At 66.5% G+C, this 41,237-nt stretch carries 40 protein-coding genes and 3 pseudogenes; 32 read left to right on the top strand and 11 right to left on the bottom strand.

Annotated features, from left to right (window positions below):
* Positions 1 to 196, top strand: a pseudogene (locus JTJ31_RS22720) (IS3 family transposase); the annotation flags it as partial.
* A 50-nt stretch (positions 197 to 246) separates the two neighbouring features.
* On the opposite strand, the gene JTJ31_RS22715 reads toward JTJ31_RS22720, so the two are convergent.
* Positions 247 to 708: a cupin domain-containing protein gene (locus JTJ31_RS22715; RefSeq protein WP_207541029.1), complete on the bottom strand. Its 462-nt coding sequence runs from the start codon at positions 706 to 708 to the stop codon at positions 247 to 249.
* A gap of 120 nt (positions 709 to 828) precedes the next feature.
* Between JTJ31_RS22715 and JTJ31_RS22710 the strand changes: the two genes are divergently transcribed.
* The gene (locus JTJ31_RS22710) at positions 829 to 1,716 is read left to right on the top strand and encodes a LysR family transcriptional regulator (protein ID WP_207541028.1); all 888 of its coding nucleotides are present in this window, start codon (positions 829 to 831) and stop codon (positions 1,714 to 1,716) included.
* Between the two features lie 377 nt (positions 1,717 to 2,093).
* On the opposite strand, the gene JTJ31_RS22705 is transcribed toward JTJ31_RS22710, so the two are convergent.
* The 4 genes from JTJ31_RS22705 to JTJ31_RS22690 all read right to left on the bottom strand — a co-directional run bounded on the left by JTJ31_RS22705 (position 2,094) and on the right by JTJ31_RS22690 (position 6,477).
* Positions 2,094 to 3,209, bottom strand: coding sequence for an IS630 family transposase (locus JTJ31_RS22705; RefSeq protein ID WP_207541027.1), 1,116 nt, complete (start codon positions 3,207 to 3,209; stop codon positions 2,094 to 2,096).
* 90 nt (positions 3,210 to 3,299) lie between these two features.
* Positions 3,300 to 3,728 (bottom strand): H-NS histone family protein, encoded by a 429-nt coding sequence (locus tag JTJ31_RS22700; protein ID WP_207541026.1) that lies wholly within the window; start codon positions 3,726 to 3,728, stop codon positions 3,300 to 3,302.
* A gap of 562 nt (positions 3,729 to 4,290) precedes the next feature.
* On the bottom strand, positions 4,291 to 5,325 hold the full coding sequence (locus JTJ31_RS22695; protein WP_207541025.1) for an IS110 family RNA-guided transposase: 1,035 nt from the start codon (positions 5,323 to 5,325) through the stop codon (positions 4,291 to 4,293).
* Between the two features lie 108 nt (positions 5,326 to 5,433).
* A complete protein-coding gene (locus JTJ31_RS22690; RefSeq protein ID WP_207541024.1) occupies positions 5,434 to 6,477 on the bottom strand; it encodes an AraC family transcriptional regulator in 1,044 nt (347 codons plus the stop codon).
* A 586-nt stretch (positions 6,478 to 7,063) separates the two neighbouring features.
* Here JTJ31_RS22690 and JTJ31_RS22685 point away from each other — a divergent pair.
* From JTJ31_RS22685 to JTJ31_RS22675, 3 genes are read left to right on the top strand one after another with little or no spacing between them, the layout of a single operon-like run.
* Positions 7,064 to 7,783, top strand: a complete 720-nt coding sequence (locus tag JTJ31_RS22685) for a dienelactone hydrolase family protein (RefSeq protein WP_207541023.1) — start codon at positions 7,064 to 7,066, stop codon at positions 7,781 to 7,783.
* A 17-nt stretch (positions 7,784 to 7,800) separates the two neighbouring features.
* Positions 7,801 to 9,117 carry an MFS transporter gene (locus JTJ31_RS22680; protein WP_207541022.1) on the top strand — a complete coding sequence of 439 codons (1,317 nt, stop codon included), beginning with the start codon at positions 7,801 to 7,803 and terminating at the stop codon, positions 9,115 to 9,117.
* Entirely contained in the window at positions 9,117 to 9,815 is a 699-nt protein-coding gene (locus JTJ31_RS22675) for a hypothetical protein (RefSeq protein WP_207541021.1), read from the top strand. Before JTJ31_RS22680 ends, JTJ31_RS22675 begins: the two co-directional genes overlap by 1 nt.
* Positions 9,816 to 10,101: 286 nt before the next feature.
* On the opposite strand, the gene JTJ31_RS22670 is transcribed toward JTJ31_RS22675, so the two are convergent.
* The gene (locus JTJ31_RS22670) at positions 10,102 to 10,494 is read right to left on the bottom strand and encodes a hypothetical protein (RefSeq protein WP_207541020.1); all 393 of its coding nucleotides are present in this window, start codon (positions 10,492 to 10,494) and stop codon (positions 10,102 to 10,104) included.
* A 211-nt stretch (positions 10,495 to 10,705) separates the two neighbouring features.
* Here JTJ31_RS22670 and JTJ31_RS22665 point away from each other — a divergent pair, with 211 nt between their 5' ends.
* On the top strand, positions 10,706 to 12,310 hold the full coding sequence (locus tag JTJ31_RS22665) for a winged helix-turn-helix domain-containing protein (protein ID WP_207541019.1): 1,605 nt from the start codon (positions 10,706 to 10,708) through the stop codon (positions 12,308 to 12,310).
* Positions 12,311 to 12,409: 99 nt separating this feature from the next.
* On the opposite strand, the gene JTJ31_RS22660 is transcribed toward JTJ31_RS22665, so the two are convergent.
* On the bottom strand, positions 12,410 to 12,712 hold the full coding sequence (locus tag JTJ31_RS22660) for a hypothetical protein (protein WP_207541018.1): 303 nt from the start codon (positions 12,710 to 12,712) through the stop codon (positions 12,410 to 12,412).
* A gap of 679 nt (positions 12,713 to 13,391) precedes the next feature.
* Between JTJ31_RS22660 and JTJ31_RS22655 the strand changes: the two genes are divergently transcribed.
* The 3 genes from JTJ31_RS22655 to JTJ31_RS22645 all read left to right on the top strand — a co-directional run bounded on the left by JTJ31_RS22655 (position 13,392) and on the right by JTJ31_RS22645 (position 15,347).
* Entirely contained in the window at positions 13,392 to 13,820 is a 429-nt protein-coding gene (locus JTJ31_RS22655) for a hypothetical protein (RefSeq protein WP_207541017.1), read from the top strand.
* A complete protein-coding gene (locus JTJ31_RS22650) occupies positions 13,817 to 14,644 on the top strand; it encodes an HWE histidine kinase domain-containing protein (RefSeq protein WP_207541016.1) in 828 nt (275 codons plus the stop codon). Before JTJ31_RS22655 ends, JTJ31_RS22650 begins: the two co-directional genes overlap by 4 nt.
* A 319-nt stretch (positions 14,645 to 14,963) precedes the next feature.
* Positions 14,964 to 15,347, top strand: coding sequence for a hypothetical protein (locus tag JTJ31_RS22645; protein WP_207541015.1), 384 nt, complete (start codon positions 14,964 to 14,966; stop codon positions 15,345 to 15,347).
* Between the two features lie 90 nt (positions 15,348 to 15,437).
* On the opposite strand, the gene JTJ31_RS25460 is transcribed toward JTJ31_RS22645, so the two are convergent.
* Positions 15,438 to 15,683: a transposase gene (locus JTJ31_RS25460; RefSeq protein ID WP_408015437.1), complete on the bottom strand. Its 246-nt coding sequence runs from the start codon at positions 15,681 to 15,683 to the stop codon at positions 15,438 to 15,440.
* Between the two features lie 6 nt (positions 15,684 to 15,689).
* On the opposite strand from JTJ31_RS25460, the gene JTJ31_RS22640 reads away from it, so the two are divergent.
* A protein-coding gene (locus JTJ31_RS22640) for an IS3 family transposase (protein ID WP_236020561.1) occupies positions 15,690 to 16,927 on the top strand; the annotation gives its coding sequence in 2 pieces (ribosomal slippage) (positions 15,690 to 16,026 and positions 16,026 to 16,927; 1,239 coding nt in all).
* Here the strand turns inward: JTJ31_RS22640 and JTJ31_RS24870 are convergent.
* Positions 16,887 to 17,720 (bottom strand): transposase, encoded by an 834-nt coding sequence (locus JTJ31_RS24870; protein WP_236020560.1) that lies wholly within the window; start codon positions 17,718 to 17,720, stop codon positions 16,887 to 16,889. The genes JTJ31_RS22640 and JTJ31_RS24870 overlap by 41 nt on opposite strands.
* A gap of 132 nt (positions 17,721 to 17,852) precedes the next feature.
* Here JTJ31_RS24870 and JTJ31_RS25110 point away from each other — a divergent pair, with 132 nt between their 5' ends.
* Entirely contained in the window at positions 17,853 to 17,981 is a 129-nt protein-coding gene (locus tag JTJ31_RS25110) for a hypothetical protein (RefSeq protein ID WP_268957127.1), read from the top strand.
* 613 nt (positions 17,982 to 18,594) lie between these two features.
* Here the strand turns inward: JTJ31_RS25110 and JTJ31_RS22630 are convergent.
* Positions 18,595 to 18,747, bottom strand: a complete 153-nt coding sequence (locus JTJ31_RS22630) for a hypothetical protein (RefSeq protein ID WP_207541014.1) — start codon at positions 18,745 to 18,747, stop codon at positions 18,595 to 18,597.
* 446 nt (positions 18,748 to 19,193) lie between these two features.
* On the opposite strand from JTJ31_RS22630, the gene JTJ31_RS22625 reads away from it, so the two are divergent.
* The 5 genes and pseudogenes from JTJ31_RS22625 (at position 19,194) to JTJ31_RS22605 (ending at position 23,386) form a co-directional block, all read left to right on the top strand.
* On the top strand, positions 19,194 to 19,673 hold the full coding sequence (locus JTJ31_RS22625) for a hypothetical protein (protein WP_207541013.1): 480 nt from the start codon (positions 19,194 to 19,196) through the stop codon (positions 19,671 to 19,673).
* Between the two features lie 88 nt (positions 19,674 to 19,761).
* Entirely contained in the window at positions 19,762 to 20,205 is a 444-nt protein-coding gene (locus JTJ31_RS22620; protein WP_207541012.1) for a hypothetical protein, read from the top strand.
* Positions 20,206 to 20,426: 221 nt separating this feature from the next.
* A pseudogene (locus JTJ31_RS22615) lies at positions 20,427 to 21,477 on the top strand (IS630 family transposase).
* Positions 21,478 to 22,022: 545 nt separating this feature from the next.
* Complete coding sequence (locus JTJ31_RS22610) at positions 22,023 to 22,586, top strand: hypothetical protein (protein WP_207541011.1); 564 nt, start codon at positions 22,023 to 22,025, stop codon at positions 22,584 to 22,586.
* Positions 22,587 to 22,699: 113 nt separating this feature from the next.
* Positions 22,700 to 23,386 carry a PEP-CTERM sorting domain-containing protein gene (locus JTJ31_RS22605; RefSeq protein WP_207541010.1) on the top strand — a complete coding sequence of 229 codons (687 nt, stop codon included), beginning with the start codon at positions 22,700 to 22,702 and terminating at the stop codon, positions 23,384 to 23,386.
* A 111-nt stretch (positions 23,387 to 23,497) separates the two neighbouring features.
* Here JTJ31_RS22605 and JTJ31_RS22600 read toward each other — a convergent pair whose 3' ends face one another.
* Complete coding sequence (locus JTJ31_RS22600) at positions 23,498 to 23,707, bottom strand: hypothetical protein (protein WP_207541009.1); 210 nt, start codon at positions 23,705 to 23,707, stop codon at positions 23,498 to 23,500.
* A 111-nt stretch (positions 23,708 to 23,818) separates the two neighbouring features.
* Between JTJ31_RS22600 and JTJ31_RS22595 the strand changes: the two genes are divergently transcribed.
* The 16 genes and pseudogenes from JTJ31_RS22595 to JTJ31_RS22520 all read left to right on the top strand — a co-directional run.
* Entirely contained in the window at positions 23,819 to 23,971 is a 153-nt protein-coding gene (locus JTJ31_RS22595; protein ID WP_207541008.1) for a hypothetical protein, read from the top strand.
* 763 nt (positions 23,972 to 24,734) lie between these two features.
* Complete coding sequence (locus JTJ31_RS22590) at positions 24,735 to 25,172, top strand: lipocalin-like domain-containing protein (protein ID WP_207541007.1); 438 nt, start codon at positions 24,735 to 24,737, stop codon at positions 25,170 to 25,172.
* Positions 25,173 to 25,328: 156 nt separating this feature from the next.
* Positions 25,329 to 27,020 (top strand): efflux RND transporter periplasmic adaptor subunit, encoded by a 1,692-nt coding sequence (locus JTJ31_RS22585; RefSeq protein WP_207541006.1) that lies wholly within the window; start codon positions 25,329 to 25,331, stop codon positions 27,018 to 27,020.
* 1 nt (position 27,021) lies between these two features.
* Positions 27,022 to 30,174, top strand: coding sequence for an efflux RND transporter permease subunit (locus JTJ31_RS22580; protein ID WP_207541005.1), 3,153 nt, complete (start codon positions 27,022 to 27,024; stop codon positions 30,172 to 30,174).
* Positions 30,175 to 30,190: 16 nt separating this feature from the next.
* Positions 30,191 to 30,592, top strand: a complete 402-nt coding sequence (locus JTJ31_RS22575; protein ID WP_207541004.1) for a hypothetical protein — start codon at positions 30,191 to 30,193, stop codon at positions 30,590 to 30,592.
* Complete coding sequence (locus tag JTJ31_RS22570) at positions 30,589 to 31,341, top strand: response regulator transcription factor (protein ID WP_207541003.1); 753 nt, start codon at positions 30,589 to 30,591, stop codon at positions 31,339 to 31,341. Before JTJ31_RS22575 ends, JTJ31_RS22570 begins: the two co-directional genes overlap by 4 nt.
* Positions 31,338 to 32,678, top strand: a complete 1,341-nt coding sequence (locus tag JTJ31_RS25280; RefSeq protein WP_207541002.1) for an ATP-binding protein — start codon at positions 31,338 to 31,340, stop codon at positions 32,676 to 32,678. The genes JTJ31_RS22570 and JTJ31_RS25280 overlap by 4 nt, the downstream gene beginning before the upstream one ends.
* A 300-nt stretch (positions 32,679 to 32,978) precedes the next feature.
* Positions 32,979 to 33,437: a CopM family metallochaperone gene (copM, locus tag JTJ31_RS22560; RefSeq protein WP_207541032.1), complete on the top strand. Its 459-nt coding sequence runs from the start codon at positions 32,979 to 32,981 to the stop codon at positions 33,435 to 33,437.
* A 23-nt stretch (positions 33,438 to 33,460) separates the two neighbouring features.
* Positions 33,461 to 33,928 (top strand): DUF411 domain-containing protein, encoded by a 468-nt coding sequence (locus tag JTJ31_RS22555; RefSeq protein ID WP_207541001.1) that lies wholly within the window; start codon positions 33,461 to 33,463, stop codon positions 33,926 to 33,928.
* 93 nt (positions 33,929 to 34,021) lie between these two features.
* Positions 34,022 to 34,621 carry a Spy/CpxP family protein refolding chaperone gene (locus tag JTJ31_RS22550; protein WP_207541000.1) on the top strand — a complete coding sequence of 200 codons (600 nt, stop codon included), beginning with the start codon at positions 34,022 to 34,024 and terminating at the stop codon, positions 34,619 to 34,621.
* Between the two features lies 1 nt (position 34,622).
* Positions 34,623 to 34,868, top strand: a complete 246-nt coding sequence (locus tag JTJ31_RS22545) for a DUF2933 domain-containing protein (RefSeq protein ID WP_207540999.1) — start codon at positions 34,623 to 34,625, stop codon at positions 34,866 to 34,868.
* Between the two features lie 4 nt (positions 34,869 to 34,872).
* Positions 34,873 to 35,355 carry a hypothetical protein gene (locus tag JTJ31_RS22540; protein ID WP_207540998.1) on the top strand — a complete coding sequence of 161 codons (483 nt, stop codon included), beginning with the start codon at positions 34,873 to 34,875 and terminating at the stop codon, positions 35,353 to 35,355.
* A gap of 80 nt (positions 35,356 to 35,435) precedes the next feature.
* On the top strand, positions 35,436 to 37,769 hold the full coding sequence (locus JTJ31_RS22535; RefSeq protein ID WP_207541031.1) for a heavy metal translocating P-type ATPase: 2,334 nt from the start codon (positions 35,436 to 35,438) through the stop codon (positions 37,767 to 37,769).
* 412 nt (positions 37,770 to 38,181) lie between these two features.
* Positions 38,182 to 39,396: a class I SAM-dependent methyltransferase gene (locus tag JTJ31_RS22530; RefSeq protein WP_207540997.1), complete on the top strand. Its 1,215-nt coding sequence runs from the start codon at positions 38,182 to 38,184 to the stop codon at positions 39,394 to 39,396.
* 64 nt (positions 39,397 to 39,460) lie between these two features.
* The gene (locus tag JTJ31_RS22525; RefSeq protein WP_207541030.1) at positions 39,461 to 40,510 is read left to right on the top strand and encodes a zinc-dependent alcohol dehydrogenase family protein; all 1,050 of its coding nucleotides are present in this window, start codon (positions 39,461 to 39,463) and stop codon (positions 40,508 to 40,510) included.
* A pseudogene (locus tag JTJ31_RS22520) lies at positions 40,482 to 41,237 on the top strand (IS630 family transposase); the annotation flags it as partial. The gene JTJ31_RS22525 and the pseudogene JTJ31_RS22520, both read left to right, overlap by 29 nt.

Raw genomic sequence — 41,237 nt, 5'->3', positions numbered from 1 at the left:
CCGCCTCGGGAAACTGGTGAGCCCCACCCGGCGGCGGGCCTGCGTGGAGCATGTCATGCGCGAGCTTGGCGTGTCGGAGCGCAGGGCCTGCGCGGTGCTGGGGCAACACCGATTGACACAGCGCAAGGCGCCCAGGACAACTGACGACGAAGCGGCGCTGACGCAGAACAGAGTGGCTCCCGGCCGCCCGGCCGGAAGCCTTCACGAGCTGATTGGGGTTTGAGCCGCGACTTCAGTCCCGCCAACTCAGCCCGTGGTCACGCCGTACTGCGCGCAGATCGCGACGATCTCGGGTGAGGTCAGGCCACGAGGGGCGGCGCGGCCAGCGCGGTCGAAATGGCGGAACATCTCGATCCCCTGCAATCCGGGGCGCAACGCCACAAGAAAGCGGACCGGCGCGCCCGTGTCGTTGCGGAAGCCATGGAGCAAGCCGGCCGGAAGCTGCGCCGTGCATCCAGGGCCGATGCGCCGCGCTCCGCCGCCGTCGAGCAGGGTCAGCTCGCCCTCCAGCATGAAAAACACCTCGTCCTCGCCCTGATGAACGTGAGGCGGCACGAGGAAGCCAGGCGGCACGACGTGCTCGGCCAGCAGGAAGCCCGCAGTGGCGGGATACGCCTTCACCACCAAGCGGGCTCCGAACACGTCGAGCACTTCGCCCTCCTCCGGGGCCAAGGTGCCGTTCTCCGCGCGTGCCATCGTATCGGACATCGTTTCCTCCCTTTTCGCATCGGCGCCCCTCGCGCCTCGGGCGGGAAGTTGCGCCGGCCTTTGGGGACGCGACAGGCGGTGCTTCTGGACAGGGCGTTCGCCAGCACGAACAATGCTGCCATGGCAGCTTTCGCAGGCATCGAGGCTTTTGTCTGCGTGGTGGAGGCAGGCAGCGTCACCGCTGCGGCGGAGCGGCTTCAGACGGCGAAATCTTCCGTGAGCGAAGCGGTGCGCGCGCTGGAGGAGCGGCTCGGCGTGCGGCTGCTGGATCGCGGCACGCGCCGCGTGCAGCCGACCGAGGTGGGCCGGGTCTTCTACGCGCGCTGCCGCAAGCTGCTGGATGAGGCCGCAGCAGCGCGGCTGGAGGCGCAGTCGCTGCAGGAGACGCCGGTGGGGCGCCTTCGTGTGGCGGCGCCGGAGTGCTTCGCGGCGCGGCATCTGGTTCCCGGCCTCGCCAGCTTCCTGGCAGCCCACCCGGCCATCGAGATCGAACTCTCTGAGGCGGCAGGCGCCGTGCGGCTGGTGGAGGACGGGTTCGACCTCGCGATCCGCGTTGTGGAGGAGCCGGCGCCCGGGCTGGTGGTGCGCCGCCTGGCCACCTCGCGCGTCATCATCGTCGCCTCGCCGGGCTATCTGGCGCAGCAGGGGGAGCCGGTCACACCATCCGAAGTGGCGCGGCATCGCTGCGTGGGCTTCGCGCCCTTGTCGTGGCGGGACACTTGGCGGCTAGGGGGAGCGGCGGTGGCCGTGCGGCCAGTGCTGCTCACCGACAACACGGAGTCGCTCCGGGCGGCGGCGCTGGCTGGGGTCGGGCTGGCGGCGGTGCCGGACTGGTCGGTGACCGATGCGCTGGCCGCCGGCCTGCTGCAGCGCGTACTGCCGGATGCGGAGACCCCATCGAGCGGCATCTTCGCCGTCTATCCGACCAACCGGCTCATGGCCCCGAAGGTGCGCGCTTTCGTGGACCACGTGGCCGCCGGGCTGCGCGCCAGAGGCCTCGCCGCGTGAAGTGATCTTGCGTGGCGTTGCTGCGAGCTGAGCGGCCTGTTCAGCTGGAAGCAGGCTTTATGGTCAATCGTCGGACCCCCGGCGAAAGCGGCTCATCGGAAACGTCGAATCGAGCAACGCTTTTGGGCACCTGTACTCAATCGCGGGCGCTTGACCCGAAGCGTGACAGACTCAATTGACCGATCGGAAGTCCCGTCTCTCGCCCGCCCATCATACGGCGACGGCGCGTCCCATCGCCGGACGGTGGATATCTGCTTGGTAGGTGGAGATGGAGATCCGTGCCTACCGCTCAGCTCCTAGGGAAAATCGTGACAAGGAGCGGATCTGGGGAGGCCTGCACGACCAGCCGACGAATCAAGCGAGATGGGCCTGGAGACCTAGTGTCCCGATTCTGAAGTTCCCAGGCACTTTGCCTGGACGGTGACGGTGCGCTGACAGAAGCGCTGGACGGCGGCGAGGATGTCATCGGCGCTTTTTGTCCAGGCAAAAGGTTTGGGGTCGGCGTTGTGGGCGTCGATGTAGCCCTTGATCGCGGCTTCAAGCTCCGCCGTGGAGCGGTGGGCACTCCGCCGGATGGCGTCGTCGGTCAGCAGCGCGAAGAACCGCTCGACCTGATTGATCCAGGAGGCCGAGGTCGGGGTGTAGTGAACGTGCCAGCGAGGCCGCTTGGCGAACCAGTCGCGGATGAGCTTTGTCTTGTGGCTCGCGGCGTTGTCCATGACCACGTGAACATCAAGATCTGCCGGCACGCGGGTCTCGACGGTATCGAGAAAGCGTCGAAACTCGGCCGCCCGGTGCCGTGCCATGCACTTGCCGATGACGGTGCCAGCTTTGATGTCGAGCGCGGCGAACAGCGAGGTTGTGCCGCAACGCTTGCCATCGTGGGTGCGCCGCTCGACTTGGCCGGGACGCAGCGGCAGCAGCGGTTGAGTGCGGTCGAGAGCCTGGATCTGGCTCTTCTCGTCGACGCACAGGACGAGGGCACGCTCAGGCGGGCTGAGGTAGAGTCCGACGATGTCGCGCACCTTCTCGACAAAGCGCGGATCGGTTGAGAGCTTGAAAGTCTCCACCCGATGCGGCTGGAGCGAGAACGCCTTCCAGATGCGCTGCACCGTGGACGGCGCTAGTCCAGCGGCCTTGGCCATGCCGCGCGAACTCCAATGTGTTCGGCCCGCCGGCAGGCTCTCCAGCGTCGCTGTCACCACCTCGGCCACCTTCTCGTCGCTGACAGTCCGTGGCGCGCCGGGGCGCGGCTCGTCGGCCAGTCCGTCGAGGCGCTCCTCCGCGAAACGGCGCCGCCAGGTTGCCACCGTCATGCGGGCGACACCGAGCCGCTCCACAATCGCCAAGTTGCTCAGCTCCTCCGCGGCGAGCAGCACGATCTGCGCCCGCAGCGCGTCGCCGCGCGCCACCTTCCGGCGGCGCAGACGTGCCTCCAACTCCGCGCGCTCAGCCGCCGACAACTCGATCCGAACCGCCTTCGGCGCCGCCATCGCCGTCCTCCGCTGTCAGCCGCAGCGAGTCACAGCCAAGTAGAAGTGACCAGATATTTAGCGGTCAGGACACTAGGTCCCGAACGACCGCTATTTGATCAGGAAATCGTCCTTGGACTTGCCATTGGCCTGGGCAGCCTGAAGCCATCGCGGCATGCGGCCACGACCGCTCCAAAGCTCCTCGTTCTGCCCCCGGTACTTCGGCGCAGGCCCCTCATGTCCGGCTTTCCTGGCTGGCCGGCCGCGGCCGCGGCCGGCCGCCTGGACGGGCTCGCCAAAGAGATCGCGAAGGCTGATGCCCAGATCGGCAGCCCGGCGTTCGATCTCCTCCTTCAGGGATCTTTTCTCGTCCTCGCTCTTCCGCTGGATCAAGCCTTCGGCCGTGCTGATGATCTGGCGCAACTGACCGACGCTCATCTCACCAAGTCCAGCCATCACTCGGTCGGCGGCTTGTGGGCCTTCGTGTCCCGCCTCGCGCCCGCGCGGCCGGGATTTGGATTCAGCTTCATGATCTGACATGGAAATCACTCCTACGCAGAATGCGGCCCGTGTTGTTCAAGTCATTCGAGGCAAGGCCGCAAACTCTCATTCCCCAATTATGATTGAACTGACAGGGGTCAATGTCCGTGGTCTGCTATGCCATATGTCATCGATAAGCCTTGGGTCCGAACTTGAAGAATGACTTCTTATGATGATGAATTATTTAATTCGCTATCATTTCCTGGTCTTTTTCCAGCCGGGGTGTTGGCAATTTGTGGGATGGGACCCCAGTCCGGTGATCCATGAAGTTGTTACAAGGTTAACAGCCCAATGTATCGAACTCTGTGGATGGCTCCCACGTTGCAAGTGCGATTTGCTGATCCGGCGATCATGGTCGGGTGCAGTCCTCTGTCCGGCCTGTTGTTGCAGTCGGCAAAAGACTGCTGGCCCTGATGGAGTCCGCGAACAAGGTCCCAATCTGGTTTTCAGGCTCTGACGCCTTGGACATCCGGCGGGTTGTCCCTGTTCCCGGTCTGACCGGTTTCGCCATCACTCCCCGCAACCTCCTCCAGCCGATCCTCAGCTGATCCCGAACGGCGGCCTAGGCCATGAGAGCTGGCGTCTGGAGCTTCTGGTAGGTCCCACCACGCGTGAGAACGGCCCAAACGATCCGCGCCATCTTGTTGGCCAGGGCCACCGTGGCCAGTCGCACCGGCTTTCGTGCCAGCAGATCGGCCAGGCGCCGCCCCATGGCGTCGGTCGTCTGACGCGCCCGTCGGATCAAGGATGTCGCACCGATCACGAGGAGCTTGCGCAGGTACCGGTCGCCCATCTTGCTGATCCGACCGAGCCTTTCCTTGCCGCCGCTGGAGTTCTGCAGGGGTGTCAACCCAAGCCACGCTGCAAACTGCCGGGCCGAGCGGAACTGCCCCGGGTCGGTGACAGAGGCGGCCAGCGCCGTGGCGGCAACAGGACCGATGCCTGGAAGCGTGGCGAGGCGTTGTGCCGCATCGTCGGCCCGCTGCATCGCAGCCAGCGCACGATCGATCTCCCGCAGCCGGACATCAGTGTCGAGCGCCTGCTGCGACAGAACGCCGACTATCGTGACGGCCGCCGGCGGGACGTCAGGGACTTCGCCGTCGACGAGCTGGCGCGCCGTCACCAGGGCCTGCTCGAGCCCGTCCGGCATGATGATGCCGAACTCGGCCAACAAGCCGCGCATCATGTTGACCAGCTGCGTCCGCTGCTTGACCAACAAGTCGCGGGTGCGATGCATCGACAGCGCCGCCTGCTGCTCACGCGATTTCACTGGCACGAAGCGCATGGTGGGCCGGCTGACCGCCTCGCAGATCGCCTCGGCGTCGGCGGCATCGGTCTTGCCTCGCTTCACGTAGGGCTTCACGTAGGCAGGTGGCATCAGCCGAACCTCGTGCCCGAGGCCGATCAGTTCCCGGGCCCAGTGGTGCGACGTGCCGCAAGCCTCCATGCCCACCAGGCAACGCGGTAGGCTGGCGAAGAAGGGCAGCACCTGCGAGCGCCGTAATGACTTGCGGAGGAGCACCACCCCCGACGCGTCCACGGCATGAACCTGAAACACATGCTTGGCCAAATCCAGGCCGACCGTTGCCACTTCCATGGTGGATGGCTCCTTGCTCGGGTTCGCCTGACAGCGGCCCACCCTGGCACTCTGATGCCGTATGCGGGAGCCATCCACCTCATCTGGTTTGATGGGGTGCACTCCAGATTACGGGTCGGAAGAGCGCCTCAGCAGCTCCAACGGCGTTTCGCCGAAACGGCGACGAAACGCGACGGTGAACCGAGATGCATTCGTGAAGCCATAGCGGCGCGCGATGACGCCGATGGTCTTCGCGTCAGTGCCTCGGCGCAGTTCGGCATACACCTGCTCCAACCGGAACGCATGCAGCGCCGTCAGCGGCGTCTGACCACGGAAGCGCTGGAACACGACGCCAAGCGTGCGGACGCTGCATCCCGCAGCGGCAGCCACGTCGGTGAGGTGGATGGGGCATGCGGCGTGTGCGCGCATGAAATCCTCTGCACGCTGGACATAGGCCGGCACCGCATAGCCGGGCTCGAGCGCAAGCTGACCGGTATGATTGTGGGGCAAGCCGCGCAGGATTAGCGTCATCAGCAGGTCGGTCGTAGAGGCGAGCGCGACAGCGTTCCCGGCGATGCCGTCCGGTCGCGCGAACTCATTTAGGATGAAGTCGAGCTGGGCCTTCAAACTGGCGGCCAATCCCTTGCTCCAATCCACCGTTGGCTCGAACTCAAGCGGCGTGCGAAGCCGTTTGCCGAGCATCTGCTCCAGCACCTCCTCGACCGTTGCAACCTTGATGAAAACGTTTGTTCGCTTGCTTCCGTCGCTCGTCACAAGCCGAGCATCCGGGCCGAGGCGGTAGGCGAGGCCGCTGGAAGAAGTCGCCGTTGCCGGGTCACCGCGCCGGATCAGAGCCATGCTGCCTTGCAACGGTGTGCTGAAGCCGAAAACGTCGCATTTGTCGTCTCTGACCGAGACTTCCGTCGCGAAGCGGTTCTCGCCGAAACTGGCCAGGATCGGGCCCGCGCTACGAATAGCGACGCTGAGGATTGGCGTGTTGCATCGCATGCGCCAGAGTGTGCGGTCCAGCAACTGATAGCGATAGTCGCGGCTCGATCCCGGAAGGCGGTCGCTCACACGCGAGCGCGTATCGAGGTCCGATGGATCGGACACGCGGACGACGTTGAACAGCGACAATTGGTCGAAATCGAAAGAGAGCGTCGGAACCAACATGGCGGAACCTCCCGTAGCTGCGGGCACTCCTCGACTGCAGGGGGGACAATAGACGAATTCCGCAGAACTTGGACAAATTTGGCAGGAAAGCTCCGGACATCTCCTCTTTCGTTCCGCTGCCGGACAACCGTGCGTGCAAGGCTTCGTGGAGACCGGAGCACAGCCGATGATGCGAGCGTCCACCCACAACCCCAAGCCGCAGCCCGTTGCGGGCGAGCACGCGAGGAAAGGATTGCCTGCGGCGGAGGCGTTTGCCACCGTAGAAATTCTGGAAAGTCGCCTGCGCGCCGCGGCACTCCAGGGCGATTCCTTGGCGATTGAAGCCGCAGGCCGTGCCTATGTTGCTGCGGTGGCACGGGCGTACCTTGCCCGGTTCAGGGGGGGTGCGTTAACAATCATGGGGCGGGTCCGGCGAGACATCCGCACCATCGCACAGAGCCCACGGGCGTGAAGGGCCCGGACGGTGGCAATCCGGCGCAAGGGGAGATCGCTTGGCAGGGCCATTTGGCTTGGCGTCCTTCTCAATGCCATAGGCGGTGTCGGGCTCGCCACGCCGAGTGAGAGCGAGGCTGTTGGCCTCGACGACATGGGGATCCTTTGGCTGCCCGATGGCGCGGCGCATTCTGCGCCGACTCCCTTGGTCATCGCCTTGCAGGACGCGACAGGCATTGACTCCCGCGGCTGGCACTATGGCGACCAAGTCACCGCGGCCGGCATCGCGGTGCTTCACGTGGAATTGCTTGGGAATTTCGCTGATGGCCTTGGAGCGATGCCCGTGGTCGAGGACCACGCAGAGGTGCAGGCGCGCCTGACGACGGTCTTGGGCCTCGCAGCCCAGGACCCACGCTTCGCGAACGTGCCCATAGGCCTACTTGCCTTTGGAGCCAGCGGGCAGGCCGCCCTGCGTGCCGCAGTCGGCCAGGTCCATGGTGGGCGCATCGCCGGCGTGGCGCTGCTTTACCCTGGATGCGCTCCGCTGGCGGCCACGGTGGGGAGCGAGGGCATTCGTCCCCGCGCGCCAATCCTCCTGATGCATGGCGACGCGGATCCGTCCAACCGGCCCACCGAATGTAGCGCTCTGGCCGGACATCTCGGCCGCTCCGCGCCGGTGCGCCGCAGGGAGATCGCCGGGGCGGGTTATGCATGGGATCTGGCGCCGCACGGGCCGCATGAGAGGGTCAAACTGCCCTGGTCGGGCAGGCCTGGGCTGATGCTCGCTGTGGTCCATTGGCCGGAAGTTGTGGAACTCGCGGCGACCGAGGTCGCCACTTTCTTCGCCGCGTCTCTCGCGGCGCGTCGCCCGTGACGCCGGAAGCGCCAGTAATGGGTCACGCCTTCCACGCGCGCCCTGTCCGCCACGCCGATGAGGCCGCGGTCACGCTTGTGCCGTCTCTCGCCGTCCAGTTCACGAACGCCACGCCGTTTCGCGGGTGGCTGGTCGTGGGAGGCGCCTTCCTGGTCGTGATGGTTGGCTATGGCGCAATCTACTCCTATGCCGCTTTCGCGGAGGAGATCGGCGCCACGTTTGGCGCCGAGCGGTCGTCAGTTTCCATCGTCTTTGCGCTGAGCGGGGGTTCCTGCTTCTTCATCAGCGCGCTGACTGGCCCGCTTGCTGACCGGATCGGGGCACGCGTGCTGGCGGCGGCGGGGATGGTCCTGGTCGGGACCGGCTTGATGGTCGCAGCGGCGGCCACCACCCTGATCGAGGTCTATATCGGCTACGGACTGCTCATCGGTATGGGCACCGGCTTCGCCTATGTCCCGGCGATCGCCGCCGTGCAGCGCTGGTTCGATGCGCATCGCGGTCTCGCCTCAGGGATCGCAGTCAGCGGAGTGGGCGTCGGCACGGTCCTGGTGGCGCCAGCGGCGGAAGTACTGGCTCTGCTTGGAGACTGGCGCGTCGCTTTCGCGATCTGTGGAATCACGGCGCTCCTGGTCGGGCTGGCCGGGGCGATGCTGCTGTTTCCCTTGCCTGTCTGCTTCGGCCCGACTGCGGGGGGATCGTCGCTCCAGTTCCTGCGGGCGCAATCGAGGCAGCGGGGCGGGATGACCTTTCGCAGTCGCGCCTTCGGCCTTGCCTATCTTGGGACGCTGCTCGTCTCCTCCACGGTCACGCTCCCGTACGTGATGCTGGTCGAGACTGCGCGTAGCCTCGGCATCAGTCGACTTGAGGCGTTGGCGCTGCTCAGCCTGATCGGCCTCGGCTCCATCGCTGGACGCTTCATGCTGGCGGCGCTGGCCGACGCGGTTGGACGGCGCGGCACCTTCCTGGGCTGCTGCTTGGGCCTCGCCGCTTCCATGGTGCTTTGGGCGCTCGGCGATCAGCTTGCGACGCTTCAGGCCTTCGCGTTGATCTTTGGCGCGCTGCATGGCGGTTTCATCGCATTGCTTCCGGCGTTCATCGCCGACGCCTTCGGCACACGCTCGGTCGGCGGGGTGCTCGGCGTGCTCTACACCAGCCGTGGCATCGCGCTGCTTGCCGCGCCACCGGTGCTCGCGATCGGACTCAGGGTCGCGTCAGAGCACATGATCCCCATCCTCGGAATTGCGGTGGCCGGCGCCGTTGGCAGTGCCCTGCTCACTGGAGTTGCTCGTGCCCCACAGGCTCGCGATTCTTCAGCCGAAGGAGAAGTTCGATGATGGCGTCTCGTCTTGCCGCGGCGGTCTTCGCCGCAAGCATGGCCGCGTCCCCGGCTCCGGCCGGCGAATATACGACCTTTCATTACCTCCAGGTTGCGCCAGAGGCCCTGCAACCGTGCCGCGGCGGCATGATGCTCAGCCTGCCGGTGTCCTGGCAGACGGGCGACGGCACCGTGGTGCTGATGACCGTGGGGCAGCCCCGCAGCGCGGCACGCCACCTCCTGATCTCGGCGCTGCTGTCGGAACACGCGGCGGTGGTCGAACTCGTCCCGGCTACTTGCGGCGCTGCGCATGACCGCATCATCGCGGGCGCCCTGGACGCGCTGGATGCGATGACGCGTACGATGGGAGCGGGGATGGCGGTGGCGATCGGCTACGGCCCCGGCGCCCAGGCGATGCTGGACGTGGTCCGGGAGCCCGCCCTGGGTCTACTCGGCGCGAATGGGCCGCGCTTTGCGGCCGCCATCGCGATGGGAGACGGCGCGGCTCAGTTTACGCTGGGCGAGCCGCCTGCCGCGCGGGAAAGGGCGTCATCGCGCCTTGCAATGCTGTGTCGGGCCCTGGCGGCGGTGGCCGAAGGGATGGGTGATACGCCCGACCGAGCCGAGGCGGCCACCGAGTCGGGAAGCTGCATCAGGACTCTTGTCAGCGAGACCGCGTTGCGCGCAGTTCCGGTCTCCGCGGCGGCCAACCAGTAGCAAAACGGCGGCCCAGGCCCTCGTGCCCATGACTCTCTACTCTCTGAGCGACCGCGGGAGGGCCGCCGGCTAGGCGCCAACGACGGACGTCCGCAAGCTATCGTCCGACACGGATCTGTATTTGTTCGACGCCTTATGGTCCGCCGGACAAGTCAACAGGGGGCGCAGGCATTCGAAAGACAGGGCCAAACGTACAAACTCCGCCGGCTGGTAGTCGCCCGTTCAATTCTCGCCGAGACGGGGGTGCCGGGCTCGCTTCGTGATAGCGCGGCCCCGGTTGTCTTGTTCACCGGCTGGCGAGGCGCTGCTGACGGATGCGCGGCTGCGGCAGGCTGCCGTCACCGCCCAGCATGACCAGCCTGCTGGGCAGCGTGCCCACAGGCACCCAGACCACCTCTGCCCGGCCGTCGCCCGTCGTAAAGACGAAGGCGACCACGCGGCTCTGCGCCCGCTGTTCATACTGCGGGTCGAGGTAGGTCGAGGTGTGGTTTTCCTCCTCGAAACGGGCGATCAGGTTGCCGCCGCCGACGGTGTTGTTGGGCGCGGCCCGACCGTAGTCGATGCTCGTGTCCTCGGCCCCGCGGTTCAAGCATGGGCAGGACTGCGCGCCTGCCGTGCCGGAGCCAAGAAGAGCCGCAGCGCCGGCGACCAAGGCGAGAGTGTTCTGAAAGGCGGACATTTTGAGCCTCCCTTGCGAGGCTGGCCGGCACACTCCGGACCATCCGGACACTCCCCCATGCCATCCCGCATCGGTGTCGCGATGATACCCCGGTGGGCCGAACCGAGTCCTGAGAGGCGCCTACAACTCTGGTGAGAGAGGGATACAATTTCGCTGCACCCGCGTTCCTGCTGCGCCTACCCTCCCGAGGAAGATGTTCGGAGAGCCGGCCATGGGTGAGACGAAGGGCCCCGCCGCGTTCCGCTTCGCAGGCTTCACCCTGGACCTGCGCCGCACGGTCCTGCTCGACGGCTCCGGCGGGGAGATCGCTCTTCGGCCGAAGTGCTTCGATGTGCTGCGGCACCTCCTGGCAAATGCAAACCGGCTGGTCACACGCGAGGAGTTGCTCGCGGCGGTCTGGCCGGGGGTGTCTGTGGTGGACGACAACATCACGGGCTGCGTCGCCGAGATCCGCCGGGCGCTCAGCGACGATGGGCGGTTGCTCCGCACCATACCAAAACGCGGATACCTGCTCGAAGCCGAAGTGACGCAGGATGCCTATGCTTCAACGAAGGCCAGGGATGCGGAGAAGCCCCCTTCGCTTGACCGCCTGACCTTGAGTGAGGCTGCGCCTCACCCCCTGATCCCACCGGACCTCGCTTCTCTCGTCGTCCTGCCATTCACCAATCTGAGCGGTGACCCTGAGCAGGAGTACTTCGCGGACGGCATCACGGAGGAACTGACGACAGCGCTGAGCAGGTTGCGCTGGTTCTTCGTCATCGCCCGGAACTCCGCTTTCACCTACAAGGGTCGCGCGGTGGATGTGCGCCAAGTGGGACGGGAGCTTGGCGTACGCTATGTGCTGGAAGGCAGTGTCCGCAGGGCCGGCGAGCACGTCCGTATCGCCATCCAGCTGACCGAGACCGGGACGGGCCACCACCTCTGGGCGGACCGCTTCGAGGGCACGCGTGAGGACATTTTCGCCCTTCAGGACCGGGTGGCCGAGGCCGTAGCGGGCGCGATGGAGCCAAGCCTCCAGGCCGCTGAGATTGGCCGGTCCGCCGCCAAGCCCACTGAGAGCCTCGACGCCTACGACCTTTACCTGCGCGGCCTCAGCCGGGCATACCGTTTGACGCGCCAAGACAGCGATGCTGCACTCTCCCTCTTCCGCCAAGCGGTCGAACTTGACCCGGATTTCGCATTGGCCAAAGCCTCCAGCGCCGGTCACCGGGTGGTGCGGAAAGCACAGGGCTGGTCCGGACCCGAGGAATGGGCCGAAGGCGCAGCCTGGGCAAAGGGCCTTCTCAGCCTTGACCAGGACGACCCAAGTGTCCTCCGGCTCGCGGCACTCGCCGTCACTCATCTTGCCCGCGATCATGCAGCAGGCGTCGCAGCGGCGGAGCGGGCTCTCGCGCAGAACCGCGGCTCAGCCCAGGTTTTGCTGAGTTGCGCCTGGGTCTATGTCTATGCGTGCCAGCCCGAGATGGCGATCCCACTCTTTGAGCGCGCCCTGCGCCTCAGCCCGCAGGATCCCGAGATTGCCTTCATGCTTGCGGGTGTTGCGCTTGCCTATCTGATCGCGGGCGACCTCGAGGCCGCCGTCCAGTGGGCCAATCGCTCGGTTCGCCGCGCGCCGAACTGGCTTCCAGGACACCGTGCTTTGGTTGGAGCGCTCATGCTGTCCGGCCGAGAGACGGAGGCTCGCGAGGCCGCAGCGGCCATGCAGAGCATCATGCCGCGGGATCGCAGTCTCGAGGACGTGATATCTCCCTTCCAGGATAAGGGGACCCGGGACCGCTACATTGCCGCCCTGCGGGCAGCTGGCGTGCAGGCCTGACCACCGCTGCTGCCGCGGTCGGGGTGGTGGAGCGCGACTCACGCACGCTTGGCACGGTCTGGTGCACGGCGCTGATGATCGGAGGCCGTGAGGGCGCCATCATCGCCCGACACCGCAGGCTGAGGCCCAGCCGGCGCACCCGGCTGCAAGCACGACGAGGCCCAAACGGGTCGTCGTCGCGACACCGAGGCGGGTATGCAGCGCTGGCAGGCGTGAGGCGACAGCGGCGCCGGCCAGGAAGTGCAGCGTGATGCAGGCGGAGACGAAGGCCACGGACCAGCCGCGCTCCAGCACCAGGGCGTGCAGCCACACGCCGGGCCCATACACCGCACAGCCATAGGAGAGGAAGGCGACCGCGAAGGATACCGCGACCACCCGCCACCCGAAGAAGGTCCCGGCCATCGGAGGATCCCTACCACGCGACCTTAAGGCACCCGGACCGGACGCGACGAGGCTCCAGTCGTCCGCCCGGAGCCGAACTGCAACAACCGGAACTTTGCTGGCGCCTCTGATCACACTTGCAGGAGTGGCGTCCGGTGGCACCCGCGACGAGAAACCGCCCGTTCCTTCCTTGGCGTCCTCTGCCCCGCCGTCACGCTCGGCTGTCTCAGGCGCTAACGGACCTTAGGGCCGGACCAAGCCCTCGCTGATCGGTATCGACGCCACGGCCAACAGATAGTGGCGGCGGTCGCGGCCATGCGGCTCGGCCGTGACACCGCACGACCAGCGTCCCCAACGTCTGCGTGGGGCTGCGAGTGAATAAACTTCACGGGGATACTGCCCCGAGTTGCTGGCACGTCCATGCCAAGGGTGCGCACCCTCGCTACCACAACCTAACGTGCTGCCGCCCGGCGAGTGGCTGCACCATGCTTAAGTGTGACGGAGGGGCTAGCCTAGTCCATGGAGCGGAACGGTCAGAAGGTCGCTGCTCTAAGCATTGAGAGCAGCCCACAGAGTATGACCTTCTGCCAAGGCATGGGCGCAGCTTTGGGCGATTTGATCGTGGAGACTACGGATTGCGAGGGCATGCCGCCTTCGGCACATGGCCGCAGGGATTGCATTTTTTTGAATGGAGATGGCTTTGCTGGAGCTGGTGTCGGCGCTGACCTATGACTGGGTTCAGCACTATGGCGGTGGTCTTGCGCCGCACGCCGTGTGCCTCCTTCTCGAGCCCGCGGTCATCCTCAACGAGGTCGTGACCAATCTGGGCATCGCAGCCGCCTATTTCCTGATCCCCTTCGCGATCCTGCGCTTCTTGAAGGGTGCAGGCGGCATCATGCCATTCCGCTCGGTCTTGTTGATGTTCTTCGTGTTCATCCTCAGCTGCGGGCTGGGACATCTGACGCATCTGGTGACCCTGTTCGTTGGGGGATGGACCTACTGGCTTCACGCAGGCGTCATGCAGGTCACGATGGTCGCAAGCATTGGCACGGCGCTTGGGCTGCTGCGCCATGGGCGGGCAATCGGCAGCCTCGCGGTCCGGCTGGCGCAAAGCCATCGCCCGGCATGACCAGTCTCCTTCTCCTGCTTCCCCTGGCGACGGTTGCGCTGCTGCTGGCCTGGAACCGCGCGCTCAAGCGCGAGATGGCCGAGGTGGCGCGCCAGATCAAAAGGACGGAGGCTGCGGCGAAAGAGGCAGCAGCTTCCAAGGAGCGGGGTGAGCAGGCGCGCCTGCTTCTCGCTCAGGAAGTGGACCACCGCGCCAAGAACCTGCTCGGCGTAGTCCAGGGGCTCGTCACGCTCACACCATCTGATGACCCTGCCTGCTTCAAGCGCTCGGTCACCGAGCGGATCCAGGCATTGTCGCGCGTTCATTGTCTCCTCGCCGATCACGGCTGGGGACATGCCACCCTTCGCAGGATCGCTGAGCGCGAACTCGCCGCCTATCTTGCGGGCAACGACGAGGCGGTAACGATTGAAGGCCCTGAGGTGTTCCTTTCCGCCATCGTCGTGCAGCCCGTGGCTATGGTGCTACATGAACTGGCGACAAACGCCTTGAAATACGGAGCGCTGTCCGCGGCGCAGGGCCGGGTACAGCTGCGCTGGACGCTGCGCGAAGGCTGGATCGCGCTGGATTGGGTCGAATGTGGCGGGCCGCCCCCGTGCGCTGTGCCGGGACGTCATGGCATTGGCTCGACCTTGATCGATGGCATCGTGCGCGATCAGTTGATGGGCCAGATCGACTGTCGCTGGGAAGAAACGGGGCTGGTCTGCAAGATCCACTTCCCTCTTGCGAACAGGCTGGACAGCGCAGCGACGGAGCGTCAGTACGCCTTTGAGTCGCCGGGCAAAGAGGCAGGTAGCAGGGCCTTGGCATTGACCGACCGTATTTAAAGAAGCCCGCCGTCCTTGCCGACACCTTCCGTCGTGTTCTACGTTCGTTCCGTATGCGAGTCCGAGGCATCACCGTCAGCTACCTCCGGCCAGGCGAGGGCCTCGGGCTACGGTGCAGCCCATGTGGCCGTGAGCGAGTGATCAATCGTGAGGACCTCATCAGGCTGGTTGGTGCTCGTGCTGAGTTCTCCACATTGCATGACCGCTTGCGTTGCTCGTCATGCCATCAGCCGCCAGCCGACATGTGGGTGACGTGGCCGACTGTTATGGCCCACAGCGATAAGTAGAGAGGACGAACGTGTATGCTGGTGTGAGCGCTGTGTCGTTCGACCTGCACAGCCTTGTGCCGGTGCCTTGGCCGGTGTTGCAGCTCGGTCCCGACCATCCCAAGGCCATCGAGTGGATGTTTTCCCATTGGTGCACCACCTGGACGCTGCGCCGCGTCGAGGAGGTGCCGCTTGCCAAGGAAGAAAAGAAAGCGTGGCCCCCAGGCCAAGCACTGATCCGGTATAGGTTCTGGTCCGCCGACTGGTCGCCCTGGCAGGCGATTGAGAAGCTGGAGGGGGAGTGGCCCGCACTCAGCTTCCTGCTGTCATTCCAGGTGGAGTGGCCGGAGTTTCAGCAAGACGCGCAGGGCGCCCGAAGGAAGGTCAGCCCTGCTCTCGCCAAGCTTGCGTCAGCCGCGCAAAAGGATGCTGCCTGAAGAGGCATGAAGCAGCCGAACGTGGCGTGTCGAAACGGCCCTGCGCTTCTGTTGGGGGAGAACTTAGAGCCCGCTTTGCTCTGTTGAAATCTAAGCGGCCTCGGCGAGGAGTATGAGGTTGTGTGTGAGGACGCGCAGGACGAGTTCTCGGGCCTGTGCGTGGTCACCGCGGGCGGTGAGCGCTGATCCGAGGCGGCGTTTGTGCTGGCTGAAGCCGCTTTCTGCGTGCCATCGCTGATTGTAAGTCGCTCTTGGGAAGCGATGGCGGGTGGAGCGGCCCCCGTTTCGACCGGACACCCGGCGTAGCCCGGAGGACCTAGGCGCACGCCTAGGCACACGCCTATGTCGAAGCCCATCGGACGCGTTGAAATCATCACCGGCCGCGAGCGCCGTCGGCGCTACAGTGCCGAGGAGAAGGTCCGGCTGGTGGAGGAGACCACCCGGCCTGGCATGACGGTCTCGGCCGTCGCCCGGCTGCATGGTGTCTCCCCCAGCCTCTTGTTCGGGTGGAGGCGACGCATGGCCGAAGGAGGTCTTGAGGCGGTCCGGGCGGACGAGGAGGTGGTGGCCGCCAGCCGCGTCCGTGAGCTGGAGGCCAAGGTCCGCGAGCTGGAGCGCCTGCTCGGCCGCAAGACCATGGAGGCCGAGATCCTGCGCGAGGCCCTCGAGCAAGCTCGCCTAAAAAAACACGCCTTGCGCTTGCCGTCGCCGGGACCGGGCGGTTCCCGGTGAAAGCCGTGGCTCAGACGCTGGGCGTCGCACGCTCGAACCTCGTGGGCCAACTCCGGCATCCCGAGCGCCGGCGCCGCGGGCCCTATCGCCGCGAGGGCGACGACGATCTCCTCACGGCCATCCGCGCCATCACGGACGTTCGTCCGACCTACGGATACCGGCGCCTCACGGCCCTGCTAAACCGCGCCCGGCGCAGCTCGGGCGAGCCGCCGGTGAACCGAAAGCGCGTCTTGCGCCTCATGCGCCGGGCGGGCCTCACCCTGCAGCCCTGCACGGCACGCCGCATCGGCCGCGCCCACGAAGGCACGGTGGTCGCTCCGGCGTCCAATCAGCGCTGGGCTTCCGATGGCCTGGAGATCTCGTGCTCGAACGGCGAGGTGGTTCGCGTCGCTTTTGCCATCGACACTCATGACCGCGAGATCATTTCCTGGGTCGCCACGGCCGGCACCGGCATTTCGGGCGAGATGGTCCGCGACATGATGCTGGACTGCGTCGAGCGGCGGTTTGAGGCCATCCGTGCCCCGCAGCCTGTGCAGTGGTTGGCGGACAATGGCTCGCCCTACACCGCGGGCGAGACCATCGATTTCGCCACGGCTCTCGGTCTGGTGGCGTGTTTCACGCCGGTCCGCAGCCCGGAGAGCAACGGCGTTTGCGAGGCCTTCGTGAAGACGCTGAAGCGTGACTACGTTCGGGTGAACCCATGCCCCGATGCGCTCACCGTCCTCGGGCACTTGCCGGCTTGGTTCACCGACTACAACTCCATCCACCCTCACAGCGGCTTGCAGATGCGTTCGCCCCGTGAGTTCATCACCCACCAGTCAGCCACCCAAGCCGAGTGTCCGGTTTGATGGGGTGCACTCCAGCGCGGCGGTAGGGCGTTTTCGGCCATCGGCGGCCGGTGTTGCGGCGGTTGAGGCGAATGACCGTTTGCCGCGCGCCGAGATCCTCGCGGCAGAGGCGGTGGTTGTGCTCGGCGTCATAGCCCGCATCGCCCAGAGCGGTGTCGATCCGGACCAAGCCTGCGGCCTGCCGCAGGGCCGGCATGAAATCGGGCGAGTCCTGGCTCGGGCCGACCCCCGGCACCGCGCCTATGATGAGGTGCGAGTGAGCGTGGATGACGACAGTCAGTTTTGGCCCAGCGCGCCGGCGGTGACCCTCTCCCCCGCGCCGCAAGCCGAAATAAGCGCTGACGTGACGCGCCTCGAGCCCGGTCGCATCCACTGCCGCGACGGGGGCTGCGTCGATCAGGCCGCGCCCGTGAGCGGGCCGGACCACCACGAACTGAGCGTGGCGGAAGGCCCCCCTGCCGCGGCGTCCGCAAGGATGCGGCGCGAGGCGTGGGCGAGCGTCGCGTAGTGCGGCACCTTCGAAAGCTGGAGAGCGCGCTGCAGTTCCGTCCATTCCGCGGCCAGCGCCACGACGCCCCGGTAGGTCCTCATCCAGCGCGAAGGACTTGAGGTAGATGTCGTGGCTGACCTTGAGCCCGTTCTCGCGCCATCCCAGGAAGCGCCGGCAGGCCTCGCGGCCCCGGTCCCGCAGCACATGGCGCAGGACCTCGCGGCGGAGCAGGAGCGGCTGGTGCGCCTCGTGGACGGCGGAAGCGCCGGCGGGCGGCAGGCGCAGCACATGCCGGTCGAGCAAGCGGGGCTACTTGGTGGTGCCGGCCGCGCTGCCGCGGCGCGCGAGCGCGGAGTAGCCGGATGAGGTAGTGATGGAGCGCACTTCGCAGTCGCCCGCACGCCAGGTGTTGCCCTCGAAAATAAAGTCTGCGCCGTGCTGACCTGCGAAGCCGCCGTGGCGCACGTTGCCGCGCTGATGGCCGAGGCGCGGCGGGAGGGAATCGAGGTGGCGGCGAAGTGGCACGACAGCATGGCCAGGCAGAGCCAGGAATCCGAAAAGTAATGCATGAGGGGGCTTCCAGCGCGAGGATGCCGACTACATGCAGGTCTGCGCCAACCGACACAGCAACTTTGCCGCCGCCCTCCGCGCCCTTGCTGCCGAGAGAGGACCACAGACATGCTTCCTCTCCCCAAACTCGAGCATAACGGCCTCCTGCCTGCAATCGAAGGCTGGGAGGAATGGTGGGCATGGCGACCCGTGTTCGCGTGCGGCTTCTGGCGCTGGATGGGGTGGGTGCAGCGCCGCCGGGTGGAGGCATGGATTGACGCCGCGCACCGGGAGGAAGACCCGCATGCATGGCGCTGGGAGTATGCCGCCGGGCGTTTGCACCGCTTGCACGACAGCATTGCCGCCGCTTCGTCATCCGGCCACGTCCACACGTGCCGAAACTGCCGCGCGAGATTCACGATATGAGCGACGCCCCCACCCTCGGAGACATGGCCGAGTGCGCCGAGCGCGAGGCCCATATGCGCCGCCGCGTCTACCCCCGGTGGGTCACAGTGACAGCCGTATGACCCAGGCCAAGGCCGACCGCGAGACCATGCTCATGGATGCGATCGTCACGAAGCTGCGCGCCGAGACTGACGCCGCGAAGGGGAGGCATCTGTGACCGCGGCTAAGTTGCAGGGCTCGTCAGATCCCGCTCCGGGCTGATCTGTTCCATCCGCAGCGTGCCGAACATGGGGTCGAGCTGGCCGATGCTGGACAGATAGCGGGCCCCGACGGCGGGCTTCGCCGCGCCTGGCAGGACTTCCTTGCCCCAGCGCACCACCGCGTCCTGGAACGTGGGCGCCTTAACATCGCGGCGCGCCTCACGCTCACGCTCCAGCTTCCGCCGCCACGCCTTGAGCCGGAGCGCCGCTTCGCGGGACCAGTTGTGCGTAGGCTGCCTCGATACTCGTTGCCGGCAACCTTGAGACGTCCCCACCCAGCCTCACCGCGCTGGCAGAGGTTCCGAGGCTTGCCCGCCATGCCCTGCGTCCCTCCGCGGCAATCCATGCTTCAACCTTGGCGGGATCAAGTGTCCAGATCCCGCACAATTTTGCCGCGCCTGGCATCTGCCCGGCAGTGGCTCGCTCCTGCACCCTGCGGACGGAAAGCCCGGTCATGTGCGCAATCTCGTCAGCGCAGACGCGGGCGGGGAGGCGGCCGTCAGGCATAGACGCCACATTTCCGCCGCTCCATAGTCGTGAATACTATGGAGGGGCGGCCAAAATGCGTAGTGATGCAGAAGATGTCGGCCGGAACCAGAAGAGGATTACTGGGTTGGCAGAAAAATCCGGACCAGATCTGGGTCTGCGTATAAAAAATAGTGCCCTTTGGATCTTGGATCTTAGTTTCGAGAAACTTCCGTTCTCCGTGCGCGAACTCCGGCGAGAACTGGCGGAGGGTGGCTATCTGCTCACAGGTCCCGCAAAAGGGTGCGCCTTCACGATTGAAAAGGGCCGCTGGACCGATGACGACGCGATTGGAACCAGCGCCGTCTTCTATCTGCAGAAGACTTCGGGGCTCTACACACGGCATCTGGCGACGCTTCGCTTTGTTGTCGTGGCTGATGGTTCGATCCAGGCCGTGCATGACATAGGCAAGTACGTGCGCCGCTTCTCGAGCACGCCAAGCGACGAGGATGTCGCCGCAACGCTTCACGATTTCGTGAGGGATGGGCTGCCGGGCTTTCTGCCGCCGGATGAGTGAGGGCTGGTCGGGGTAGGGCGCGCCGCCGTCGTCGGGCATGGACGAGTCGCTCCCCGGACGCACAACCTCGCAAGAAAAGGAACTGCAGATGACCGCTGACTTCTCGCCGAGCCATCCCTTCGACGAAGTTCTTTTGGCGCTTGATGTGAAGGCTGCCCGGGATGCGGAACTCCACAGCGCTTTTCAGGCAAACGGCGAGTGGGTTGTGAGTGGTCTGATGCATGACATGCGCGAGGAACTGCAAAAGGCTAATGAGCGCCTTTGTCAGCGCGGTCTGCGCCTCGAGTATGGAGAGGGCGGATTTGGCAGCCAACCAGATGCATCCAAAGCCTTCCAGGATCTGCTGTTGAGCAAGGGATATGGCTACGCTTACAAGACTATCACGAAGCTCGAATTTTGTTTGTCGGAGAGCGCAGATATCGAACTCCGTACCGCAAGCGGCGACGTCTTCAGGACGTATCAAGTGCCGCCGAAGCCCGACGTCCTGATCGAAGACTTGGCCGCCGCGTGCCGCGCGGCACTCGGCATCTGACGGGCCCTGCGTCTCGGCCTCGCGCTCGGCACCACAGCACATAGTGTCGCCGTTCGTCGCATGGCAGTGCGTCTGCGTTTTCGCCGGGGCGGTGAAGAGCAGACAGGCAATGAGGAAGTTTCCCTGAGGTAATGCCAAGTCCCGGTGAGGCTGAATCACGAAGGGGAATCCCCGACGCGGCCCCGATCTGATGCAAGGTGGGGAGCAACGGAGCCTTTGCCATGGGTCAGGCGCTTCCCCTTCGCCATGACTACGATGCGGGGACGCTGCGCGCCTTAGCGCGGCGAGCGAAGGATCCAGCGCAGTTGCGACGGCTGCTCACGCTGGCGGCGATCTACCGGAGCCAGGCGGCGCGGATCGGCAGCGTGACCTTGCAGATCGTCCGCGACTGGGCGGTGCGGTTCAATGCCGAGGGGCCAAGTGGCCTGATCGACCGCAAGCGCCCGGCCAGCCGGCACGGCTGACCGACGCCCGCCGTGCGGCTCTGACGGCGGCGGTCGAGGCGGGCCCGATCCCGGCCATCCACGGCGTGGTGCGGCGGCGGCTGATCGATCTTGGCCATTGGCTGCGCCAGGAGTTTGGCGTCTCGGTCTCCAAGCAGACGCTGAGCCGGGAACTGCGCGCCATGGGCTACCGCAAGCTCTCGGCGCGGCCGAGACATCACACCCAGGCGGAGGGCGCCCTCGATCTTTTCCAAAGTCCTTCCCCGTCACGCTGGACGTCATCGCGCGGGGGAAGGGCGTTGAGCCCGGCACCATAGAGATCTCGTTCGCCGATGAGGCTCGTATGGGCCAGAAGAACAAGATCACCCGGCGCTGGGCGCCGCGAGGCAGCCGCCCCGCCGCGCCGCGGGACCAAAGAACAGCATCCACCTTCATCTTCGGCGCTGTCTGTCCCGGCGAGGGCAAGGGAGCAGCGCTGGTGCTGCCCTTCTGCACCAGCGCGGCCATGAGCGTGCACCTGGCCGAGATCAGCCAGATGGTTGGGCCTGGCAGGCACGCCGTGCTGCTGCTCGATCAGGCGGGCTGGCATCTGTCGGATCGGGTCCGGGTGCCGGCCAACATCAGCCTGCTGCCGCTGCCGCCGAAATGTCCCGAGCTGAACGTCATGGAGAACGTCTGGCAGTTCATGCGCGACAACTGGCTGTCCAACCGTATCTTCGCCGCCCACGACGACATCGTCGATCATTGCTGCCACGCCTGGAACAAGCTCGTCGCCCAGCCTTGGCTCATCATGTCCATCGGCGTTCGAGACCGGGCCCATGTGGCGTGATCGGCCTCGCAGGTGGCTACGCCCTCGACATGCCGGTCGATCTGGCGAGCCACGGAGTGTCCTGCATGCCAGCCACTGAAGAGCCGGGCTTTCACAACTGCCGCGCGTGCGACTGGGACTTGGCAGAGGTAGTGCTGTTCAGTGGCGGCGGACTGTCCCGAAGAGGATGTGCTAACCGCTCAGTTGGAAGCCGAACACCGGACGTGCTCGATCGGCCCTGACATCCAGGCACGCTACCTAGCGCCTTGATGGTCGAGTTGAGCGGGGAGAGGATCTCCTTTTGCCCGTTCAGGGACCTGTCCCGAAAAGGTGTTGGCCGTTTGCGGCAAGTTGGCCGCCAAAGCTCCTCCTCCTTCTAGCGAACACACTCTGATGCCAACACTCCCGAAAAGTGATGTTCGGGATTTTTTACACTTGCAAAGCTTGCGCGTGAGCCAGCCCTGCAAGCATCTGAAAAAGCCTGGAAATATTCTGAGGCATGTTTCTTGCACCTGAGGAGCAGAGGAGAACGGTCCTCCTCGATTGCTTTGTAGAAGGTCAGGGATATGCGGAAACTTCTCTTGGCGACGGTGGCGCTTGCAGGGAGCATGCTCGCTACCTCCGGCGCGCAGGCTGCGCTCATCGCGACCATCCCGGGCAATGCCTGCGCTGGCGAGTTCGGAACGCCCCCGAACTGCATCGCCTCAGGCACCTATGGCGGTGTGACCCTGAACGACACCCCGCTCATCGCAAAGTTCGATTTCGACAATAACGGGAACGTGACTGCGTTCACGCAGGGCCTCTTCCCCACCATCGATGGCTCGGAGTTCAGCTTCAGCTACGGACCGGGCGGCACGGGCAACGTCACCTACACCTATACGCCAGGCGCAGGTGATCCCCTGATCCAGTACGTGGCGGTGAAGGGCGGCCCGAACTTCAACCTCTTCACCTCCCCTGGTTCGGGCTCGGACACCGTCAACACGCCCATCAACCCCAACAACCAGCAGTTCCCCGGCCTGTCGAACATCAGTTTCTACGACACGCAGGTCCCAGTCTCTGCGCCGGCCGGTCTGGCCCTGCTTGGCGCCGGTCTGCTCGGTGTCGGTCTCCTGCGCCGCAAGGAGATCTGAACGTTTCCCTAAAGCGCAACGGGCCGAGGGCCCGTCATGCGACCTCAAGAAGGATTGTCCCATTTCCAACAAGGTTCGGAAGCACGAACCAAACCTGATCTGAGGAGACCAAGATGAGGAAGCTAGCTCTACTGGCCACGACGGCTGCTTTTGTTGGCTTGGGCGCCATGGCCCAGGCGGCGCCGGTCACCATCATCACCTTCGCGCAAAACTCGACGACCAACACGATCACCGCCAACTCCATTGCCGGCACCTCGACGACCCTGACCGGGACGGACGTGGCGATCACGGTGTCGGGCTATGCGGACAGCACGCCGACGCCCTTTCAGGCTTTCCTGAACCTGAATGCGACCAGCACAGGTAGCGCGACCCTCGTGGCCGGCACCGACGTCTTCCAGGCCTTCTCGGGCAGCTTCAGCATCACCTCGGGCGCAGGCGGCACCGGTACCAACTATCTGTCGGGCAGCTTTGCCGACATCGCCCTGGCCGGCTCGCGCGTCGCTGGGCCGCAAGGCGGCTTCCAGGCCAGCCTGGTCGCGAGCCAACCGCCGGGCTCGGTCAACTTCACCTCCGACCAGATCCCAGCTTCCAAACTACAGGATCCGTCTGCTCTCGGCTTCACCTTCACGGCGCTGTCCCAGGCGCTCGATATCTGCGGTTCGACCATCTGCCACTTCACGGCGAGCGTCAGCGGTGACGCAAGCGCCTCGCAGGTGGCCGTGCCGGCGCCGGCGGGCCTCGCCTTCCTGGGTATCGGCCTGCTCGGCCTCGCGGCAGTCCGCCGCATGGTCGCTGCCTGAGCACAAGCCGCCGCTCCAAGCGGTGTGAACAAGCGCGGCCCTGGCTCGCGCGAGCCAGGGCCGCTTCTGCGCGTGGTTTGCAACTGGAAGTCAGCGTCATGTCAGACGAATTTAAATGATTGAACAGTTTTCAGCGGCTTCTGGCACGTCACTTGCCAGGTACCGCTTCTGGTCGGCGGGCTGCTCGCTCTGGTAGGCACTAGAGAAGCCCCCAACGCCCGGCCAAGCGAAACGCTCGAAAGCAATTTCGCAGGGCTGAGCCTGCTGCATCTCGAAGACGTCGAGCGCCATCGCGCCCTTGCTCAGGACGATGTCACGCACGCCACGGCGTGACACTCCAAGTTCCGGATCTTCCGGCCGATCAGCGGCAGGAACCCTTGGCTCGAGAAGTGAGTCCCCGCCGAGCCCGAGCCGCTGACCCGCAAGTTGCGGATGGCGGGTGTTGTTTGGCACGGCACTCACCGCAAGAAGGCGGAGGAGCGCCAGCGCCTGATGGCGCGTGAGGTGGAGCACCGTGCCAAGAACGTCCTGGCCGTGGTGCAATCCGCGCTGTGGCTCGCGCAGGCGCCGGTTCCCACCTCGTAGCGGCAGGCGGTCGAGGGGCGGATAGCGGTCTTGGCACGGGCACAGGCCCCGCTTGCCGACGACCGCTGGACGGTGAACTGGCACCTTTCATCGGAGATGGCCAGCGATTGGTTTTGGACGGGCCGCGACTGATCGTGCCGGCCTCCGCTACAGAGCCGCTGGCCATGGCGGTGCACGAGCTTGCGACGAATGCGGTGAAGTACGGCGCGCTCTCGGAGCCCAGCGGTCGTGTCTCCGTGTGCTGGCGAGTGGACGGTGGGCCGAGACGGGTACGAGTCCGCTGGCTGACCCACCGACGCGGCAGGGCTTCGGGCCGCGAGTTCTCGATGGCACGGTGCGCGTGCAACTGGGGGCGGCCTGTCGCTCGCCTGGGAGCGGACGGGGTTGGTGCGACATCGAAGTGCCACTGGAGGGCCAGTTCACCACAAGAGAGCCCAAAGCGGCACCGGTGGACTGAACCCAAGCGGTCTCCTTCATGGCGCGTGGACGAGGTTACGCGGCGCCAGAGGCATCATCGCCGGTTGCAGCGGCATCGCCGATTAAAACAGCCTGACGTCACTGGGTTCCGAGCAGTGGGCTGTCATGGCAAAGCCTTTTGCTTCCGATTGGGCTTGGGCGGCGATGAAGCCGCTAATGCCGCCCGAGCGGCCCAACCTGCGGCTTCCCGATTGACACTGAACCTTTCGCGGCACTGAGGGGCCTACGTTATCGTGATCAGGCGAAGGCCGGTCCGGCCCCCCCAGCCACGCGCGGGAGCACGATGATGGAGACGATGGACGGAGCTGCACCAAATTACAGGATGCTGCTGGGAGCCTGGCGTTTGGTTCAGAACGAGCGCCGGATGGAGGATACCGGGGAGGTGATTATCCGTCCTGACCCCCGTGGCTTCGCCGTCTTCGAGCCGATGGGACGGGCGATGTTTGTCATGACTGGCTCTGGCCGTTCGCCGCCAGCCGACGACGCTCAAGCCGCCGCCTTGTTCAACGGAATGACGGCTTACACCGGGCGATTTCGTGTGGAGGGTGACCGGATCATAATCGCGGTGGATGTGGCATGGCACCCTGCCTGGGAGGGCACGGAGCAGGTGCGGTTCTTCGCGGTGGAGGGGGACCGCCTCACGCTCAGGACTGGCTTACAGGAGCATCCACTGGCACCGGGCAGAAAGTTCGTCGGGATGTTCACATGGATACGCGAGGGCTGACTTCGGCGCAGGAGGATCGGATCGCGCCCCACTCAGCAAATGTTTCGTTAGGAGTTTTAAGGCGATCCAGCCGAACTCGGTGACATACTTTGTCACAGAGCCGAGCGGACCTGTCGCATCTCCCAGTGCATAGGTAGGGCATCTGGGAGTTCCCCCATGCGCCTGCCCACTATCTTCACCTTCTGCCTCACTGCCATGCTCTTCCTGACCGGGACGCCAGCCACCCAGGCGCATGAAGGGCACGACCACGACGCGCCACAGGCCGTCGCCACGGCGCTGCCTCGGGCCGAGGCGCAAAGCGGCCTCTTCGAACTTGTGGCCGTCCTCGGTCCCGACGGCACCCTCACCATTTGGCTCGACCGGTTCTCCGACAACGCACCGCTGGATGGTGCCGTGACCCTCACCCTCGACGGGCAGGAGATCGCAGCGCAGCGACAGGGGCTCGGCCTCTTTGTTGCGCGCCACGCCCTCCTGGCCCAGCCGGGCCAGCGCGACATCGTCTTCACCGTCACCGCCGGTGACGAGATGGACCTACTGACTGCGACGCTGGAGGTGCCGGCCGCACCGGCCACAGCCAGCCCATCGGCTGATTTCCTGGGCCTCCTCCGCGAGCTACCGGTCCAGTTAGGGATCGGTACCGGGCTCCTCCTTCTTGGCGTCTTGGTCGGTCGCGGCTCCGTCCGCCGCCCGCTGCCCCCAATGGTCGAAGAGGCGCCCGCCCAGCCAGGGCCAGTTCCGGCGGCCCAAAAGCCGGCTGTACCCCGGCGTGTCGCCGTGCTCAGCCTCCTCGCGGCGGTCGCCTCGGCACCAGCGCTCGCGAGCACCACGGCGCCCGGCACATCCGCCCCTTCCGAGGCGTCCCGCCGTCTCGATGATGGCGCGATCTTCGTCCCGAAGGCCTCTCAGCGGCTGCTCACCATCCGCACCCAGATGACCGAGGCCGGCGAGGCCTCCGCCTCCGTCCGGATGATCGGCACCCTTGTGCCCGACCCCAACGCCTCAGGCAGGGTCCAGCCGAGCCAGACTGGCCGTCTCGAACCGGGCGACCGTGGCTTCCCGACGCTTGGCCAACAGGTCGAGCGCGGGCAGATCCTTGCCTATGTCGTGCCCACCTACACCGCGGCCGAGCGGGGCGGGCTGATCCAGAATGCCGCCGAACTCGACGCGCAAATCACCATCCTTGAGGCCCGCGTCCGCCGCCTCACGACGCTCCGTGGCACCGTGGCAGAGCGCGAGATCCAGGACGCGCAGACTGAACTCGCCGGCGCGCGGCAGCGCCGAACTGCCATCCAGCCGGCGCTCTCGGGCCGGGAACCTCTCGTCGCGCCGGTCTCCGGGGTCGTCTCCACCGTGAGGGGCGCAGTCGGCCAGCTCGTGGACAGCGCCGCCACCGTGTTCGACATCGTCGATCCGTCACGGCTCTGGGTGGAGGCGTTGGCCTTCGAACGCGCGGCGCTCGATCAGATCACCGGCGCGAGTGCCACCCTCACGGATGGTCGGGTCATCGAACTGGCCTTCGTCGGTCGCGGACTGACCGTGCGGCAACAGGCCGTGCCGGTGAACTTCCGGGTCGTGAATCCACCTGCGGATGCGCCCATTGGCGCATCCTTGCTTGTCACGCTACGCACCGCCCGGGCCGTCCAGGGTATCGTCCTGCCGGCCGACGCCGTGGTTCGCTCCGCCGAGGGCCCGCCTGTCGTCTTCGAGCATGCGAGCGCCGAGCGCTTCGTCCCCCGGCAGGTCCGGGTGCAGCCGCTCGACGGAACACGGGTGGTGGTGACGGCCGGCCTCGACGCGGGCCGTCGCGTCGTCATCCAGGGCGCCGGCCTGATCGCCCAGGTGCGCTGACATGTTCAACGCCATCGTCGGCTTCTCGCTCCGAAACCGGATCTTCGTCCTTGTCGTGGCCTTGCTCGTCTCGGGCTATGGCGCGTGGACGCTCCCCCGCATGCCGGTCGACGTGTTCCCTGACCTCAACAAGCCCACCGTCACCCTCATGACCGAGGCCGAGGGCTTCGCGCCGGAGGAGGTGGAGCAGCTCGTCTCCTTCCCGATTGAGACGGCGGTGAACGGTCTGCCGGGGGTCACCCGCGTCCGGTCGGTGTCTTCGGTCGGGCTCTCCATCGTCTTCGTCGAGTTCGATTGGGGCGCGGACATCTGGCGCGCCCGCCAGCAGGTCTCGGAGCGGCTTGGGCAAATCCAGTCCCAGCTGCCGCCACGGGTGCTGCCGGCGATGGCGCCCGTTTCCTCCATCATGGGGGAAATCATGCTGGTCGCCATGACGGCGCCGCAGGATGGCTCCGTCACCCCGATGCAGCTGCGCGAGCTGGCAGATTGGGTGATGCGCCCCCGCCTTCTCACCATCCCCGGCATCAGTCAGGTGATCCCGATCGGCGGAGAGGTCCGGCAGTTCCGGGTCATGCCCGATCTCGACCGCCTCCACGCTCTCGAAATCACCTACGACCAACTCGCCACCGCCCTGCGCCAGTTCGGCGTCAATGCGGGCGGGGGCTACGTGGACCAGGCGGGGCGCGAGTACCTGATCCGCAACATCGGCCGGACGACATCGCTCGAGGACCTGCGCAACGCCACGGTCGGCTTCCGCGAGGGGCAGCCCATCGCGCTCCGGCAGGTGGCGGAAGTCGATTACGGGGCCCGCTTCAAGCGGGGCGAGGCAGGGGTGGATGGCGCGCCCGCCGTGATCCTCGCCATCGCCAAGCAACCCGGGGCTGATACGATCCGCCTGACCCGCGCGGTCGAGGCGGCGCTGCGGGAATTGCAGGCTGGAATGCCGCGCGGCGTCGCCGCTGACCGGGTGAAGTTCCGCCAAGCCGACTTTATCGAGCAGTCGATCGCCAACCTTCAGCAGGTGCTGGTGGAAGCCTTCTTCGTCGTCGCAGTGGTGCTTTTCGCCTTCCTGCTCAACACCCGGACGACCTTCATTTCCCTGACGGCGATCCCGCTCTCCATTCTGCTCACCGCGATCGTCTTCGCCGCCTTCGGCCTCTCCATCAACACGATGACGCTCGGCGGCATTGCCATCGCCGTCGGCGAGCTGGTGGACGATGCCGTGGTGGACGTCGAGAACATCTTCCGCCGCCTCCGCGAGAACCGCGAGTGCGGGGAGCCGGAGCCGGTGCTCTCGGTCGTCGCGCATGCCAGTGCCGAGGTGAGGTCGGGCATCGTCTACGCCACGCTCATCATCGTCCTGGTCTTTATCCCGCTCTTTGCGCTTTCCGGCATCGAGGGGCGGCTCTTCGCGCCTCTTGGGGTGGCCTATATGGTCTCGATCCTCTGCTCGCTGCTCGTGGCGGTCACCGTCACGCCGGTGCTGTCCTACTGGCTGCTGCCCCGGATGCGCCGGATGGGCGAGCATGACGGCTGGCTGGTGCGGGCGCTCAAGGCCGGAAATGACCATGCATTGCGATGGGCCTTCGGGCACCGCTCCTTCGTCCTTGGCGTGGCCGCCGCGGGCGTGGCGCTGGCCGCGGCGAGCGTTCCCTTCCTGCCTCGGACTTTCCTGCCGCCCTTCAACGAGGGGACGCTGGTCATCAGCGTTACCTACCAGCCCGGCATCTCGCTTGCGCAAAGCGACGCCCTAGGCCGCGTGGCGGAGCGGCTTCTGCTGGAGATCCCGGAGGTCAAGGGCGTTGGACGCCGAACCGGCCGGGCCGAACTCGACGAGCACGCGGAAGGCGTCCACTCCTCCGAGATCGACCTCGATCTTCGCGAGGGCGCGCGGCCACGGGGAGAGGTGTTGGCCGACATCCGTGCTCGCCTGTCCGGCCTGCCGGCAGCCGTTAACATCGGCCAGCCTATCAGTCACCGGCTGGACCACATGCTCTCGGGCGTCCGGGCGCAGATCGCGCTGAAGGTCTTCGGCGACGACCTCGACACGCTGCGGACGTTGTCGGAGACGCTGCGGGCACGGCTGGCCGCAAACGTGCCGGGGCTCGCTGATCTTCAGCTCGAGCGCCAGGTGCGCGTGCCACAACTCCGCATCGCGGTCGATCATGAGCGGGCTGCCCTCTACGGTGTCTCCGCAGCCAGCCTGACCGAGACGCTGGAGGCGCTCACGGGCGGCGCTGTCGTCAGTCAGATCATGGATGGCGCCCGCCGCTTCGATGTTGTCCTACGCCTCGCTGACGAGGACCGCACCACGGCCCGTCTGGCCGAAGCGCTGGTGGAGACGCCGGGCGGGCGGGTGCCTCTGCGCCTGCTGGCTCGGGTGGAGGAGGCGGACGGGCCGAACCAGATCCTCCGCGAGGGCGCAAGGCGCCGGATGGTCGTGCTCGCCAACACCGCGCCCGGCACCGACATGTCGGCTGCAGTGGCCGCGATCCGAGCCGAGGTCGCTGCCGTGCCGATGCCACCCGGCTACACCACGAGCCTCGAGGGCACCTTCCAGGCTCAGGAGGAAGCGATGCAGACCATCGCGATCCTCGCCATCGTTTCGCTCTCGCTCATCTTCACCGTGCTCTACTCTCGCTATCGCTCGGCCATGCTGGCCGCGATCATCATGGGCAACGTGCCGCTGGCTCTGATTGGGGCGGTGGCCGCGCTCTGGATCACCAGCCAGCCCCTTTCAGTCGCGACGATGGTTGGCTTTGTGACGCTGACGGGCATCACCACGCGCAACGGCATCCTGAAGGTGAGCCACTATCTCAACCTCGCCCTCCATGAGGGCGAGCGATGGGGACTAGGGCTGATCCTGCGCGGCAGTGCGGAGCGGCTGACGCCGGTGCTCATGACCGCCCTCTCGGCGGGATTGGCCCTCGTTCCGCTTGCGGTGGGGGCGGAGGCGCCCGGGAAGGAGATCCTCCACCCGGTGGCTGTCACGATCCTGGGTGGCCTCGTCAGCGCCACGCTGCTGGATACGCTAGTGACGCCCATCCTCTTTCATCGCTTCGGCCGGCCCGCGCTTGAACGTTTGCGTGCCGAGGCATCCGAACGGAATGCCGAGACCGGCTCTCGTTCGCACGCGACAGCAGACACATACTGACAGAGGGAAAACCAAAGTGATCACTCGGCGAAGCCTTCTTGGCACACTCAGCGTCCTGGTCCCCACCACAGCCTCGGCCCACGTCCCCGCCGGGGGGCGTGGCCCGAATGGCGGCCAGGTCCAAGACGTCGGGCCCTATCACGGCGAGTTGGTCGCACGGGACGGTGAAATCATCCTGTTTCTGCTCGACCACAACGACCGTCCGGTTGCGATGCGAGAGGCGTCCGGCACTGCGATCGTCTTGTCCGAAGAGCGCCAGCAGACCCTGCCTCTTGCCCCCCGGCCCGACGGCGCTGCGCTGGTTGCGGCTGGCGAGTTCAAGGCGACGCCGGGCTTGCGGGTTGTGGTCCAGATCGTGCCGCGGCCGGGCGTTGCCCGTGTCCAGGCCCGGTTCACCCCGGCCGACCCGGTGCAATGAACGAAGCGTCGGAGCGCCGCCTCCTCGACCCGGAGGCGCATCTCCTCGTCGTGGAGGACGATGGCGAGATGCGCCAGCTTGTGGCGCGTCTCCTGCGCGAGGCTGGATATCGCGTCTCGCTCGCCCGCGACGGACGCGAGATGTGGGAGGTCATGGAGAGCCCGGCTGGGGAGCCCGACCTCGTTCTGCTCGATGTGATGCTGCCCGGAAGCTCCGGCCTCGACCTGCTCCGGAAGCTACGCGAACGCGGCCGCATCCCGGTCATGATGCTCACCGCGCGGGGCGAAGAGATGGACCGTGTCCTAGGCCTCGAACTAGGTGCCGATGACTACGTGGCGAAGCCCTTTGCACCCCGGGAACTGGTCGCCCGCATCCGGGCGGTGCTACGCCGGGCCGCTCCAGCCGAGGCCGAGAGAGACCCGCGCTCCCGCCACCTGACCTTCGCTGGCTGGGTGCTCGACGCCGCCCGGCGCGAGTTGACCTCGCCGGATGGTGCGGTCGTTGACCTGTCGGGCGCGGAGTATGACCTGCTGCTGGCCTTTCTTGAGCACCCGGGCCGGGTCCTGTCGCGCGAGCAACTGCTCGAGGTGGCCAAGCGTCGCGTTGGCGTCGACCCTTTCGACCGGACGGTGGATGTCCAGGTCAGCCGCCTCCGCCGGAAGATCGAGCCCGAGGAGGACAGCCCGTCCCTGATCAAGACGGTCCGGGGTGCGGGCTACGTCTTCGTCGCGGAAGTGGCGCGGGCGTGAGCGCAGGCGGCGAGAACGAAGCTCGCCCTCGCGGGGTGCGCTGGCTGTGGCCCCGCAGCCTCGCCGGCCGCATCACCGTCCTTCTCCTCGGCGGCCTCACGCTGCTGCACCTCGGCAGCATGGTGGTGCACGAGCAGGCGCTGCACGGGGCCGAAAGCGGGGCGCGACTGGAACGGCTCCTGGGGCGGATCTCCGCCGCCAGCGCCACGGTCGCGAACACGCCGGAAGCGTCGCGGGATGCGGCCGCCCATGCCCTATCCGTACCGGGCATCGAGCTGCATTGGGACCGGATTGCCCCGCTGCCCGACATCGCGCCGCCTGCCCCGCTGGCGTCGGTGGCAGCCCGGCTGGGTCCGGGTGCCCGTCTTGGCTGGGATCCGAAGGCCGAGGCCGGCCACCGTGCTGTGGGCGGCATCCCCCTCGAGGCGGGGGGCTGGCTCGTGTTCTCCGCTAACTGGATCGGGGCACCCGGCGATGCGCCAGAAGGCGGGAATGTGCTCGCGTCCATGGTCGCGATGACGCTGGGCATCGCGCTCGCTTCGGCGCTCGTCGTTCGCTGGATCACCCACCCCCTGCGCCGCCTCGCCGATGCCGCGGACAAGATCGGGCGTGACCTCCACACCAGGCCCCTGCCCACCGATGGCCCCAGCGAGGTGCAGCACGCGGCAGCAGCCTTCAATGCCATGCAGGAGCGGATCCGCCGCCTGATCGAGGACCGGACCGAGACGCTCGCCTCCATGAGCCATGACCTGCGGACGCCGCTTTCCCGCCTCAAGCTGCGGGCGGGCTTCCTGCCGGAGGGGGAGGACCGGGAGCGGATGGAAGCCGACATCGCCGAGATGGAGGCGATGGTGGGTCGCACGCTGGACTACATCCGGGAGGGGCGCGACGCCGAACCCGCACGCGCCACCGACTTGGCGGCGATTCTCCAGACCCTGGCTTCGGATGCTGCCGATATGGGCCACGATGCCGCCTATGAGGGACCGGCCCGCGTCGTCCTGCCACTGCGCCGCCTCGCAGCGAAACGGGCGCTGTCCAACTTGGTCGAAAACGCCATCACCCATGGCGCTCCGCCCGTGCGCTTGGCGGTTCGTGACGAGGGCAGCCGGGTCGTGGTCGAGATCTCCGATGCCGGGCGAGGCATCGCACCCGGGGACCGCGCTCGGGCGCTCGAGCCTTTCGTTCAACTCGACGCTGCTCGGGGGAGGGGAGGGAGCGGACTTGGCCTCGCCATCGCGGCACGCTTCGCGGAGGCGAGTGGCGGCGGTCTCGAACTCAAGGAGAGCCAGCAAGGTGGCCTGCTCGCCTGCGTGGTCCTGCCTCGCGGCCAGGGATGACGAAGGCAGCCTGGGGCATCGCGACATTGCTGCGGGCAGCACGAACGCTCCTGCAACACTATGTCACGAGCTGGAGAAGCAACGACGCGCTCCGTGCGCAAGATGGCAACATAACATCTGCAGAGGACAGACACCGTGCCAAGCGCCACGATCAGGGCCACCTTCGCCATCGCCGCTCTCGCCGTTGGAGGCGCCAGTTTGGCGGCTGCACAGGGCTTGCAGAACCATGGCGGCCACGGTGCCGCGCCGGCCCAGGCCGCCCCGCACCGGGCTGCGCCGACCGCCGAGCAGATCCAGCAGATGATGGGGATGATGCAGGACCTGACACCCGAGCAGATGGCACAGGTCTACAGTGCGATGCGCCAACGCATGACGCCCGAGATGCACGCCCAGATGATGAGCCGCATGGGCCATGGGGGCATGCACCATGGCGCGGCGCGGAGCCAGCCTGGCGGCGGCGCGCATGACCATAGCGCCGCCCCGGCACCGGGCGCAGCTGCCTCCCCGTCAACGGCCGCGTTCCAGGCCGCCAACCAGAAGATGCACCGCGATATGGCAATCCAGTTTACGGGCGATGCCGACCGCGATTTCGCTGCTGCGATGATCCCCCATCACCAGGGCGCGATCGACATGGCACGGGTCCAACTCCAGTACGGCCGCGATCCTGAGATGCGCCGCACGGCCGAGGCGGTGGTCCGCGAGCAGGAGCGTGAGATCGCCGAGCTACGCGCTTTCCTGCAGCGTCCAACCAATCGCTGAGACCCACTCCGGAGACGAGGGCCATGACCTCACGCAGAAGCTTCATTCTTGGCACGGCGGCATGGGCTGCGACCGGCTTCACCGCCTCCGCCCAGGCGCCCCAGATCGAGGTCTGGCGCGATCCCCATTGCGGCTGCTGCTCCGGCTGGGTGGACTACCTTCGAACCGAGGGGTTCACGGTGGAGGACCGGGTCGTCGCTTCCGTCTCGCCAGTCCGGCGCATGCTCGGCACGCCGTCCGACCTCCTCTCCTGCCATGCGGCACGGGTGGCCGGCTTCGTGCTGGAGGGTCACGTGCCGGCCCCGGCCATCCGTCGCCTCCTGTCGGAACGGCCCGCTGGGATCGTCGGCCTTGCGGTCCCTGCCACGCCGGTCGGCAGCCCAGGCATGGAGGTGCCAGGGCATGCGCCGGAGACCTACGACGTGGTCGCGTGGCGAGCGGACGGCTCGCACCGGCCCTTCATGCGCTTCACGGGTGCGCGTCCGACCTGAAACCTTGCGCGGGGTCAAAGCGCGCGACGCAGGAATTGTCGAAAAGAACGGTTGGGACAGAACCCGCACCAAGGCGAGATCAGGAGGAGCATCATGAGAAAGCTTACAGGACTGGCCGCCGCAACCGCGCTGGCGCTGGGCACGATCAGCATGGCTCTGGCGCAAGCGCCCGGTACGAATGACGGACACACCGCCCACCACCCGCAGGGCGTACAAGCGGCGCCCGGCGCGCCGGAGCGCCCGCCGCAGCAGGGAGGCATGGGGATGGGCGGCCCGGGTGGCATGATGGGCGGCGGTAGGGCCGACATGATGCGGATGATGCAGGAACGCCGGATGGCGATGGCCACGCAGCCGTTCCGACGCGTGGAGGGGCGGCTCGCCTTCATCCGCGCGGAGCTGCGGATCACTGACGCCCAGGCGACGCAGTGGAACACCTATGCCGAGGCCGTCCGCGCTCAATCGGGGCGTCTGCATGCCGCTGTGCAGGCGAGCATGCAGGGTGCTCCGGGCGCCACGCCGGCGCCGCAGCAAATAGAGCGGCGGATCGCCCTCCTCAGTGCCCAACTCGAAGCGATGCGGGCCGTCTCGGCCGCCGCTGGGCCGCTCTACGCCGCGCTCTCGGAGGAGCAGCGCCGCACGGCCGACGAACTCATGGCCGAGCATTTCCGATCCATGCGGATGGGGATGCACTGAGGTGGACCACGCAACGCACGAAAGAGGCACCGTGCGGCCGTCCTGGTGGCGCACGCCCGTGGGCATCGCCGTTCTCGGCTTCGTCCTCGTTGCCGCCTTTTACGTGGTGCGCGAACACTGGGGCCACGTCCTTGGCGCACTGCCCTACCTCCTGCTGCTGGCCTGTCCGCTGATGCACCTTTTCATGCACGGTGGGCACGGCCACAGCCATGGCGGCAGGGCTTCTGGCTCCTCGCGCGAGAGCTGAGCGGGTGCTGGGGCCGGAGCCTGCAGGGAAGGCCGCCCTGGCGCTCGCGGGCCAGTACCTTGGCCTGCTGCTCAGCGCCAACCTCGCCTGGGAGTTAGTCCACTTGCCGCTCTACACGCTGTGGACGGAAGGGAGCCCAGGGGAAATCGCCTTTGGCGTCGCCCACTGCACGGTCGGCGATGGCGCGATCGGTGCAACGGCCCTGGCTGCCGCGGTGGTCCTGACGCGGTCCTGGCGGTGGCCGGGCGAGAACTTCTGGCACGTCGGCCTCGTCGCCACGGCGGCGGGGGTCGCTGCGACCGTCCTTCTCGAGTGGCTGAACGTCGAGGTCTGGCGAAGCTGGGCCTATGCCCCTGCCATGCCGACGCTGCCCCCGCTCGGAACCGGCCTCTCCCCCATCCTTCAGTGGCTCCTCCTTCCGCCGCTCTGTCTCGCCGCCGCCCGGCAGTTGTCAGGCTCACCCCGTACTCTTGGAAGACCGTCATGAGCGACCACGATCACCACGCCCATCATCGACACGGGGCTGCCCACCGCGATCCTGGGCCCAGCGTCCAGCACCACGGAGGGATGGTGGCCGACGAAGCCAACACGGTGAAGGATCCTGTCTGCGGGATGACCGTCGATCCGGCCACGACGCCCCACCACGCCGAGCACGCTGGCGTCGCTTATCATTTCTGCTCGGCCGGCTGTCGCACGAAGTTCGTCGCCGACCCTGCCAAGTACACTGTCCCTAAGCCTGCGCTCCGCGCCGAGACGGTGGCGCCCGGCACCGTCTACACCTGCCCGATGCACCCGGAGATCCGCCGGCCTGGGCCGGGCAACTGCCCCATCTGCGGGATGGCGCTCGAACCCGAGATGCCGACCGCAGAGGCGGCGCCAAACCCCGAGATTGCCGATTTCACCCGCCGCTTCTGGGTTGGGCTGGCCCTGACGATCCCTGTCTTCCTGCTCGAGATGGGTGGGCACCTCACGGGCATGATGCACCTGGTCGGTGGCCCGCGCGTCGGAAACTGGATCCAGCTCGTGCTGGCCACTCCGGTCGTCCTCTGGGCGGGCTGGCCCTTCTTCGAACGGGGCTGGGCGAGCCTCCGCAACCGCTCGCTCAACATGTTCACCCTGATCGCGCTCGGCACTGGCGTCGCCTGGGTCTTCAGCGTCGTCGCGACCGTGGCGCCCGGCATCTTCCCGGCTGCCTTCCGCGCCGGGGACGGGTCCGTCGCGGTCTATTTCGAGGCCGCCGCCGTCATCGTCGTGCTCGTCCTGTTGGGACAGGTGCTGGAGTTGCGGGCGCGCGAGCGGACCGGGGGTGCGATCCGCGCTCTTCTAGACCTCGCCCCGCCGACGGCGCGACGGATCGGCCCCAATGGCGACGAGGCGGAGATCCCACTTACCCATGTGCATGTGGGGGACCGCCTGCGCGTCCGGCCCGGCGACAAGGTGCCGATGGATGGGGAAGTGCTGGAAGGCCGCTCCAACGTCGACGAGAGCATGGTCACCGGTGAGCCTGTGCCGGTGCAGAAGGCCCCGGGCGCGCGGGTGGTCGGCGGAACGCTCAACGGGCAGGGTTCCTTTGTCATGCGCGCCGACCGCGTCGGGCAGGACACCGTGCTCGCCCAGATCGTGCGGATGGTCGCGGGTGCGCAGCGGTCCCGCGCGCCGATCCAGCGCTTGGCTGATCAGGTCGCGGGATGGTTTGTGCCGCTCGTTGTCGTCGTCGCCGTGCTTGCCTTTGCCGCGTGGTCCATCTGGGGGCCTGAGCCGCGCCTAGCCTTCGGCCTCATAGCCGCGGTGACGGTGCTGATCATTGCCTGCCCCTGCGCCCTCGGCTTGGCGACGCCAATGTCGATCATGGTGGGGGTCGGCCGTGGCGCCCAGGTTGGCGTGCTGATCAAGAATGCCGAAGCGCTGGAGCGCCTCGAGCGGATCGACACCCTGATTGTCGACAAGACCGGCACCCTCACGCAGGGGCGGCCGGAGGTGGTTGCCGTGGTGCCGGTCTCTGGGGTGACCGAGGGCGACCTGCTGCGCCTTGCCGCCGGGCTGGAGCGCCCAAGCCAGCACCCGCTCGCGGAGGCAGTGGTTCGCGCCGCGGCCGACCGTGGCCTGACCATTCCAGCGGTCGAGGGGTTCGACGCGCCTTCCGGCCGCGGCGTCACCGGAACGGTCGAGGGCCGCCGCGTCGCCATCGGAAACGCCCGCCTGATGGTGGAACTGAGCGTGGATCCTGGTGCCCTGGTAGACGAGGCGCAGCGCCTCCGGGGCGATGGAGCGACCGTGTTCTTTGTCGCCCTGGATGGTGCCCCAGCCGGCCTCATCGCGGTTGCGGACCCCATCAAAGACACCACGCAAGCGGCACTCGATGGGCTCCGGGCCGAGGGCATCTGTGTGGTGATGCTGACCGGCGACAACCGGACCACTGCCGAGGCCGTGGCGCGGCGCCTCGGAATCACCGAGGTCGAGGCGGAGGTTCTGCCCGAGGACAAGCAGCGCATCGTCGAGCGCCTGAAGGGCGAGGGCCGGCGCGTCGCCATGGCGGGTGATGGCGTCAACGATGCCCCAGCCCTGGCCGCAGCCGAGGTTGGGGTGGCGATGGGAACCGGCACAGACGTTGCCATCGAGAGCGCGGGGGTGACGCTGCTGGGCGGCGACCTGACGGGCATCGTGCGCGCACGACGCCTGTCGAAGGCGGTGATGCGCAATATCCGCGAGAACCTGTTCTTCGCCTTCGTCTACAATGCTGCTGGCGTGCCGATCGCGGCGGGCTTGCTCTATCCTTTCTTCGGCATTCTGCTTTCGCCCGTCATCGCAGCTGCCGCGATGGCGCTCTCATCGGTGAGCGTGGTGGGGAACGCCTTGCGGCTGCGTTCCGTCAAGATCGATGACCGACAGAGTGCTCACTGAGCGTTCTTCGGGCCTGACGCCCGCACGCTGTTCTTGGTGCCGGTCTCACCTCGGCTCAATACTCTGAGGTACGCGCCGGGTGGCTTCCGCTCAAAAGGCTGCTGAGCCACCGACGAAGCGCCGGATCAGTCCTCCGGGTGGTGGAAGACGGAGCGGCGGCACCCGTTCGATCCCGGGCATAGTTCTTCGGGCGTTCGTTGAGGATGAACTGGACCTCGCGACAGCGTGCCTCGACGAAGTCGGCATGTCGTATCGACGGTGATCAACGTGGTGGGTGGCTTTGCTTCTCGCTGCATTCGGCGTGTTATTTCGCTCTTGATCACCACGTGGCGAGATGAACTAAACTAGGTTTCCAGGCATGGGCGTATCCTGGGCTGGGCTCTGAGGCGGCAATAACTCGGAGGACAATTCAATGGCTGGAGACGCAATAGCACCCCACGGGTTCCTGCCCGCGTCCGATCAGGTGCCGGTTTCCGGATTGGCCCGATTGCTCCACCAGCGCCTCGCGGCGAAGTGCACCAATCTCCCAACCGCCTTTGACCTCATCCTGCCCGATGGCACGGCGCGGCGCTTTGGCAACGGCTCATGCGCATTCAAGTTCCTGCTCCGCAACCGGCGCTCCGTGCTGGCCTTCGCGAGCCTTGACGAGCGGAGGCTTGCAGAAGCTTACTTTAATGGCGACTTCGACATAGAAGGCGAGATGCTGAGTGTATTCTGGCTCCGCAATCGCGTTCTGACGGACCGGCATCCCCTGCTGACGCTCTGGCAGCTCGTTGAACCCTTGCTGAAGGGCCAAACGCGGCTCAACAAACAGGCAATCTCTGTGCACTACGATCGAGACGCCTCATTCTTCTTGCAGTTTCTCGACCCAAAGATGCCGCTCTACACCCAGGGCATCTACGAGCGAGACGACGAACCACTGACTGACGCCTGCCTGCGCAAGCTCTCTTATTGCTTCGAGAGATGCCGACTGAAGGCGGGCGACCACATTTTGGAGATTGGCCCGGGTTGGGGAAGCTGGTTCAAGTACGCGTCAGAACGCGGAGTAAGATGCACAGGCCTATCCATCTCGCGCGCCTCCATTGCATATCTTGAAGAAACGGCCCAAGCAGAAGGCTACGACTGGGAGCTGATCTTCGCTGATATTTTGGAATATCAAACCGAACGAAAGTATGACGCCATCATTATGATGGGGGTGATCGAGCACCTGCCGCAGTACGAGAAGGTGCTGGCCAAATTCGTCTCCCTTCTAAAGCCTGGCGGACGTATCTTTCTTGATGGGTCGTCGACTGCGAGCAAGAAGGATGTGAACTCGGTTGTCGTCAAGCACATCTACCCTGGCAACCACTCCCTGCTCGTGCTGCACGAACTGCTCGCAGCAATGGCACAGACGAGCCTTCAGTTGGTCGAACTCTTTGACGACCGACACAGCTACTATCTCACATTCCGCCAATGGGCCCACAACTGGGAGAAGAACCACGAGAGCGTCGTGGAGAGGTTCGGCGAGGCCGAATATCGCAAGTTTCTTCTCTACCTCTGGGGCTTCGCTCACAACATGCGCACCGCAGCGTCCGGTTGCTATCGGATGATCTTTGAACTTCCATCCGGCGAGAGTGCATTTCCGTAGATGTATCAAGCCGACATGGTGCGACAAAGCTCGACCATGCGGCACGCCCATGGCACAGTTGGTCATGCGTGCCATGCTTCTCCGCAGGGCGCCCGGACGACTGGAATGCGCCGTCGTGCCCGACCCAAAGCCCGCGCCAGGGCAAGTGGTCATTCGCGTTGCCGCGTGCGCCGTATGCCGTACCGACCTGCATATCGTGGACGGCGAGTTGGCTCATCCCAAGCGCGACCTCGTCCCGGGTCACGAGATCGTCGGGCGCGTGGCGGAGGTGGGCCCAGGGGTGACGCGCCTCCGCGTAGGTGATCGCGTTGGCGTGCCGTGGCTCGGCTGGACGTGCGGTGCATGCCGTTTCTGCCAGAGCGGGCGCGAGAACCTTTGCGCGGAGGCGCTCTTCACCGGCTACCAGCTCGACGGCGGATACGCCGAGTATGCCGTTGCTGATTCCCGCTTCTGCCTGCCCATCCCGGAGGGATATGCGGACGTGGAGACGGCACCCCTCATCTGTGCTGGATTGATCGGGCACCGCGCCCTCCGTATGGCCGGCACGGCGAGACGTATTGGCCTGTATGGCTTCGGTGCTGCGGCACACATCATAGTTCAGGTTGCCCAGCACGAGGGACGGGAGGTGTTCGCCTTCACACGCCCGGGTGATCGTGCCGGGCAAGATTTCGCTCGCCGCCTCGGCGCGGCATGGGCTGGTGGCTCTGACGAGGTGCCGCCCGCCCTGTTGGAGGCAGCGATCATCTTTGCGCCGCACGGAGCGCTGGTGCCCGCCGCGCTGGGAGCTGTGGAGGCGGGCGGGAGCGTCGTCTGTGCAGGCATCCACATGAGCGACATCCCCGCTTTCCCTTATGCGCTGCTCTGGCAGGAGCGCGTCCTACGCTCGGTGGCCAACCTGACGCGCGCGGACGGAGAGGCTTTCCTGAACCTTGCGCCGCGCATTCCCATCCGCGCCGAAACCCATGTCATGCCGCTGACCGAAGCGAATGCGGCGTTATACCAAGTCTCGGTGAGGCTGACTCACGAGGGGGCTTCCCCGACGCGGCCCGGATCTGATTCAAGGTGCGGAGCAACGGAGCCTTGCCATGGGTCAGCCGCTTCCCCTTCGTCTTGACTACGATGCGCGGACGCTGCGCGCCCTGGCGCGGCGATCGAAAGATGCGGCGCAGTCGCGTCGGCTGCTGACGCTGGCTGCGATCTACGACGGCGCGTCGCGGAGCGAGGCGGCGCGGCTCGGCAGCGTGACCTTGCAGATCGTCCGCGACTGGGTGCTTCGGTTCAACGCCGAGGGGCCCAGTGGCCTGATCGACCGCAAGGCGCCGGGCCAGCCGGCACGGCTGACCGACACTCACCGCGCGGCACTGATCACGGCGATCCAGACGGGACCAATCCCAGCGATCCACGGCGTGGTGCGCTGGCGACTGGTCGACCTGGGCCGATGGCTGTGGGAGGAGCTGCGCGTCTCGGTGTCGGTGCAGACGCTGAGCCGGGAACTGCGCGCGATGGGCTACCGCAAGCTCTCGGCGCGGCCACGCCACCATGCCCAGGCCGAGGGCGCCATTGAGGCGTTTAAAAAAACTTCCCTGCGGTGCTGGACACCATCGCGCAGGAGAAAGGCATTGAGCCCGCGGCCGTAGAGGTCTGGTTCGCCGACGAGGCCCGCGTCGGCCAGAAGAACAAGCTCACCCGGCGTTGGGCCCCGCGAGGCAGCCGTCCCGCCGCGCCGCGGGACCAAAGAACAGCATCCACCTTCATCTTCGGCGCTGTCTGTCCCGGCGAGGGCAAGGGAGCAGCGCTGGTGCTGCCCTTCTGCACCAGCGCGGCCATGAGCGTGCACCTGG

It is taken from the genome of Sabulicella rubraurantiaca (assembly GCF_017355885.1).
In the GTDB taxonomy this organism is placed as follows: Bacteria; Pseudomonadota; Alphaproteobacteria; order Acetobacterales; family Acetobacteraceae; genus Roseococcus; species Roseococcus rubraurantiacus.
The sequence above is the reverse complement of the archived record's forward strand: the minus strand, read 5'-3'. Positions and strand labels throughout refer to the sequence as shown.

Bases quoted from the DNA above. Each gene is read 5' to 3' on its own strand.
- JTJ31_RS22670 (WP_207541020.1), bottom strand. From the start codon at position 10,494: ATGTCCGCCTTTCAGAACACTCTCGCCTTGGTCGCCGGCGCTGCGGCT.
- JTJ31_RS22620 (WP_207541012.1), top strand. From the start codon at position 19,762: ATGACCGCTGACTTCTCGCCGAGCCATCCCTTCGACGAAGTTCTTTTG.
- JTJ31_RS22665 (WP_207541019.1), top strand. From the start codon at position 10,706: ATGGGTGAGACGAAGGGCCCCGCCGCGTTCCGCTTCGCAGGCTTCACC.
- JTJ31_RS22685 (WP_207541023.1), top strand. From the start codon at position 7,064: ATGGGGATCCTTTGGCTGCCCGATGGCGCGGCGCATTCTGCGCCGACT.
- JTJ31_RS22695 (WP_207541025.1), bottom strand. From the start codon at position 5,325: ATGGAAGTGGCAACGGTCGGCCTGGATTTGGCCAAGCATGTGTTTCAG.
- JTJ31_RS22705 (WP_207541027.1), bottom strand. From the start codon at position 3,209: ATGGCGGCGCCGAAGGCGGTTCGGATCGAGTTGTCGGCGGCTGAGCGC.
- JTJ31_RS22650 (WP_207541016.1), top strand. From the start codon at position 13,817: ATGACCAGTCTCCTTCTCCTGCTTCCCCTGGCGACGGTTGCGCTGCTG.
- JTJ31_RS22530 (WP_207540997.1), top strand. From the start codon at position 38,182: ATGGCTGGAGACGCAATAGCACCCCACGGGTTCCTGCCCGCGTCCGAT.
- JTJ31_RS22675 (WP_207541021.1), top strand. From the start codon at position 9,117: ATGGCGTCTCGTCTTGCCGCGGCGGTCTTCGCCGCAAGCATGGCCGCG.
- JTJ31_RS22585 (WP_207541006.1), top strand. From the start codon at position 25,329: ATGCGCCTGCCCACTATCTTCACCTTCTGCCTCACTGCCATGCTCTTC.
- JTJ31_RS22605 (WP_207541010.1), top strand. From the start codon at position 22,700: ATGAGGAAGCTAGCTCTACTGGCCACGACGGCTGCTTTTGTTGGCTTG.
- JTJ31_RS22660 (WP_207541018.1), bottom strand. From the start codon at position 12,712: ATGGCCGGGACCTTCTTCGGGTGGCGGGTGGTCGCGGTATCCTTCGCG.
- JTJ31_RS22550 (WP_207541000.1), top strand. From the start codon at position 34,022: ATGAGAAAGCTTACAGGACTGGCCGCCGCAACCGCGCTGGCGCTGGGC.
- JTJ31_RS22590 (WP_207541007.1), top strand. From the start codon at position 24,735: ATGGAGACGATGGACGGAGCTGCACCAAATTACAGGATGCTGCTGGGA.
- JTJ31_RS22700 (WP_207541026.1), bottom strand. From the start codon at position 3,728: ATGTCAGATCATGAAGCTGAATCCAAATCCCGGCCGCGCGGGCGCGAG.
- JTJ31_RS22625 (WP_207541013.1), top strand. From the start codon at position 19,194: ATGCGTAGTGATGCAGAAGATGTCGGCCGGAACCAGAAGAGGATTACT.
- JTJ31_RS22690 (WP_207541024.1), bottom strand. From the start codon at position 6,477: ATGTTGGTTCCGACGCTCTCTTTCGATTTCGACCAATTGTCGCTGTTC.
- JTJ31_RS22680 (WP_207541022.1), top strand. From the start codon at position 7,801: ATGGGTCACGCCTTCCACGCGCGCCCTGTCCGCCACGCCGATGAGGCC.
- JTJ31_RS22715 (WP_207541029.1), bottom strand. From the start codon at position 708: ATGTCCGATACGATGGCACGCGCGGAGAACGGCACCTTGGCCCCGGAG.
- JTJ31_RS22535 (WP_207541031.1), top strand. From the start codon at position 35,436: ATGGTGGCCGACGAAGCCAACACGGTGAAGGATCCTGTCTGCGGGATG.
- JTJ31_RS22580 (WP_207541005.1), top strand. From the start codon at position 27,022: ATGTTCAACGCCATCGTCGGCTTCTCGCTCCGAAACCGGATCTTCGTC.
- JTJ31_RS22570 (WP_207541003.1), top strand. From the start codon at position 30,589: ATGAACGAAGCGTCGGAGCGCCGCCTCCTCGACCCGGAGGCGCATCTC.
- JTJ31_RS22555 (WP_207541001.1), top strand. From the start codon at position 33,461: ATGACCTCACGCAGAAGCTTCATTCTTGGCACGGCGGCATGGGCTGCG.
- JTJ31_RS22595 (WP_207541008.1), top strand. From the start codon at position 23,819: ATGGCGGGTGTTGTTTGGCACGGCACTCACCGCAAGAAGGCGGAGGAG.
- JTJ31_RS22710 (WP_207541028.1), top strand. From the start codon at position 829: ATGGCAGCTTTCGCAGGCATCGAGGCTTTTGTCTGCGTGGTGGAGGCA.
- JTJ31_RS22610 (WP_207541011.1), top strand. From the start codon at position 22,023: ATGCGGAAACTTCTCTTGGCGACGGTGGCGCTTGCAGGGAGCATGCTC.
- JTJ31_RS22525 (WP_207541030.1), top strand. From the start codon at position 39,461: ATGCGTGCCATGCTTCTCCGCAGGGCGCCCGGACGACTGGAATGCGCC.
- copM (WP_207541032.1), top strand. From the start codon at position 32,979: ATGATGGGGATGATGCAGGACCTGACACCCGAGCAGATGGCACAGGTC.